Source organism: Thiohalobacter thiocyanaticus, assembly GCF_002356355.1.
In the GTDB taxonomy this organism is placed as follows: domain Bacteria; phylum Pseudomonadota; class Gammaproteobacteria; order Thiohalobacterales; family Thiohalobacteraceae; genus Thiohalobacter; species Thiohalobacter thiocyanaticus_A.
The window spans coordinates 341,405-397,593 of the sequence record NZ_AP018052.1 but is presented as its reverse complement, the minus strand read 5'-3'; the positions used below and the strand labels follow the sequence as shown (position 1 = coordinate 397,593).

Sequence of the window (56,189 nt, the reverse complement as noted above, 5' to 3'; positions counted from 1 at the left end):
TCGGCTCCCAGTGCATCGTGGTGGCCATCGACGCCAAGCAGGTCAGCGGGCCCGGCGAGCCACTGAAGTGGGAGATCTTCACCCACGGCGGACGCAAACCCACCGGCCTGGACGCGGTGGAATGGGCCCGGCGCATGGCCGCCTACGGCGCCGGCGAGATCCTGCTCACCAGCATGGATCGCGACGGCACCAAGAGCGGCTTCGACCTCGAGTTGACCCGGGCGGTCGCCGATGCCGTGGAGATTCCGGTGATCGCCTCCGGTGGCGTCGGCACGCTGGAACACCTGGCCGAGGGCGTCCGCGAGGGTCATGCCGACGCCGTTCTTGCCGCCAGCATCTTTCATTTCGGCCAGCACAGCATCCGCGAGGCAAAGCAGCTCATGGCCCGCGAGGGCATCGAGGTGAGGCTGTAGCCTGCTCTAATATCGGCAGAAAGCCTCTGCCCCATCCAACCGTACAGGGCGTCGGCCGGCCCGGCCGGCGTTCCAATCCGAAACACCCGCGCCGAATCCGGTCATAAAAATCCCTGCACTCTTCGCGCGCCCTGCAGATCACTTTATAATTGTTTCATGACAGGCGAAAACTGGCTCGACGAGATCAAGTGGACCGAGGACGGCCTGGTGCCGGCCATCGCCCAGGATGCCGATACGGGCGAGGTGTTGATGTTCGCCTGGATGAATCGGGAGTCGCTGGCCATGAGCGCCCGCGAGGGGCGTGCGGTATACTTCTCCCGCTCCCGCGGCCGACTCTGGCCCAAGGGCGAGGAGTCCGGTCATGTCCAGCAGATCCGCGAGATCCGGGTCGATTGCGACAAGGACGTGGTGCTGCTGAAAATCGAACAGGTGGGCGGCATCGCCTGCCATACCGGCAGACGCAGCTGCTTCTATTTCCGGCTCGAGGACGGCGACTGGCAGGCGGTCGAAGCGGTGCTCAAGGATCCGGGGGAAATATACCGCCAGCCTTGAGCGTCTTTGTGCAGTAACACTGAGGATGCACCATGACTGACACACTGGAGCGCCTGGCCGGGATACTGGAGGCGCGCAAGCAGGCCGATCCCGACAGTTCCTACGTGGCCGGGCTCTACGCCAAGGGGCTGGACACGATCCTGAAGAAGGTCGGCGAGGAAGCCACCGAGACCGTTATCGCGGCCAAGGGAGGCTCCAGTGAGCAGCTGGTTTATGAGACCGCGGATCTGTGGTTTCATACCCTGGTCATGCTCGCACACCAGGGCCTGGGGCCCGAGGATGTGCTGAGTGAACTCGAGCGGCGTTTCGGCCTGTCCGGTCTGGACGAGAAGGCCGCGCGCCGGCAAAAGTAAGGTTGGATCATCAGCGCCGCTGAGCGGCGGGAGTTATTATGGGAATCAGCGTCTGGCAACTGTTAATCATCCTGGCGATCGTGCTGGTGCTGTTCGGCGCCAAGCGCCTGCGCAACCTGGGCGGGGATCTGGGCACGGCCGTGAAGGGCTTCAAGAACGCGGTCAAGGAAGGTGACGAGGAGGTCAACAAGGAACAGCTCGAGGATCAGGCCGGGGAGGACCGCACCATCGAGGGCGAATCCACTCGCGAGAAGGACAAGGTCTGAACCTGTCCGGCAATGTCCGCGCCGGCCGCCGCCGGCCGCAATCACACCTGAACCCCGCCATGCGTCCGCGCCATGTTTGATATCGGCTTCTGGGAACTGGGTCTGCTGATGATCATCGCCCTGCTGGTCATCGGCCCCGAACGCCTGCCCAAGGTGGCGCGCACGGTCGGCCTGCTGCTGGGCAAGGCACGCGGCGTCGTGCGCACGGTCAAGGCCGATGTGCAGCGCGAGCTTGCGGCCGAGGAACTCAAGCAGACCCTGGCCAAGCAGGCCGACAGCAACCCCCTGCACGAGATCATAGAAGAGACCGGTTCCGTAGCCCGCGACGCCAAGTCCAGCATCGACGAGGCCACCTCATCACTGCGTGACATCGGTGCGCAGGACGAAGATCGCCCTGCCCCGCCCAGCCCGCCATCCGGGTCCGCATCCAGGCCCAGGTCTGACAGCGAATCATGAGCCGCCCCGATCGGAACGACCCCGACCTGGAGGTCGAACAGCCGTTCATGGCGCACCTCATCGAGCTGCGCGACCGCCTCATGCGCATGGTGGTGGTGGTGCTGGCGCTGTTCCTGGTGATGGCCCCCTTTGCGGACCGGATCTTCGCCATCCTCGCCGACCCGCTGTCCCGGCACCTGCCGGAAGGCACATCGATGATCGCAGTGGAGGTGATCGCGCCCTTCCTGATCCCGCTCAAGGCCACCCTGGTACTGTCCATCTTCCTGGCCATGCCCTACGTGCTGTACCAGGTGTGGGGCTTCATCGCACCGGGACTGTACAAGCACGAAAAACGCCTGGCGGTGCCGCTGCTGGCCTCCAGTACCCTGCTGTTCTATGCCGGCGCGGCGTTCGCCTATTTCGTGATCCTGCCCATCCTGTCCATCTTCCTCACCGGCACCGCACCCGAGGGCGTGGCGGTGACGCCGGACATCGGCAAGTACCTCGATTTCGAACTTATGCTGTTCTTCGCCTTCGGCGCCGCCTTCGAGGTGCCGGTGGCCACCTTCCTGCTGGTGCTGATGGGCATCACCACCCCGGATGCACTGGCAAAGAAACGGCCCTACATCATTGTCGGCGCCTTCGTCATCGGCATGGTGCTGACACCGCCGGACATCATCTCCCAGACCCTGCTGGCTTTGCCCATGTGGCTGCTGTTCGAGATCGGGGTGCTGCTGTCACGTTCCTTCGAACGCCGCCGCGCCGAGGAAGCGGCCGCGGAAGAAGCCGGGGACGACGCCTACCGGCCGATGACCGATGAGGAAATGGACGCCGAACTGGACGAGATCGAGAAGTCGGAGAAGTCCGATCGTGACTGATGGCTGTGATTGAAACCTTGTTTCAACGCAGAGACGCCAAGGCGCAGGGCACGCAAAGCATAGAATGCTGTTTGCACAGTCGAATCTGTGCTGGCCACCATATCCCGGCTTGATTGATCTTTATTTCGACTTGGCGTCCTCTGCGCCTTGGCGCCTCTGCGTTGAGACCTTTCCCGTCCTCTCCGACTCAACGCCGATACCGCATCCGGGTACCGTGGATCAGCGACAGGGTGATCTCCTCGGGATCGAGTTCGGACGGAAAATAGGCACCGGAGATCTTGGCGGCATGGATGCTCGCGCCTTCGAGATTGGAGGCCGAGAAATCGATGCCGCGCACGTCCGCCTGTCGGAAATAGGCATTACTGAAATCGATGCCGCCGGCATCCAGCCCGCGCAGGTCCAGCCCGCGCAGATCGGTACCGTTCAGGCGCACAGCCTCGCCGCCCTGCTTCAGGGTATTGAATTCCTCGATCTTGCCGTGGCGCAGCAGCTGGTACAGCGGATCGTCAGTAATGACGGGCTTATCGCTCATACTCGTCCCTCCCATTGGGCGAAGCCCTGAACATAACAGATATCCCCGCGGCACAAAACGTGAAGCCGCACCGGCGCCCGGCGGCAGGACTCAGAATCCGTACAACAGTTCCAGCAGGGCATCGAATTCGCCGCCGGCCTGCTGCAGACACCCGGGCACCGCCGCCGGGCCGACCCCGGCCTGCCGCCAGAGCTCCCTGGGGACATGCCCCAGCGCGGCGAGCACCGGTGCCGCATCCTCGATCTCGATGAAACGGGTATAGGGATCGTGTTCGGCGCCTGCTGCTGGCCCCGGCTGCTGCTCGACGGCGTGGGCGACCTGATTGGCCAGCGCCACCAGCGCCGTCTCGCGGGCACCCTGTTCCAGTCCAAGCGGGGCATGGTGACACGCGGCCGCCAGGCACAATTCCTCTGGCAGCTGCCAGTGCCGCAGCAGGGCGCCGCCGAGGGCGGCATGATCCCAGCCCAGCAGCGCACGCTCCTGCTCGCACAGATCCTCGGCGTGCGCCAGCACCGCCGGGCCCAGGCGGACGCACGCATGCGGCATCCGGGTGAACATCACCAGGTGCCCGATGTCGTGCAGCAGCCCGGCAATGAACAAGCGCTCGGCATGCAGCACACCTGCCTGACGGGCCAGCCCCTGTGCCACCAGCGCGACGAACACGCCGTGACGCCAGAAGGTAAGCATGTCGTAGCCCTGCAGTGGCTGGCCGCGAAACACCTCTACCGCCGCCATGGCCAGGGCCAGCTTGCGCAGTTCATTGATGCCGACCAGACCGACGGCACGGGAGACGGTATCGACCCGGGAAGGCAGGCCGTAGGCAGCGCTGTTGACCCGCTTGAGCAGCTGCGCGGTGAAAGCCGGATCCTGAATGATGATATGCGCGAAATCCTCCCTCCCGGCCTCGGGGTCGTCGGCCAGCAGCTGGATCTGCAGACAGACCTCGGGCAGCGACAGCAGGTCGGCGTTGTCCCGGATCAGCTGTTCGATCTGCATGCGTGCCGACTCTGTGGTTCACCGTGAACGGAGATCAGGGCTGTGCCGGGTATCGATCCCGGTCATGCGCGGCTGCCAGATCCAGACGCGGCCCACCCGGCACAATGCGCGACGGATTCAGCCAGGGGTGGCTCCAGTAGTAATGCGCCTTGATGTGCTCCAGGTTCACGGTCTGCGCGATGCCGGGGTACTGGTACAACTCGCGCAGATAGTTCGACAGGGCAGGGAAATCGGCAATGCGATTGCGATTGCACTTGAAGTGACCGACATAGACTGCATCGAAACGCACCAGGGTCGTGAACAACCGCCAATCGGCCTCGGTCAGCCGCCCGCCGACCAGATAGCGCTGCCGTGACAGGCGGACCTCGATTTCGTCCAGGGCTGCGAACAGGGCGTCGAAGGCCCGGTCATAGGCGGCCTGGCTGGTGGCGAAACCGGTCCGGTAGACACCGTTGTTGATGTTCTCGTAGACGAAGGCGTTGATGGCGTCGATTTCATCGCGCAGCCCGACGGGATACATATCGAGTTGCGCATCCCCCCAGGCATCGAAGGCGGAATTGAGCATGCGAATGATCTCGGCCGACTCGTTGTTGACGATGGTGCGCCGCTCGCGATCCCACAGCACCGGTACGGTGACGATGCCGGTGTAGTCCGGTTGCGCCAGCCGGTAGAGTTCGTGCATATAGTCGCAGCCGTTGACCGTGTCGGCCGTGGCGCCGGGAAAGGACGCATCGAAGTGCCAGCCGGGCTCGCCCATGTGCGGATGCACCACGTCGACGCTGATCACCGCGTCCAGCCGTTTGAGCCGGCGCAGGATCAGGGTCCGGTGAGCCCAGGGGCAGGCGTAGGAGACATACAGATGGTAGCGCCCCGGCTCGGCCCTGAAGCCGCCCTCGCCGCCGGGACCGGGACTGCCGTCGGGCGTGACCCAGCTGCGGAACTGCGATTCCCTGCGGACGAATTCGCCGTCCTCCTGCTCACTGTCGAACCAGCCTTCGCGCAACTCGCCATTGACCATCAGACTCATCTCAACCTCCGTCGACCGCCTCTGCCAGCACGCAGCGGTTGCGCCCCTGTTCCTTGGCCCGGTACAGGGCCTGATCGGCACGCTCGAACACCGCCTCGACGGTATCGCCGTCGGCGAACAGCGCAATGCCGCAGGAGATGGTAATGGAGACATCCTGGCCGCGATAGTGGAACCCGCAGGCTTCGATGGCCACGCGCAGCTTCTCTGCCACCCGGCTCACATCCCCGACCCCGGCGCCGGTGACCAGCATGGCGAACTCCTCGCCGCCGAAGCGGGCGATGAAATCGGTCTCGCGGATGTTGTCGGCCAGCAGGCCGGCGATCACCCGCAGCACCTTGTCGCCGGCCTTATGTCCGTATTCATCATTGATCGGTTTGAAATTGTCCACATCCCAGACCAGCAGCGCCAGCGGGGTCTGGAAACGCTTCCAGCGGGCGTATTCCTGCTGCACCCGCTCATCCCAGGCCAGGCGATTGGGGATGCCGGTCAGGGCATCGGTCAGGGCCTGGCTGCGCTGCTGACGCACCCGCTCGCGCAGTTCGGCGGCCTCGCCTTCCAGGTCGTGCAACCGCTGCTGCAGGGTCTGCACACGGGCATCGGCGGCCTGATTGCGCGCGGTTTCGGCCTGGCGATGCTGTTCGACGTGTTCGACAATGGCGTCGATGCGCGCCTGTACCGTCTGCTTGAGCTGGCTCAATTCCTGGGCGTCCTGAACATCGGACTCGATCCCGCGCACCTGGGCCTGGACCGCATCGCCCAGTTCCCGCCCCTGCTCGTAGGCAGCCTGGCGCTCGCCTTCCGCCCCCTTGACGAAACTGTCGACGTCCTGCAGCCGGTCGGTGAGCTGCTGCAGAAAGTCCTCGATCTCCTGCTTTTCGCGCTGCAACTGCACCCGCATCTCGGCCACCATGTCGGTGATCTCATGCAGGGCGGCCAGCGTATCGCAGTCGCTGTCCTCCTCCAGCCGCTGCTGCAGCGCCTCAATGCGGGCGTCGAAGGCCTCCGGCAGCCCCAGCTGTTCCAGCAGCTGCAGCAGGAGTTCGTGGCCGGCAGCACCCGACGCCGGGGCGGTCATCCTTTCCTGCTGCGGCGCCGGACCGGCCGGACCCGGTTCCGACGCCCCGGCTTCGACCGCCACATCGGGGCGGGTCTGGCCGCCGAGCCAGCGGCGCAGACCGCGCGCCGGCGCTGCGGCCTGCGGCAGCTGAACCGCGAGCAGTTCGTTGAGCAGGGCCGCGACCCGGTCGACCGCCCTGGCTGCCTCGGCATCCTCCAGGGCGTCGAGTTGTTTGCGCAACGCCTTGAGCCGGCGCGCTTTGCCGCGCGGGAAACGGGTCTGCTCCAGCAGCAATTGCAGGCTCTCGACCGCTCCGGGGGTACGGGCGGCGCTGGCGCGGTCGCTATCGAGTCTGACCAGGGTGGCCGACATCGCTTCGATGCGCTGCTGCAGGGCGCGGTCGTCAGCCCGGTCGCGGATGGCGTTGCGCAATTCGCCCAGCTGGCGGTCCAGGGTGGCGTCGAGACCGTCGGCGGCCAGGCTCAGGCGCGTAATCGTCCTGCGCAGCAACTCCTCCATCCCCGCCCAGCGGCGCTCGCGGGCTTCGGCCTGTTCGACACTGTCGTAGTACTTGCGCTTCCAGGTTTCCAGTTGTGCGTGTTCGGTTTCCGTCATGACGGCTGCGCATCCCGTGGGTTCAATACTGCCCCGTGTGTCTGTATCGACGCCGGGCAGGAAGTCTTCAGATGTTCAGGCGCAGCGATGCGGGCAGGGTCAGATCCATAGCGATGGGCAGGTGATCCGAAACCGGGTAATTCAACACCCGGATACGGTCCACCTGCAGGGTGGGGCTGACCAGGATATGGTCGATGTTGCGGTTGGGCCGCCAGCTGGGGAAGGTATGCAGGCCGTGCACCGGCTCGGTCAGCAGGGTGCGGTTGATGAAGTAATCCATCTCCTTGGAATCGGAGGGAAAATTCATATCCCCCATGAGGATCACGTGGCGCTGCGCATTCACCAGCTCGCTCAGGTAGTCGAGCTGCTGCAGCCGTGCGCGCCGGCCCAGGGCGAGGTGGATGATCAGCAGCAGCAGGCTCTCCTCGCCCTGACCGTAGCGCAGCGACAGGGCGCCGCGCCCGGCGATGGGGCCGGGCAGCCGGTGTTCGATGATCTCGTGGCACTGGAACCGGCTGACCACGCCGAGCGCGTGGCGGGCGATCTGACCGATGCGGCGGTTGGTCTGGTCGTACCAGAAGGGGAACTCGGCCCGCTGGGCGATGTACTCGGTGAGATTGACGAAGCCGCTGCGCAGACTGCCGGCGTCGACCTCCTGCAGCCCGGCCAGGTCGTACTGGCCCACCAGCCGGGCAATGCGATCCAGGTTGTGGAACCGGGTGGCGTGCGGCAGCACGTGCTTCCAGCTGTGGGTGAGATAGTGGCGGTAGCGCGAGGTGCTGATGCCGGTCTGGATGTTGAAGCTGAGCAGACTCAGATGCTGCCCGGTATTGCCCACGGCGGTGCCGTCCCGATCCGGGATGTGCTCGAGCAGGGTGTCGATCTCGGCCGGACTCATAGCGGGCTGACCAGGTTGCCCAGCTTCTCGGTCAGGATCAGGTTCTCGCGATAATCGACCGGGCAGTCGATGATACTGACCGTGTCATCGGCCAGCGCCCGGCGCAGGGTGGGCATCAGGTCGGCGACCCGCTCGATGCGGTAGCCCTTCGCCCCGAACGACTCGGCGTATTTCACAAAGTCAGGATTGCCGAAGGCGACATGGGAACTGCGCTGGAAGGTGTTGTGCTGCTTCCAGTCGATCAGGCCATAGCCGCCGTCGTTCCAGATCAGCACCACCATGGCCACGCCCAGCCGCATGGCGGTTTCGATCTCCTGCGAGTTCATCATGAAGCCACCGTCGCCGGTCACGGCCACCACCCGGCGCTCCGGACAGGCCAGCCGTGCCGCGATTGCCCCCGGCACGGCAATGCCCATGCTGGCAAAGCCGTTGGAGATCAGGCAGGTGTTGGGATGTTCGCAGCGGAACATGCGCGCCATCCACATCTTGTGGGCGCCGACATCGCAGATGACGATGTCCTCCAGGTCCATGGCGGTGCGCAGGTCCCAGATGATCTTCTGCGGCTTGACCGGGAAGGCCTCGTCGCGGGCATGCTGGTTCATGTCCTCGATCAGCGCCTCGCGCAGCACCCGCATGGGATGGCCCTGGTGCGGCGTGGCCAGTTCGGCAATCCGCTTGAGGCTGTGACGGATATCGCCGACCACGCCGACCTCGGGTTCGTAGTGGGCATCGACCTCGGCCGGGCTGGTGTCGATATGGATGATCTTGCGGTCGCGCGTCGGATGCCACAGGTGCGGGTGGTACTCGACCAGATCATAGCCGATGCAGATGATGACATCGGCACGCGAGAAGCCGCAGCTGACATAGTCCTTGGCCTGCAGGCCGGCACTGCCCAGGGCAAAGGGATGCTTGAAGGGGATCACGCCCTTGGCCATGAAGGTGTTGGCGGTGGGGATGCCGAGATGCTCGGCGAACCCGGCCAGTTCCTTCCAGGCACGCGAGCGGATCACGCCATTGCCGGCCAGGATGATGGGATAGCGCGCCTGCGAGATCAGCTCGGCGGCATACTGCACCTTCTCCTGCGGCGGCTCCGAGAGCATCGACTGGCGGCTGCGCAGCGGCGGCTCCTCGGTGTCGAGCTTCATGATGTTCTCCGGCAGCTCGATGAAGGTCGCGCCGGTCTTGTCGGTCTGGGCCAGCTTGAAGGCCTTGCGCACCACCTCGGGGATGATGTTGGGCGCGACCACGCGCGAGGAATACTTGGTGATGGACTGGAACATCTGCTCCAGGTCCAGCACCTGGTGGGACTCCTTGTGCAGGCGGTGGGTATCGGCCTGGCCGGAGATGGCCACCAGCGGGGCATGGTCCATGTTGGCGTCGGCCACGCCGGTGAACAGGTTGGTGGCCCCCGGCCCCAGAGTGGCCAGGCAGACCCCGGCGCGGCCGGTCAGCCGACCGTAGACATCGGCCATAAAGGCGGCGCCCTGCTCGTGGCGGCAGGTGACGAAGCGGATGGAGGAGTCCAGCAGGGCATCCATCACGTCCAGGTTTTCCTCGCCCGGCACTCCGAAGATGTACTCCACACCCTCGTTCTCCAGGCACCTGACGAACAGTTCGGCGGCTTTCATACAGTCTATGGTATCAGGAATCGGACAATAAAAAGGCCCGCATGACGGCGGGCCACCCTATCCAAGTAGGTCGGGTTAGCGAAGTGTAACCCGACACAACGCCGAATTCCGTCGGGTTACGCCCTTCGGGCTAACCCGACCTACCCGACGGCTGCATCTCAGTCGCTGGTAACAGCGCGTTCCTGCTCGATCAGGTGATTGGTCACCTCGATCATGGCCGCGTGACTGCCGGCTTCGGAGGCCGAAGTGCGGTACTTGCCGTTGATGATGAGCGCTGGCACGCCGCGCACCCGGTAGCGCTGGGTCATCTCGCGCGCCCGGTTGAGCTTGGCCGCCACCCCGAAGGAATGGAAGGTCTTGTCGAAGTCCTCTGCCGTCACGCCCTGCTCGACGAAGAAGGCCTTGAGTTCATCGACCGTGTTGATCCGCTTGCGCTGCTCATGGATGGCCTGGAACAGCGGCTTGTGGATCTGCCCGGTCACGCCCAGCAGTTCAGCGGTATACCAGGCCCGTGCCAGCAATTCCCAGCGCGGACTCAGGACCGCCGGCAGGCGCACGAATTCGACGTCATCGGGTTTGCTTTCCAACCACTGCTCGATATGCGGCTCCAGCCGGTAGCAGTGCGGGCAACCGTACCAGAACAGTTCCACCACCTCGATCTTGTCCGGTGCCGAGGTCGGCTGGACGGTGGACAGGCGCTCGTACTCCTTGCCTTCCTCGAAGTTGGCCGCCTGGGCGGTGGCCAGGAACAGGCTGGTGAACAGCACAGCAACGGTTTGCATTAACTTTCTCATTCTTGGATCCCTTGGTTGTCGCGTTTACTCGCCCTTCTGCGGAAGGCATCTTCCCCTCCCTTGAGGGGAGCACCCGTACGGGCAAAAGGACTGGGGTGGGAAGGGTGCGCGTCGTATCCCACCCATGCAGGGTCCAGATACGCCCCCCTCCTCACCTCCCCCGCCAAGGGGGAGGGAACAAGGAAATAAACACCTTATTTCACAGTTCGCCGTAGGAGTGCAGCCCGGAGAGGAACATGTTCACGCCCAGGAAGGCGAACAGGGTGATGAACAGACCCACGATCGCCCACCAGGCCATGGGCGCGCCACGCCAGCCCTTGGTCAGGCGCATGTGCAGCCAGGCAGCGTAGTTCAGCCACACGATCAGGGCCCAGGTCTCCTTCGGATCCCAGGACCAGTAGCCGCCCCAGGCCTCGGCTGCCCACAGGGCGCCGAGGATGGTGGCCACGGTGAAGAAGGCGAACCCCAATGCGATGGACTTGTACATCACATCATCCAGCATCTCCAGGCTGGGCAGCACGCTGTTGCCACCGGGATAGCGCTGTTCCTGAGCGTTGCGGATCAGGTAGGCCACGCCCACCATGGCCGCCAGCGCAAAGGCGCCATAGCCGACGAAGTTGGCCGGCACGTGGATCTTCATCCAGTAGCTCTGAAGCGCCGGCACCAGCGGTTCGATCTCGTGGGCGCCGCGGTCAAAGCTGTACCAGAGCAGGAAGGCCACGGCGGCCGAGATCACCAGCAGCACAAAACCGCCCAGGGCCCGGGTCTGGTACTTGCGCTCATAGAACAGATACAGCAGCGCGGTAATGACGGCGAACAGGATGAAGACTTCGTACAGGTTGCTGACCGGGATGTGACCGAAGTCGGCATTGACCAGGTAGGACTCGCGCCAGCGCACCATCAGCCCCACCGTACCCATGACAGTGGCCGACCAGGTCATGGCGGTGGCGACCTTGCCGCTGAACTCCGAACGGGTGAAGGTGGCGAAGAAATAGGTCAGGGTGGCGAGCACATAGAGCGCGCTCATCCACATGATGGCCGACTGGCTGGCAACCAGATACTTCAGGAAGAAATTGCTGTCACGGGCGCCGATATCGGTGCCGTAGAGCCAGACGGCAAACAGACTGATGGCGGTGACCGCCAGGGTGTAGGGGCGAACCGGCTTCCAGCACCAGCCCCAGGCGACCAGGGAAACGGCGGTGCCGGCCAGGATGGCCACCTCGTAGCCGTCCATCAGGGTGTGATAGTGCCACCAGGCATAGATGCTGCCCGCCACCACCAGCAGGGCCCAGATCCAGTCGAAGGCACCGAGGCGCTGAAGGAAGGGGCGCTCGTCAAGTTCCTGCATCATCTGATCGTGTGTTACCGACATGAGGGTCTCCTGCTGGGCTCGGGTCTCCCGGGTAAGGACGCTGCACCGCCCCGGTCCCATTCCATTGCGTACGCATCAGGTATTATTGAGGAATCCACCCACTGAGACAACGGCGGGGCCAGTTTGCTCCCGCAGCGCTGAACCGGGGCTGAATCCGCGCCGTTCCGGCTCAGCCGGATTCCCCGGCGCGGCGAATACCCTGATACAACTGGGTGAATTCACGTTCGAAGTCGCGCCGGTCGCGTTCGCCGGAACCGGCCAGGATGACCTGGGTCTGGTCCAGCTGCGGCTGCAGCCACACCCAGATCCGGCGCTGACGCACGTAGAACATCATGAATACCCCGATCATGAGCAGTGTGAAGCCGAGATAGACCACGCTCTTGCCCGGGGAACGGGTGATCTGCAGACCCGAGGCCTGGACCTGCTCGAAGCTCTCCAGCTGCAGAAAGAAGGGCGAGCCGTACAGGGGCAGCGCGGTCACGGCATTGAGTGTATCCTCGTAGAAGCGGCTGTCGCGCTCGTTGATGCCCGCGCTGAGATCCACGCCCTCGGCGCGCAGCACCTCGGCATAGAGGGCGCTGAGGATATTGCGCAGCACCTTCATGTAGGCATCGATGACCTGCATGCGCCGATCCTCCGGCACAGTAGCCTCGACCTGCTCGACAATGCCGTCGAAACCGCCGCGGGCGAACATCCGCACCAGCCGGCCCATGGTGGCGGTGACCTCCTCGACCATGCCCGGCTCCTGCAGGCGCAGCTCGCTGAAGGTCTGGCGCACTGTCTCGGCGGCGATTTCGCGTACCCTGGCCTCGTCTCGCAGCAGGGCGTTGAAGGCCAGGAAGCGCTGCGGCGAACCGGCCGGATCGGCTGGGATGTGCAGGTAGAAGAACGGCTGGTTGGGGTTCTCGCGCACCCCGCTGAGGAAGAATTTCCGCCCCTCCAGCTCCACCGGCAGCATGTAGTTCTCGTACTCGCGCGCCTCGCCCTGGGTATTGCGCAGCTTGTAGGTGAAGCTGGGACCGAAGTTCTGGAACTGCTTGCCGGAATCCTCGGGCGCCGGGTTGACATTGAAGGGGCGGAAGGATTCGAACTCCAGGGTCTGGCGGCCGGCCGGGGTCTCGACCTCCAGGCTTTCGAACACCGCCGTTTCCACCTTCTGCGTGTCCAGGGTGGGATGACTCAGCGGCCAGGCGGTTAGGCTGAGGCCGGAGCCGCCGTCATCGAAGCTGGCCTGGTAGATGGCGTAGCCCTCGTAGATCAGCGGGTGGTTGACCGCGATGGTCGCCTCCACCGGCTGCTCGCGTTCCGGATCGTGGATCACCAGATCACTCTCGAAGGACTTGGGCTGCCCGGTGACGTAGTGCTCGATGCGGAAATCCTTCAACTCGATGGTAAAGGGCAGCGGCTGCACCAGGTAGCCGTCGCGCAGCTGCAGGAAGGCGATGCCGGCCCGGCCGCCCTCGGGGATGGTGACATTGCCGCGGAAGGAGGGATTGCCCTCGGGCAGCCAGCTGATCTCGGGCACCTGCGAGGCCGGGATGTCCCGGGTCTCCGGCTGAATCTGGCCGAGCATTTCCTTGATGCGGACGGGCAACTGGCCGTCGACCAGACCGCCGAGACAGATCACCACGATGGCCGTGTGGGTGAAGATGTAGCCCAGCCGGTTCCAGGAACCCTTCTTGGCCGCGATCAGATGGTGGTCATCGTGATCGGCGCTGCGGGTCTTGTAACCGTGCTGCCTGAGCCAGGCGCGGTAACGCGACTCCAGCGCAGCGACCGGCGCATCGGCGTGCCACTCCTGCACCTGGTGCATGTTGCGCAGCGAAACGGCCTGCACCCGGGTGCGGAACTGACGCATCTCGCGCACCATGTTCGGGGCATTGCGGTAGATGCAGACACTGGTGGAGATCACCAGAAAGGCCAGGATCACCAGGAACCAGCCGGCGGCGTAGACGTCGTACAGCCCCAGGCTCTTGAACACCTCGTGCCAGAAGGGCCCGAACTTGATGATGTAGTCCTGATAGGGCTGGTTCTGCTGCAGCACCGTCCCCACCACCGAGGCGATCGCCACCGTCACCAGCAGGTTAATGGCCAGGTTCATCGAACCCAGGAATTCGAGCAGGATGGTGCCGCGGGAGGGAATGTTGCGTTGCGCCGGGGAGTTCACGTGATTCCAGTCAGTTTGTCAGAAGCTGGCAGGTCGGCCAAGCATACTGTATCGGGCTGCATCCGGGCAAAACACCGGACCGGGAAAACGACAAGGGGCGGCCCATGGCCACCCCTTGTTCAGTCATATCGATTGCAGGAAAGTTCCCGGGACGCGATCAGCGCAGCCCCTGGATGTAGGAGGCCACGGCCTTGATTTCGGCATCGGTCATGCGCGCGGCGACATTGCGCATCATGCTGCCGTAGTCGTTGGCACGCGCACCGCTGCGGAAGGCCTTGAGCTGGATCCCGGTATAGGTGGCATGCTGCCCGGCCAGGGCCGGGAAATTGGCCGCCGGATTGCCCTTGCCGGCCGGGCCGTGACAGGCCATGCAGGCCGACACGCCGCTGGCCTTGTTGCCGCCGCGGTAGATCTGCTCGCCCAGTTCCACCAGGTCGGGATCGGCCTCGCCATACTGGATCTGCTGCGCGGCATAGTAGGCGGCCAGGTCCTGCATGTCCTGCTCGGACAGCGGCGCGGCCATCGGGGCCATGGTCTGGTTCTCGCGCTCGCCCGCCTTGAATTCCTTGAGTTGCTTGACCAGGTAGTCGGGATGCTGTCCGGCCAGCTTGGGCCATTCCGGATTGGCACTGTTGCCGTCGGCGCCGTGACAGGCAACGCAGGTGCTGGACTTTTCCTTGCCGGCGCTGGCATCACCCGCGGCCAGCGCGCCCGGCGCGGCCAGCGCGGCGGAAACGGACAAAAGGGCTGCGAAAACAAACGGCTTGTTCATGGAAACGGAACTCCTGTGCCTCAAGGCCTTGGAAATTCAGGATGCCGGCGGGCATCGTGCGGGAAATGCGGCCAAAAACGGAGCGCCATTTATACCAGCGCCCGCCGCCCAATTCAACCTGACCGGCCTGTCATCAGGACATGACAGGGCCCGGAATTCCGGGGAAAATGCCCCCATGCACAACCCCTACACCCAGACCCGGTTTCAGGTCAGCGCCGCCGAGCCGCGCCAGGCCCCGCCCGATCGCGGCCGCGAGGTGGCCTTTGCCGGCCGCTCCAATGCCGGCAAGTCCAGCGCGCTGAACGCCATCACCGGCCAGAAGGCGCTGGCCCGGACCAGCAAGACCCCGGGGCGCACCCAGCTGCTGAATTTCTTCCAGGTCAACGACGCCGCCCGGCTGGTCGACCTGCCCGGCTACGGCTACGCCAAGGTGGGGGGCGCGACCCGGGCCCGCTGGCAGCAGAGCCTGGCCGCCTACCTGGAGCAGCGCCGTTCGCTGGCCGGACTGATCCTGCTCATGGATATCCGCCACCCGCTGACCGATTACGACCACCAGCTGCTGGAGTGGGCGCGGGCGGCCGGACTGGCGGTGCACGTCCTGCTGACCAAGGCCGACAAGCTCAAGCGGGGTGCGGCGAAGACCGCCCTGCTGCAGGTCCGCCGCCAACTCGAGGCCGAGGGGCTGCCGGCCACGGTGCAGCTGTTCTCGGCCCTGAAGAAGGAGGGGCTGGAGGAGGTCTGGGCCGTGCTCGACGCCTGGCTGGAAAGATAAAAGAGCGCCACGGAATACACGGAAGCCACGGAAATGTGTTTAAGACTTTGATTTATTCGGCATGCCCGTACCGGCCGGCACAGGCTCCGGCGGGCATCTATCTCCCCGAAACACCTGGATTCCCGCCTTCGCGGGAAGGACGCAGTGGGTAATATTTAACAGAAATCCTGTTGGTTGCCATGAATATGGCTCGGGTACACATGCAAGGATTGAGTGGACCAAATACGCCCGCTTTATTTCTTGTCCGTGTTTTCCGTGTATTCCGTGGCGCTCTTGAATCCTGATGGAGCGGGCAAAAAAACGCCCCGGCTGCAAGGGGGAAGTCGGCCGGGGCAAGGTGTCACCCGGATGGGGTACCGGGTGGAGGAGTGGCCCGCTCCAGGGAGGGAGAGCGGACGTCCTGAACCATCTGTCCTGACTGTTGGATGCGGGTATGAACGGGAAAGTTCCCATGCCGGCGCATGCGATTACCCTGCATGATTGATGGGTTTCGGGCGCCCGCCCGCTGTCAGTGGGCCTCGTCCCAGTTGGCACCGACCCCTACCTCGACCTCCAGCGGAATGGCCAGCTCGGCCGCGGTCTGCATGCGCTCGCGGATGGCCGCCTGCGCCGCCTCGACATCGCCTGCCGCCACCTCGAACACCAGCTCGTCGTGGACCTGCATCACCATGCGCAGGTCCAGCCCGCCGCTGCGGATCCAGGCGTCGGTGCTGATCATGGCCAGCTTGATGATGTCGGCGGCCGTCCCCTGCATGGGGGCGTTGATGGCGGTGCGTTCGGCCGCGGTGCGACGCTGGTGGTTGCGGGCGTTGATCTCGGGCAGGTACAGGCGCCGGCCGAACAGGGTCTCCACATAACCCTGGTCATGGGCCTGCTCGCGGGTGCGGTCCATGTACGCCTTCACACCCGGATAGCGGGCGAAGTACAGATCCACGTATTCCTGCGCCGCGCCACGCTCGATGCCCAGCTGTTTCGCCAGGCCGAAGGCCGACATGCCGTAGATCAGGCCGAAGTTGATCGCCTTGGCGCTGCGCCGCTGCTCGCTCGTGACCTGGTCCGGCTGCGCGCCGAACACCTCGGCCGCGGTGGCGCGGTGGATGTCCTCGCCGGCGGCGAAGGCCGCGAGCAGCCCCTCGTCGCCGGACAGATGCGCCATGATGCGCAGCTCGATCTGGGAGTAGTCCGCGGCCAGGATGCGATAGCCCTGCTCGGCAATGAAGGCCTGGCGGATGCGCCGGCCGGACTCAGTGCGCACCGGGATGTTCTGCAGATTGGGCTCGGTGGAGGACAGCCGGCCAGTGGCGGCCACCGCCTGGTGATACGAGGTATGCACCCGCCCGGTGCGGGCATCGATGCGTTCGGGCAGCTTGTCGGTGTAGGTGGACTTGAGCTTGCTCAGGCTGCGGTAGTCCAGGATCAGCCGCGGCAGACGATAGTCCAGCGCCAGTTCGGCCAGTACGCTTTCCGCGGTGGAGGGCGCGCCCTTGGGCGTCTTGGCCAGGACCGGCAGGCCCTGCTGATCGAACAGGATTTCCTGGATCTGCTTGGGCGAGCCGATGTTGAACGGCTGACCGGCTTCCTGGAACGCGGCCTCCTCGATTTCGGCCATCTTCTGCGCCAGTTCCCCGCTCTGGGTCGCCAGCATGTCGCGGTCGACCTTCACACCATTGCGTTCCATCCGCGACAGCACCGGCACCAGCGGCAGATCGATGTCATTGAATACGCCCTCCAGCGTCTTCTCCTGTTGCAGCCGCGGCCACAGGGTCTGGTGCAGACGCAGGGTGATGTCGGCATCCTCGGCAGCATAGGGCGCGGCGGCCTCGACGGGGACCTCGTTGAAGCTGAGCTGCTTCGCCCCCTTGCCGGCGACCTCCTCGTAGCTGGTGCATTTGTGCGCCAGGTATTTCAGCGCCAGGGAATCCATATCGTGGCGGCTGGCGGTGCTGTCCAGCACATAGGATTCCAGCATGGTGTCGAAGGCGATGCCCCTGAGCTCGATGCCGTGATTGGCCAGCACGCTCATGTCGTACTTGAGGTTGTGACCGATCTTCTTCGGTGCCTTGTCCTCCAACAGTTTCCTGAACTGCTTGAGCACCCGGTCGCGGTCGAGCTGTTCCGGCGCGCCGGCATAGTCGTGGGCCAGGGGCACATAGGCGGCCCGGTGCGTCTCCACGGCGAAGGACAGGCCGACGATTTCGGCCTGCATGTATTCCAGGCTGGTGGTCTCGGTATCGAAGGCGAAATGATCGGCCTGCTCCAGTTCCTTCAGCCAGGCGTCGAGCTGCGTCTGCGTCAGCACGGTCTCGTAGTCGACCTCGGCGGCGGGCGGCGCGGCCGTCTCCGACGCCTGTGCGGACTCGTCGCTGCCCAGGATCTCCTTCAGCCAGGTGCGGAACTCCATCTGCTCGTAGAGTGCCTTGAGCGCCGCGCGGTCCGGCGGCTGCATGGCCAGGGCGTCGACGTCCTGCTCCAGCTCCAGGTCGCAGCGGATGGTGGCGAGCTGGCGCGACAGATCCAGCTGCGCCAGGTTCTCACGCAGGCTCTCGCCGACCTTGCCCTTGACCGATTCGGCCTGCTCGATCAGCGCATCCAACGAGCCGTACTCGTTCAACCACTTGGCCGCGGTCTTGGGGCCGACCTTCGGCACCCCGGGGATGTTGTCCGAACTGTCGCCGACCAGGGCCAGGTAGTCGACGATGCGCTCCGGCGGCACGCCGAACTTCTCAACCACGCCGGCGCGGTCCAGGGTGGTGTTGCTCATGGTGTTGACCAGGGTGATGCCGCCTTCGACGAGTTGGGCCATGTCCTTGTCGCCGGTGGAGATCAGCACCGGCTCGCCGCGGGCGTCGGCCTGCCGGGCCAGGGTGCCGATAACATCGTCCGCCTCCACGCCCGGGACCTGCAGCACCGGAAAGCCCAGCGCCCGGACGAGGGCGTGCAGCGGCTCGATCTGGGCGGCCAGTTCCTCCGGCATGGGCGGGCGGTTGGCCTTGTAGTGCTCGAACATCTCATCGCGGAAGGTTTTGCCTCTGGCATCGAACACCACCGCCACGTGCTCGGGCTGATAGTCCTTGAGCAGGCGCTTGAGCATGTTGACCACACCATAGACCGCCCCGGTGGGCTCGCCGCGGGAATTGGTCAGCGGCGGCAGGGCGTGGAAGGCCCGGTAGAGATAGGAGGAGCCGTCCACCAGGACGACCGGCTTGGTACTGGGCATGTAAACCTATCCTTGTAGAACTGATATCGCCGAATCCGGCATGGATTGTGTAACCCCGTCATTGCGAGGCGCAAAGCGCCGTGGCAATCTCCAACCACTTGATTCATTGGCACGAGATTGCCGCGCTGCGTTTTTGCCCTTCGGGTGCTCGCAATGACGGTCAACTGAATAAATAAGAGACATCTTAATGGTATCATCCCCCTACCACCCGGAAGGCAGATTACCTGTCGGGTGGACAACTATCATGGAATCTCGGTAGACAGAAAACTATGGACGACCAGACACGCCACCAGCACCCGGGCATGCGCCCCCTCAACGACACCCAGCTGACGCGGGAGTCCTGGAAGATCTTCCAGATCATGGCCGAATTCGTCGAGGGTTTCGAGCGCCTGGCGCGCATCAAGCCCTCGGTGAGCATCTTCGGCTCCGCCCGCACCGATCCCGAGAGCGGCGAATACAAACTGGCCGAGGACATCGCCCGCGCCCTGTCCGACGCCGGCTTCTCGGTGGTCAGCGGCGGCGGTCCGGGCATCATGGAGGCCGCCAACAAGGGCGCCCAGGCCGGCCGTTCGCCCAGCATCGGCCTGAACATCCAGTTGCCGCACGAGCAGGCCGGCAATCCCTACCAGGACATCGCGCTCAACTTCCGCCATTTCTTCTCGCGCAAGGTCATGTTCGTCAAATACGCCTCGGCCTACGTGGTACTGCCCGGCGGCTTCGGCACCCTGGACGAGCTGGCCGAGATCCTGACCCTGGTCCAGACCGGCAAGACCCGGCGCATCCCCATCATCCTGGTCTGCCACGAGTTCTGGGACGGGCTGATCGAGTGGTTCCGCACCACCCTGGTCACTTCCGGCACCATCTCGCCCGAGGACCTGGACCTGTTTCAGGTGCTGGACAGCCCGGACGAAGTCGTGAATGCTATTTTCGACTATTATGAAAACCGCGGCTTCGAACCCTCTGCGCAGGAACGCGAGATCCTGCTGGAACTCTGATCCGCCACCAGTTCGAACGCTTCATCGGATTCAAGGAACCGCCATGCGACGCACTGCCCTGCTCACCAGCGCCCTCCTGTTCAGCATCACCGCCCACGGCCAGCCGCAGAGCGAGGAGATCGCTCCGCCCGGACTGCCCGAACCCGATCTGCCCACCGCCGGCCCCCAGGACCAGGAAGCGATCGAGCCCGAGGTCACCATCATCCGCCGCCAGGACCGCACGGTGGAGGAATACCGGATCAACAATCAGCTCTACATGATCAAGGTCACGCCGCGCAAGGGCGTGCCCTACTACCTGATGGACAGCGACGGCGACGGCTCGCTGGAGACCCGTCGCAACGAGCTCGACCCGCACCTGCTGGTGCCGAGCTGGATCATCTTCAGCTGGTGAGCCCGGGACAGCACCGTGACTGAACCGCAGGATGGGTGAAGGCGTATGCGCCGCAACCCATCGGAGCATCGTTATCCATGATGGGTTGCGCTTCGCTCCACCCATCCTACCCGTACCGGCAGCGCCCCGAACACTCCCCCTAACCCCATAAAAACCCGTATAATCCCGGGCCATCATGGCCCATCCCCTCGAAACCGGCGCACGCGCCCTGGAAACCCTCGCCGAGGCCGTCGGCCGGCTGGTGGCCTGGCTGACCGTTGCGATGGTGCTGGTCATGTTCGCCGTGGTGGTGATGCGCTATGCCTTCGACTTCGGCCGCATCTGGATCCAGGAAAGCGTGACCTGGATGCACGCCGCCGTGTTCATGCTCGGCGCCGCCTACACCCTGCGCCATGAAGGCCACGTCCGGGTGGATATCTTCTATCGCCGCTTCTCTCCCCGCACCCGCGCCTGGGTGGATCTTCTCGGCACCCTGGTGCTGCTGCTGCCCGTCACCCTGTATCTGCTGTGGACCGGCTGGGACTATGTCGCCGACAGCTGGGCCATGCGCGAAGGCTCTCTGCAGACCGGCGGCCTGCCGGCGGTCTACCTGCTCAAGAGCGCGCTGCTGGCCATGCCCGCCCTGCTGCTGATCCAGGGCCTGGCCATGCTGCTGCTGCGTCTGGCCACGATCCTGGGCGTATCTGCCGGACCCGGGCCGATGGAGCGGCACCGGTGATCGAACACCTGGCCGAATGGATGCCGCTGTGGATGTTCCTCACCGTGGCGCTGGTACTGCTGCTGGGCTACCCCGTGGCCTTCACCCTGGCCGGCACCGCGCTGATCTTCGCCTTCATCGGCGAAGCCGCCGGCCTGTTCGACCCCGCCTTTCTCGCCGCCCTGCCCAACCGGCTGTTCGGCATCATGACCAACGAGACCCTGATCGCGGTGCCGCTGTTCGTGTTCATGGGGGTGATGCTGGAACGGTCAAAGGTCGCCGAGAACCTGCTCGATACCATGTCTGCCCTGTTCGGATCGCTGCGCGGGGGACTGGGCATCTCGGTCACCCTGGTCGGCATGCTGCTGGCGGCCAGCACCGGCATTGTCGGCGCGACCGTGGTCACCATGGGCCTGCTGTCCCTGCCCACCATGCTGCGCCGCGGTTACAGCCCGGCGCTCGCCAGCGGCACCATCTGCGCGGCCGGCACCCTGGGCCAGATCATCCCGCCCTCGATCATTCTGGTCCTGCTGGGCGATGTGCTGTCCTCCGCCTACCAGCAGGCCCAGCTGGACATGGGCATCTTTGCCCCGGAAACGGTCTCGGTGGGCGATCTGTTCACCGGCGCCCTGATCCCGGGCCTGATCCTGGTCGGGCTGTACCTGATCTATCTCCTGCTGGTCGCCTGGCTGAAACCGGCCAGCATGCCGGCGATGGATGCCGCCGAGGTCGCCGCCCTGCGCGGACCGGGCGTGATCCGGCGCATGAGCAGCGCCCTGCTGCCGCCGCTGGTGCTGATCGTCGCCGTGCTGGGCTCGATCATGGGCGGCCTGGCCACCCCCACCGAGGCCGCCTCGGTCGGCGCAATGGGCGCCATCCTGCTCGCCATTTCCCAACGCCAGTTCAGCCTCGCCATCCTGCGCGACGTGGCCCGCAGCACCACGCAGGTGACCAGCATGGTGTTCCTGATCCTGATCGGGGCCTCGGTATTTTCGCTGGTATTCCGCGGCTACGGCGGCGACGAACTGGTCGCTGAGCTGCTCACCGGCCTGCCCGGCGGCGTCTTCGGCGCGGTGCTGGTGGTGATGCTGGTGATGTTCCTGCTCGGCTTCGTGCTGGACTTCATCGAGATCACCTTCGTGGTGGTGCCCATCGTCGGCCCCATCCTGCTGGCCATGGGCCTGGATCCGGTCTGGCTGGGGGTGATGATCGCCATCAACCTGCAGACCTCCTTCCTCACCCCGCCGTTCGGCTTCGCCCTGTTCTACCTGCGCGGCGTGGCCCCGGCCGAGGTGAAAACCGGCCAGATCTACCGGGGCGTGGTGCCCTTCATCCTGATCCAGCTGCTGATGCTGGGCCTGCTCGCCGCCTGGCCGGCCATCGCCACCTGGCTGCCGGGGGTGGTGTACGGCTAGCCAGCGGCGGCGCCTTCAACGCCTCAGCGGTTTTGAACAACCCGGCGTCCGACCCGGCCCGAACTGCTCAATAATTCCGCTCCGTGTCCGATCATCTGAAAGTACGCCCCGTTCCCCAACCCCGAGCGAGACCCTCCCGCATGCTGCACGAAAACCACCGCCTGCATTACATGTACACCCGTCTGTACCGGGCCTGGCAGGAGGATGAGTTCCGGCTGCACTTCCAGACCCTGATGGATGCAAAGCAGCGCCGGCTGGCCGGTTTCGAGGCACTGGTGCGCTGGTATGACAAGGCCGAGGACAGGATCGTCCAGCCGGGCGAGTTCCTGCCCTTCGCCGAGGACACCGGCCTGATCGTGCTGATCGGGGACTGGATCCTGCGCGAGGCCTGTCGCCAGGCCCGGCTGTGGAACCGGCTGTCGTCGTCGACCGTCGTCGTGGCGGTCAACCTGGCCCCGGTGCAGTTGCTCGACGCCGATCTGGTCGGCCAGGTCGAGGCCGCCATCGAAGGTCTGCCGGCCGGTGCCCTGAAACTGGAGATCCCGGAACAGTGCCTGGTCGAACACGCCCGTGCGGCGCGCAGGCCGCTGCAGAAACTGAAATCCCTGGGGGTGCAGCTGGCCATTGACGAGTTCGGTGCCGGCTACTCATCCATCCCCGCCCTGATCAGGTTCCCCTACGACGAGATCAAGCTCAGCCGCCGCTTCATCGCCAAGCTGCAGACCCTGCCCGAGGCCCGGGTGCTGGCCGCCGGCATGATCGACATCGCCCACAAGCTGGGCAAACGGGTGGTGGCCGTGGGAGTGGAGACCGAGGCGCAGGCCGGCATGCTGCGCGACATGGGCTGCGACCTGCTGCAGGGCTACCTGTTCGGCGAGCCGGGCCTGGCGGGGCAGATGAGCCTGAAGGCGGGGTGATCGGGCTGAGGCGGGATCAACGCAGAGGGCGCGGAGGCGCAAAGAAAATTCATAATAAATGCGGGACAGGAAGGTAGGTCGGGTTAGCGCAGCGTAACCCGACAGTGGCCGGCATGTTGGGTTACGGTGCCATGCACCTAACCCAACCTACACGCATTAATCATTCTCTGCGTCTCCGCGCCTCTGCGCCCTCTGCGTTGACAGCGCCAACGCGAAACAGACCTACTCCCCGTCCGCTGACTCCTCCGTCTCCACCGGTTCGCTGAACTTGCATTCCTTCTGCGGGCAGACCTTCTCGGTGCCGCGGCGCTTGGTGGTCTTGAGCGTGAGCATGGGCCAGCCGCAGTCGGGACAGGGCTCGTCGATGGGCTCGTTCCACACGGCGTACTTGCAGTCGGGGTAGCGTGAGCAGGAGTAGAAGATCTTGCCGGAACGCGCCTTGCGCTTGAGCATGCTGCCCTGCTTGCACTCCGGGCAGGTCACGCCGGTGTCCTCGGGCTTTTCCAACGGCTCGATGTACTTGCAGTCGGGGTAGCTCGAGCAGCCGATGAACTTGCCGTAACGGCCGGTACGGATCAGCAGCTGCGAGCCGCACTCGGGACAGCTGCGGCCCTCGATATATTCGGGCTCGGCGTCTTCCTTGTCCTCGCCGACATTGCGGGTGTAGTCGCACTCCGGGTAACCGCTGCAACCGATGAAGCGTCCGCGCCGGCCCAGCTTGATCTGCAGCGGCTGGCCGCACTTGGGGCATTCCTCGTCCAACTCCTCGGTGGTGACCTCCTTGCGCGAGACCCCCTCTTCCTTGGTCTTGATGCGCTGCTGGAAGGGATCCCAGAACTGGTGCAGCAGCGGGACCCACTCGCGCTCGCCGCGGGCGATCTCGTCAAGGTCGTCCTCGAGCTTGGCGGTGAAATCGTAGTCCACGTACTGGTCGAAATGCTGGGTGAGGAACCGGCTCACCACACGGCCCACGTCGGTGGGCTGGAAACGCTTCTTCTCCAGGGTGACGTACTCGCGCTGCTGCAGGGTGGAGATGATGGAGGCATAGGTCGAGGGCCGGCCGATGCCGTGTTCCTCCAGCGTCTTGACCAGACTGGCCTCGGTGTAGCGTGGCGGCGGTTCGGTGAAGTGCTGCTCGGGGCGCAGCTTGACCAGACTGACCACGTCGCCCTCCTCCAGCCGCGGCAGCATGTTCTCGTCGGACTCGGCCTTGGCGTCGTCCTGACTCTCCTGGTAGACGCTGATGAAGCCGGGGATGGCGATGGTCGAGCCGGTGGCGCGCAGCACGTTGCCCTCGCCGCAGGGGAAGTCCACGCCGACGGTGTCGATAGTGGCATGAATCATCTGACAGGCAACGGTGCGCTTCCAGATCAGGTCGTAGAGCCTGAACTGCTCCTGGCTGAGATGCGACTTGATCTCCTCCGGCACCCGCATGGCCGAGGTCGGACGGATGGCCTCGTGCGCCTCCTGGGCGTTCTTGGCTTTGGTCTTGAAGGTACGCGGCGCATCGGGCAGGTTGTCCGCACCGTAGCGCTGACTGATCAGTTCGCGGATCTCGTCGAGGGCTTCGTTGGCCAGCGTCACGGAGTCGGTACGCATGTAGGTGATGAGACCGACTGCGCCCTCGCCGATGTCGATGCCTTCATACAGCTGCTGGGCCACGCGCATGGTACGGCTGGCGGTGAAGCCCAGCTTGCGCGAGGCCTCCTGCTGCAGGGTGGAGGTGATGAAGGGCGCGGCCGGATTGCGTTTGCGCTGCTTCTTCTCGACCTTGCCGACGGTCAGTTCGCCGCCGGCGGCCTCGATCAACTCCTGCTCGACCTTGCGGGCCTTGTCCTCATTGTTCAGCGTGAACTGGCCGAGCTTCTTGCCGTGCAGCACATTGAGTTTGGCGACGAAGGCCTGGTCGTCCTTTTCCAGGTCGGCCTCCACCGTCCAGTATTCGCGCGGCCTGAACTTCTCGATCTCCTCCTCGCGCTCGACGATCAGCCGCAGGGCCGGACTCTGCACCCGGCCCGCCGACAGTCCCCGGCGCACCTTCTTCCACAGCAGCGGCGAGAGGTTGAAGCCCACCAGGTAATCCAGCGCCCGGCGCGCCTGCTGGGCATTGACCAGGTCCATGGACAGGCCGCGGGGATGCTCGATGGCCTCCTGGATGGCGCGCTTGGTGATCTCGTGAAACACGACCCGGTGCACCGGCTTGTCCTTGACCGCCTTCTTGTTCTTGAGCAGTTCGTACAGATGCCAGGAGATGGCCTCGCCCTCGCGGTCCGGGTCAGTGGCCAGGATCAGATCGTCGGCCTTGTTCATGGCCTTGGCGATGGCGTCGACGTGCTTGGAATTGCGATCGATGATGTCGTACTTCATGGCGAAGTCGTGCTCGGGATCGACCGCACCGCCCTTGGGCACGAGATCGCGCACATGACCGTAGGAGGCCATGACTTCGTAGTCCTTACCGAGATATTTCTTGATCGTCTTCGCCTTGGCGGGCGATTCCACGATCACCAGATGCTTACCCATACGACGTTCGTGAACCTGTAGTGATGGATTCGATGGCGACGTGCCGTACCGGTCCCGGTCAGTGTATCCGACGGGCGCGGAACAGGGGTCGCATGGCGGGCGGGACCGGACCGCTGTTTATATCAATGCAGCTTTCCGGCGTATTCGTCAAACACCAGGTCTTCCATCCAGGCGTAGGCGGCCTCTTCGCCCGGCTGGTTGAACAGCACCATGAGGATGATCCACTTGAGCTGGTCGATATCCACTTCCTCGGCATCCAGCGCCATCACCCGGTCGATGATCAGTTCGCGGCTGGCGGGGGTGAGGATGTCCATCTGCTCCAGAAACAGGATGAAGCCGCGGCACTCCAGATCCAGGCGCTGGCACTCGGCATCGGTGTACACGCGCAGCGCCCGCCGGGGCTGCGGGTTGGGCAGACTGACATCGCGGTACTGGGCCAGACCGTCCAGCCACTCGAAGGCCTTGTTGATCTCGCCGGGGGTGAAACCGGCCTCGATCAGTTCGACATGCAGCGATTCACGGTCGGGATGCCATTCGGGATCGTCGTCCATGTAATAGTTTTCAAACAGGTACATCAGCACGTCGAACATGCTTTCCTTCATTTCAGACCTCGTCATTGAGCCGGAGATAGGCGCCGCCGGCCTGGCTGGCCACCCGCCCCTCCAATTCCAGGATCAGGAGCATGGAGGAAACCGCCTCCGGCGTCAATCCACTGGCTGTAACCAGTTGATCCACTGTGACGGGTTCATAACCCATCTGTTCCAGCAACTTACGCTGCTCCGGCGACGGCCGGACAGCACCGGCGGCGGCCGTGGCCGGCGCCGGGGGATCCGGCTGCGACAACGCAATGCTGGCCAGGGCATGCAGTTCCTCGAGCACATCGCCACCGGTCTCCACCAGTTTGGCGCCCTGGCGGATCAGGGCGTGGCAACCGCGGGCAAGCGGGTTATGGATGGAACCGGGGATGGCGAACACCTCGCGGCCCTGCTCCAGGGCCGCGCGGGCGGTGATCAGCGAGCCCGAACGCAGCGCGGCCTCGACCACCAGCACACCCAGGCTCAACCCGCTGATGATGCGATTGCGGCGCGGAAAGTGCTCGGCCCGCGGCGGGCTGCCGACAGGCAGCTCCGAGACCAGCGCCCCGCCCGCCGCCACGATGGCATGGGCCAGGTCGCGGTGACGGGCCGGATAGACCCGGTCCAGTCCCGTCCCCATCACGGCCAGGGTATAGCCGTCGGCCTTCAGCGCCCCCTGGTGGCCGGCAGCGTCCACCCCCAGCGCCAGGCCGCTGGTCAGGGTCAGCCCGGCCGCGGCCAGGTAGCGGGCGAACTCGAAGGCGTTGTCCCGCCCGGGGCGGGTGGGGTTGCGGCTGCCGACCAGGGCCAGCTGAGGGTCATTGAGACGCCCGGGGTCGCCGTGCACATACAGCAGCGGCGGCGGGTCCGGGATAGCGGCCAGCAACTGCGGATAGGCCGCATCCGCGCGGGTAATGATATGGTTGCCCGGGTCGGACTCGCGCCAGACGAGATCCCGTTCGACACCCGACCGATCGGGTCGGCGCAGGGTCGCGCGCAGGTCCGCCCCGAGCCATGCCGGCGGATCCCGCAGGGCCTGTTCGGGCCGGCCGTCGGTGGCCTCGATGAGCTGATTGAAGGTGTGCGCGCCAAGGCCGGGGCTGTGCCACAGCGTCAGCCAGTCGCGCAGACGGTCTGCATCCATGCAGTCATCCTCCCTGAAAAGGAAACGGCCCGACAAGCGCCGGGCCGCGTCGGGGTCTGCCAGGACGGCTCAGGGGTTGGTGACGATGTCCATCAGGTGGATGGCGCGGGTCGCCTCCATCACCAGGCCGTAGCTGAGCTTGTCAAAGGTGCGGAACACCAGCAGGATGCCGGCATCCTCGTTCGGCAGCTGAACCTGCTCCTTGTCCTTGCCGAAACGGTCGCGGATCAGGGCGCCGGCCTGCTGGATCTTCAGCACATCGCCGGCCTCGAGGCCTTCGCGCTGGCCGCGGTTGATCACCACCACCTGGTACTGGCCGATCTGGGTCACGCCGTCGACCACGGCGATGATCTTGCCCTCGATCTCGTTTTCCGGGGCCCGGGGCAGGAAGTGGGTGCGCACCTCTTCCTCGCGCACCGGCAGCAGCCGGTCACCCAGGCTGACCTCGCGCGTGGTCTCGACCAGTTCCAGGGTGGCCGGGTCGCCGTGGCGCTCGATCACCGCCTCGCCGACATACAGGGCCCGGTGGCCCAGCAACTCGCCGGTATCGGGATCGGTGTAGGCCTGCTGCGGTTCGAACACATTGTAACGCTCAAACTCCGTCGTGGTACCGCGGGCATAGATCCGGTCGCCGGCGCCGGTGACGATGTGCTCGTCGGCCGTATCCAGCACGTAGCCGGCGCTGTCCAGCGCATCCGCGTCCAGCACCAGCGGCTTGGTCAGGAACTGGTGAATGGCGTCGATCGGAATGGTCGGGATGGCCTGATCCAGCGGGGTGGCGCGCACCTCGGGCGAGAGCTTGACCGTGCGCTGCCCGCGCTGGACCCGCAACTGCGGCTTGCCGTCGATATAGACCAGGCTGATCACGTCCCCGGGGTAGATCAGGTGCGGATTCTCGATCTGCGGATTGATGTACCAGACCTCCGGCCACAACCAGGGGTCGCGCAGAAAGGTCTCAGAGATGTCCCACAGGGTATCTCCCTTGACCACGACATAGCGCTCCGGGTGCTGCGGGTTGAGGGCGATCTCGTCCGCACCGGCCATCAGGGTGGTGGAGGCGAGCAGGATTCCGAGCAGTCGTTTGAACATAGGCGTCCCTTTTATTCGTTCTGGGGCATGGGGATCCGGCGCAGCATGCCCGGCCCCTCCCCGGCAGCAGCCCCCCTGTCCATCACAGTTCGGCCTGCCGTGCAAAACCCTGATTTGCCTGGTGTGGAAAACCGGCGCAGGATTCCTTATATTATCGCCGTAGGCAGCGACTTACTTTAGCAATATATCCAAGTGCTTAAAAGGCATTTGTGACAGGACTCACATGAGCAGACTCGAAATCCTGCATTTTCCCGACCCCCGACTGCGCAACCGGGCCGAGCCGGTGGCCGTGGTTGACGACGAAATCCGCCGTCTGGTGGACGACATGTTCGAGACCATGTATGCCGCCCCGGGCATCGGTCTGGCCGCCACCCAGGTCAATGTCGCCAGGCGGGTGCTGGTCATCGACATCAGCGAGGAGGGCAATGAGCCCCGGGTATTCATCAACCCCGAAATCCTCGAGACCTCCGGCACCGAGGAGATGCAGGAGGGCTGCCTGTCCGTGCCCGGCATCTACGAAACCGTCCAGCGCGCCGACCGGGTCAAGGTACGCGCCCTGGACCGCGACGGCCAGTCCTTTGAACTGGAGGCCGAGGGCCTGCTGGCGGTATGCATCCAGCACGAGATCGACCACCTGGACGGCAAGCTGTTCGTGGATTACCTCTCCGGCCTCAAGCGCCAGCGCATCCGCAAGAAGCTGGAGAAGGAGCGCCGTCATGAAGGCAGCAGCAGCCCGGTGAAGCAGGCCGAGCCGGTCATCTGACCCTGCGGCTGCCCGCCTGCGGTCCTCCCCGGCGTCCGGAGCGGTTACAATGACCGCTGCCCGTTCACAGCCGTAACAGTCATAATGAAAATCGTCTTCGCCGGCACGCCCGAATTCTCCGTTCCGCCCCTGCAGACCCTGATCGACAGCGATCACGAGGTGGTCGCCGTCTACACCCAGCCCGACCGGCCCGCCGGGCGCGGGCGCAGGCTGCAGGCCGGCCCGGTAAAGGCGCTGGCGCTGGAACACGCGCTGGCGGTCGAACAGCCGATCAGTCTCAAGCCGGCCGAGACCCTGGAGCGACTCCGGGCCTGGCGCCCCGACCTGATGGTGGTGGTCGCCTACGGCCTGCTGCTGCCGCCGGCGGTGCTGGAGATCCCGACGCATGGCTGTGTGAACATCCATGCCTCGCTGCTGCCGCGCTGGCGCGGCGCGGCACCGATCCAGCGCGCCATCGAGGCCGGGGACAGCGAGACCGGCATCACCCTGATGCAGATGGACGCCGGCCTGGACACCGGCCCCATGCTGGCCAGGGCCTCGACGCCGATCTCCGACAGCGACACCGCCGCCGATCTGCACGACCGCCTGGCCGGACTCGGTGCCCGACTGCTGGGCGAGCAGCTCGAGGCCATCCTGGCCGGCCGCCTCCCCCCCGTGCCCCAGGACGAGACCCAGGCGACCTATGCCGCCAAGCTGCACAAATCCGAGGCCGACATCGACTGGACCCGACCAGCCCCGCGGCTGCTGCGCCAGGTCAATGCCTTCAATCCCTGGCCGGTGGCGCAAACCGGATTCGGCGACCGGACCCTGCGCATCTGGCGCGCCGCCTGCCTGGCGGCCGCGGGCGATCACGGCCGCCCGGGCTCTGTGCTGGCGGCCGGCCGCGAGGGGGTGGATGTCGCCTGCGGGACCGGCGTGCTGCGCCTGCTCGAGGTCCAGCTGCCCGGCGGGCGGCGCATTCCGGCCGGGGACTTCGGTCACGCCCAGACGCTGGACGGCGTCTGCCTCGGCCCGGCGGCAGGGACTTGACCGCCGACGCCTCCAGCCGGGAGCGGGCCGCCCGGGCCCTGGCCGCGGTCAGCCAGGGCGCCTCGCTCAGCAGTGTCCTGCCCGCCGCGCTGGAGGGTCTCACCGCCCAGGACCGCGGCTTTACCCACGAACTCATCTACGGCGGCCTGCGCCAGTACCAGCGCCTGGAGGCCATCCTGGCCGGCCTGCTGCGCCAGCCGCTCAAACCGCGTGATCGCGACATCCACTGCCTGCTGCTGCTGGGCCTGTATCAGCTGAGCGCGCTGGAGGTCAAACCCTATGCCGCGGTACATGCCACGGTCGAGGCCGCCCGCGCCCTGGGCAAGGCCTGGGCGGCAAAACTGATCAACGGGGTACTGCGCAACTATCAGCGCCGCGCCAGTGAACTGGAAGCACAGCTGCAAGGCGATCCGTCCGCCCGCTACAGCCACCCCGCCTGGCTGCTGGCGCGCCTGCAGCAGGACTGGCCGCACGACTGGGAAGCCATCGTCGAAGCCAACAACCGCCAGCCGCCGCTGAGCCTGCGGGTCAACGCCCGCCACGGCGATCGCGCCGGCTATCTCGAGCGGCTGGCCGCGGCCGGCATCCAGGCCGCCCCGCTGGCGCATACCAGTCACGGCATCCGACTGGAGCAGACCGCAACCATCGACCGCCTGCCCGGTTACGCCGAAGGCGACTTCTCGGTCCAGGACGGGGCCGCCCAGCTGGCCGCCCCCCTGCTGGGACTCGCCCCGGGCCAGCGGGTGCTGGACGCCTGCGCCGCCCCCGGCGGCAAGACCGCCCATCTCCTGGAGACCGAACCGGCACTGCAGGAACTGGTGGCGGTGGAACTCGAATCTGACCGCCTGCAGCGGGTGCGCGACAACCTGGACCGCCTGCGCCTGCAGGCGCGGCTGGTGCAGGGTGACGTGGGCCGGCCGCAGGACTGGTGGGACGGCGCCCCCTTCGACCGCATCCTGCTGGACGCGCCCTGCTCGGCCACCGGCGTCATCCGCCGCCACCCGGACATCAAGCTGCATCGCCGGCCCGCCGACATCGACCGCCTCACCCGGCTGCAGGCCGGGCTGCTGGACGCTGTCTGGCCGCTGCTGCGCCCGGGCGGCCGGCTGCTGTATGTCACCTGCTCGGTGCTGCGGGCCGAGAACGCCCTGCAGGTCGATGCCTTTGTCCAACGCTGCGCCACGGCCCGGCCTGCGCCCATCGCCGCCGACTGGGGCCGGGCGGACGGGGCCGGCCGTCAGCTGCTGCCGATTGTGAACGGGGTGGATGCAGCGCCCATGGATGGCTTTTACTATGCCTGCCTGGAGAAGGCGATGGACGAAGCGGCATGACCCTGATGATGGATCCCCTGCGAACCCGGCTCCCGGGCTGGCTGCTGCTGGGCTGGCTGGCCCTGACCGCCACACCGGCGCAGGCCTTTGACGTCGAATCCATCCACCCCCACTGGGACCGCGACGTGCTGCGCCTGGACGCCCGGCTGGACTTCACCCTGACGCAGGAAGCCCGTACCGCGCTGGAAAACGGCGTGCCGCTGGTGCTGCTGCTGCAGATCGAAGTGCTGGAGCCGCGCGACTATCTCTGGGACAGGGTCGTGGCGCGGCTGCGCCAGCGCTACCGCCTGAGCTATCACGCCCTGAGCGAACGCTACATCGTGCAGCGACTGAACACCGGCGTACGCTCCAGCTTCCCCTCGCTGGAAGGGGCGCTCTACAGTCTGCAGCAACTGGAGGGACTGCCGGTACTCGACCGCAGCCTGCTCCAGCCCGGACACCGGTACTACGGTCAGCTGCGGATCAGCCTGGATACCGAGGCCCTGCCCACGCCCCTGCGGGTCTGGGCCTATGTCTCCGCCGACTGGCGCCTTTCCAGCGACTGGCACCCATGGCCGCTACAGCCGTGAAACGCTTCGGTCGCGGCCTGTGGCCGATGCTGCTGCTGTTCGCGCTGCTGCTGGTGTCGCTGTCGTTCATGAGCGATGCCACCCACAACTCCGAGCGCTTCGGGCGCATGTACTCCTGGCTGCTGCTGACCAATGCCGCCGGGCTGCTGATCCTGCTCGGTCTGATCGGACGCAACCTGTACTGGCTGATCCGCCAGGTCCGCGCCGGCGCCCCGGGCGCGCGGCTGACCTCGCGCATGGTCTGGATGTTCGTGATCCTGGCCGTGGCGCCGGTCAGCGTGGTCTATTACTTCTCCCTGCAGTTCCTGCAGCGCGGCATCGACACCTGGTTCGATGTCGAGATCGAGAACTCGCTGGAAAGCGCGCTGGAACTGAGCCAGTCGGCCTTCGATGTGCGCATGCGCGACCGGCTGCGCACCACCGAACAGCTGGCCGGGGAACTCACCGAGGTGCCCTCGCCGCTGGCCCCGCTCAGCCTGTTCGACCTGCGGGTGCGCTCCGGCGCAGTGGAGTTGACCCTGCTCAGCCACAACGGCCGCATCATCGCCTCCAGCGGCCTGGAGTCGACCAGCATCGTGCCCGACCGGCCCGGTGATGCAGTGCTGCTGCAGCTGCGTCGCGGCGCCTCCTACGTGGGCCTGGATCCCAGCGGCGACGGCGGCCTGCACATCCGCGCCGTGGTGCCGGTTCCGCTGGCCACGCCGACCTCGGAGCAGCGCATCCTGCAGGCCCTGTATCCCATCCCGGAACGTCTGAGCACCCAGGCCGACGAAGTGCAGGCGGCCTATGCCCGCTACCGCGAACTGGCCTACCTGCGCAAGCCGCTCAAATACAGTTATACGCTGACGCTGTCGGTGGTACTGGTGCTCAGCCTGCTGTCAGCAGTGTGGGCCGGCTTCTATGCCGCCCGCAAGCTGGTCGCCCCCATCCGCAATATCGCCGAGGGCACCCGGGCAGTGGCCGACGGCGACTACAGCCGGCGGCTGCCCTCGACCAGCGACGACGAACTGGGCTTTCTGGTGCGCTCGTTCAACATGATGACCCGGCGCCTGGCCATGGCCCGCGACCATGCCCGGCGCAGCCAGCTCGAGGTGGAGGGCCAGCGCACCTATCTCGAGACCCTGCTCGGCAGCCTGTCATCGGGCGTGATCAGCCTCTCGCCGGACCAGCGCATCCGCACCGTCAACACGGCCGCCGAGACCATCCTCGGCATCCCGCTCAAACGCAGCGCGGGGGAACCGCTGCAGGCACTGGTGACCGCCCATCCCTTCCTGGAACCGCTGCAGGAGGCCATCGAACGCCACCGCGAGGCCTCGGGCGGGCCGCACTGGACCGATCAACTCAGCCTGTTCGGCCCCAACGGGCGCCAGGTATTGATCTGTCGCGGCGCCCGTCTGCCCGGCGACGGGGTACGCCCGGGCGGCCAGGTGCTGGTACTTGATGACGTCACCGCCCTGATCCAGGCCCAGCGCGACGCCGCCTGGGGCGAGGTGGCGCGGCGCCTGGCGCACGAGATCAAGAATCCGCTCACCCCGATCCAGCTCTCGGCCGAGCGGCTGCGGCGCAAGTACCTGCCCGGCATGGAGGCCTCCGAGGGCGAGGTGCTGGACCGGGCCACCCACACCATCATTCACCAGGTCGAATCCATGAAGGAGATGGTCAATGCCTTCTCCGATTATGCCCGCGCCCCGCAGCTGGAACTGCGGCCGCTGGCCCTCAACGAACTGGTCGCCGAGATTGCCGAACTGTACCGCGGCATGCACCCGAATGTGGAACTGGAACTGGCGCTGGACCCCGACGCCCCCTGGATCGAGGCCGATCCCAACCGGCTGCGTCAGCTGCTGCACAACCTGATCAAGAACGCCCATGAGGCCATCGGCACCGAGCAGCCCGGACAGATCCGGCTCGAGACCCGCTGCCGGGTCGAGGATGACACGCCCTATGCCGATTTGTGGGTGTGCGACAACGGCCCGGGCTTCCGCGCCGAGGTCAGCGAACAGCTATTCGAACCCTATGTCACCACCAAGACCAAGGGCACCGGCCTGGGGCTGGCCATCGTCAAGAAAATCGTCGAGGAACACGGCGGCCAGCTGCAGGCCGGCAACCGCGACGACGGCGGAGCCTATGTGCGCGTGCAGCTACGCCAGGTACCCCGACCGCAGGCCACGGCATAGGCAGCGGCCGTATCAAGTGGTTATACTCTAGGACCGGGAGCCGAACCGGCCCGGCCATAACAACCGCGCGCAGCCAAGCCAATGTCCTCAGCCCATATCCTGGTCGTCGACGATGAACCGGATATCCGCACCCTGATCCAGGAGATTCTGGAAGAGGAAGGGTACGAAGTCAGCGTCGCCGACAGCGGCGGCGCCGCCCGGCGCCAGCGTCGCACCCATCGTCCCGACCTGATCCTGCTCGATGTCTGGATGGAGGACATCGACGGCATCTCGCTGCTGCGCGAATGGGCCGAAGGCGGCGAACTGCCCTGCCCGGTCATCATCATCTCCGGCCACGGTACGGTCGAGACCGCGGTCGAGGCCACCCGCCTGGGCGCCTACGACTTCATCGAAAAGCCCATCTCGCTGGCCAGGCTGCTGCTGGTGGTCGAGCGCGCCCTGGAGGCCGACAAGCTCGCCCGCGAGGTGGTCGACCTCAAGCAGCAGCTGCCGGTGGTGCCGGAACCGGTCGGGCGCAGTGACACCCTGCAGCGGCTGCGCGAGCAGGTGCTCAAGGTCGCCGCCCACGACACCGGCGTACTGCTCAAGGGCGAACCCGGCAGCGGCAAGAAGACCTTCGCCCATTTCCTGCACCACAACAGCCCGCGCCGCCAGGGCCCGTTGGTCGAGATCAGCGTGGGCTCGTTGTCGCAGAGCAACTCGGCCGTGGAGCTGTTCGGCAGCGAGGACGAGGAACGGGTCCACTACGGGCGCTTCGAGCAGGCCAACCGCGGCACCCTCTACATCGACGACATCGGCGACATGGACGAACAGACCCAGGCGCGGCTGCTGAGCGCGCTGGAGACCCGCAGTTTCACCCGGGTCGGCGGTACCGAACCGGTGCGTCTGGATGTGCGCATCGTCGCCGCCACCCGGCATGACCTCGATCAGGCCGTGGCCGCCGGACGCTTCCGCGAGGACCTCTACTATCACCTCAATGTGGTGCCGATCCAGATCCCGCGCCTGGCCGAGCACTGCGAGGACGTGCCCGAACTGCTCAACTATTACGTCACCTTCTTCGTCGACCGCGAACACCTGCCCTACCGGCATTTCGCGCTGGCCGCCCAGAACCGGCTGCGCAACTACAGCTGGCCGGGCAACGTGCGCGAGCTCAAGAACCTGGTCCAGCGCCTGCTCATCCTCGGCAGCGGCGAGGAAATCACCCTGGACGAGGTCGAGTCCGCCCTGCAGGCCCAGCTCATGAACCGCGACAGCGCACTGGAGGACAGCACCCTGTTCGAACTGCCGCTGCGCGAGGCGCGCGAGCAGTTCGAAAAGAACTACCTGGAGCACCAGCTGCAGGAGGCCGGCGGCAGCGTGGGCAAACTCGCCACACGGGTCGGCATGGAACGCACCCATCTGTACCGCAAGCTCAAGGCGCTGGGTATCGATGTCAAGAAAGGCAGTGACTGATACCTGCGCTGAATTACACCTACTTAACCCGATATCGTATAAATGACGGAACCCACAGCATCACCGTCATTCCGGTGCAGGCCGGAATCCAGTAACCGCCGCGGCCCCTGGATCCCGGCCTGCTCCGGGATGACGTCAACTCGCACCTGTGGCAAGCGCCTATCCTGCGCGCCTTGTTTTCTGCTTCACGATCCCGACCCGACGGCAGCCCGACCATGAAGATCATCATCCTCGGTGCCGGCCAGGTCGGCGCCTCGGTGGCCGACAATCTGGCCAGCGAGTACAACGACATCACCGTGGTCGACCAGGACGCCGATCGACTGCGCGAACTGCGCGACCGGCTCGACATCGGCACCGTGACCGGCCATGGAGCCCATCCCGACGTGCTGCGCCGCGCCGGCGCCGAGGACGCCGACATGATCATCGCCGTGACCAACAGCGACGAGGTCAACATGGTCGGCTGCCAGGTGGCCTACACCCTGTTCCACACCCCGACCAAGATCGCGCGGGTACGCTCGGCGGCCTTTCTCAACGAACCGCGGCTGTTCTCGCAGGAGGCGCTGCCCATCGACGTGCTGATCAGCCCCGAGCAGCTGGTCACCGAGTATGTACAGCGCCTGATCCAGAACCCGGGCGCGCTGCAGGTGCTGGATTTCGCCGACGGCCGGGTGCAGCTGGTCGCGGTGCGCGCGGTACAGGGCGGCCCCCTGGTCGGGCACGAACTGCGGGAACTGCGCGAGCATATGCCCAGGATCGACACCCGGGTGGCCGCCATCTTCCGCCGCGGCCAGCCGCTGATCCCCGAGGGCGATACCGTCATCGAGGCCGACGACGAGGTCTTCTTCGTCGCCGCACCGAAGAACATCCGCGCCGTGATGAGCGAGTTGCGCGAACTGGACAAGCCGGTCAAGCGCATCATCCTCGCCGGCGGCGGCCACATCGGCGAACGCCTGGCCGCCGGTCTGGAACACCGTTACCAGGTCAAGATCATCGAGCGCAGCCAGGAGCGGGCGCGCCAGTTGTCGGAGGAGCTCAACAAGACCATCGTGCTGTGGGGCGATGCGGCCGACGAGGAACTGCTGCTGGAGGAGAACATCGAGAACACCGACATCTACTGCGCCCTGACCAACGATGAAGAGGCCAACATCCTCTCCTCCATGCTCGCCAAGCGCCTGGGCGCGGGCAAGGTGATGTCACTGATCAACCGCGCCGCCTACGTGGACCTGGTGCACAGCGACGTGATCGACATCGCGCTCTCGCCCCAGCACGCCACCATCGGCAGCCTGCTCACCCATGTACGCCGCGGCGACGTGGTGGCCGTGCATTCCCTGCGCCGCGGTGCAGCGGAGGCCATCGAGGCCGTCGCCCACGGCGACGCCTCCAGTTCCAAGGTGGTGGGTCGGCGCCTGGAGGAGATCAACCTGCCGGCCGGCACCACCATCGGCGCCATCGTGCGCGGCGACGAGGTCATCATCGCCCACCACGACAGCGTCATCGAGAGCGGGGATCACGTCATCCTGTTCCTGGTGGACAAGGGCCGCATCCCAGAGGTCGAGCACCTGTTCCAGGTCGGGGTGATCTTCCTGTGAAATCCGAGTTGCCGCCTCGCCCATGCAACTGATCACTATCCAGCGCATCCTCGGCCTGTTGCTGATGGTCTTCAGTACCACCCTGCTGCCGCCGGTGGGGGTCGCGCTGATCTACCGCGACGGCGCCATCGCCCCCTTTCTGGAAGCCTTCGGGCTGGTGCTGCTGGCCGGCCTGCTCATCTGGTGGCCGGCACGCCGGAACAAGCGCGAACTGCGCCTGCGCGACGGCTTTCTGATCGTGGTGCTGTTCTGGGTCGTGCTGGGCCTGGTCGGGGCACTGCCGCTGTACCTGTCACCCCAGCCGGCCATCGGCCTGACCGACTCCGTGTTCGAGTCCATGTCGGGCCTGACCACCACCGGGGCCACGGTCCTCACCGGCATCGACTACCTGCCCCATTCGATCCTGTTCTACCGCCAGCAGCTGCAATGGATGGGCGGCATGGGCATCATCGTGCTGGCGGTGGCTGTGCTGCCCATGCTGGGCATCGGCGGCATGCAGCTCTACCGCGCCGAGACGCCCGGGCCGATGAAGGACAACAAGCTCACCCCGCGCATCGCCGAGACCGCCAAGGCGCTGTGGTACATCTATCTCAGCCTCACCATCGCCTGCGCCCTGGCCTACTGGCTGGCCGGCATGAGCGGCTTCGACGCCATCGCCCACAGCTTCTCGACCGTGGCCATCGGCGGCTTCTCCACCCACGACCTCAGCATGGGCTATTTCCAGAGCGAGCTGATCGAGATGATCGCCGTGGTCTTCATGCTGCTTTCGGGGGTGAACTTCGCACTGCATTTCACCGTCTGGCGCTCGCTCAGCCCGATGCCCTACGTCCGCGACTCCGAGGTGCGCACCTACCTGACCATCCTGCTGATCACGGCGCTCATCACCATCACCTATCTCTACGTCACGAAGACCTTCGGCAGCTGGAGCGAGGTACTGCATCACGGGCTGTTCCAGGTGGTCTCGATCGGCACCACCACCGGCTTCACCACCGCCGAGTACTACAACTGGCCCGGTTTCCTGCCGGTGTTGCTGCTGTTCGTCAGCTTCATCGGCGCCTGCGCCGGCTCCACCGGCGGCGGCATGAAGGTGATCCGCTTTCTGCTGCTGCTCAAGCAGGGCGTGCGCGAGATCACCAAACTGGTGCATCCCAATGCCCAGGTGCCGGTCAAGATCAACGGCAAGCCGCTGCCGGATGCTGTCATCAATTCGGTCTGGGGATTCTTCGCGACCTATGTGGGCGTGTTCGCGGTGATGATGCTGATCCTGATGGCCACCGGCATGGACCAGGTCACTGCCTTCTCCGCCGTGGCGGCCTGTATCAACAACCTCGGTCCGGGCCTGGGCGATGTCGGCTATCACTACGGCGACATCAGCGATACCGCCAAATGGGTGCTGTGCGCGGCCATGCTGCTCGGCCGGCTGGAAATCTTCTCTTTGCTGGTGCTGTTCTCCCCGGTATTCTGGAGACGCTGAAATGCAGCGATCAGTGATCCTCACACCCGGAATCCGATCGCCGCAGATTGCGCCAACCCACAGGTTCCGAGCCAGTCCATGAGCATGATCGACAATTTCGAAGGGATGCTGGCCGCCGGCCAGGACAGTCCGCTGCTGCGCTACTCACTGGGTCTGGAATACGGCAAGGCCGGGGAGCACGCCCGGGCAGTGGAGCATCTGCGCAATGCCGTCGAACAGGACCCGGGCTATTCCGCCGCCTGGAAACAGCTGGGCGGCGCGCTGGCCGAAACCGGCGATGCCGAGGGAGCCATTGCCGCCTACGAGAAAGGCATCGAGGCCGCGGAGAACAAAGGCGACAAGCAGGCTGCAAAGGAGATGCGGGTGTTTCTCAAGCGCCTGCAGAAATAAATAAGATCGTAGGTCGGGTTAGCGTAGCGCAACCCGACAACGCCGCAGAGGCGTCGGGTTACGCCATGCGGGCTAACCCGACCTACGATCCGCAGAACGCTGGTTGAACTGCCGCGCCAGCAGTTCGCGATGATGAATCACGAACAGGGCGAGCAGAATGGTCGGCACCCCGAGGCCGGTGGTGTAGAGGAAGAAGAAGAACCAGCCCTGGGCCTCGACCACCAGCCCGGAGAAACCGCTGATGATCTTGGCCGGCAGGGTCATCAACGAACTGAACAGCGCGTACTGGGTCGCGGTATAGGCCCGGTGGGTGAGGCTGGAGAGATAGGCGATGAAGGCCGAGGTGGCGAACCCCGCGCCCAGATTGTCGGCACTGATGACCACGGCCAGCAGGCTCAGCGTGGGTGCAGACACCGCCAACAACGCGAACAGCAGGTTGGTCGCCGCCACCAGAATCGCGCCGGCGAACAGCGGCCACAACACCCCGAAGCGCGCCACCGCGAGCCCGCCCAGCAGGGCGCCGAGCAGGGTCATGGCGAAGCCGAACACCTTGGCGACGGCGGCGATCTGGTCGAGCGTATAGCCCAGATCCAGATAGAAGGGATTGGCCATCGCCCCCATGCTGATGTCGCTGATGCGGTAGATGGCGATCAACAGCAGGATGGCGGCACCGTACCAGCCGGTGCGGGTGAAGAACTCCACGAACGGCCCGATCACGGCGCGCGCGAACCAGGCGGCGATGCGCCGCGCCGGCCCGGCGCGCATGCGGTCGATGTGCAGGGCCTGGCTGATACCGGCCTCGATCTCGCTCACCCGCGCGTGGCGCACATGCGCCGGCTCGCGGATCAGCAGGGTGGTGATCACGCCCACCAGCATCAGGCCGGCCATGACCAGATAACTCAGCATCCAGGAATGCCGGCTGGCCAGATAGAGCGCGCCGGCGCCCGAGGCCAGGGTCGCGACGCGATAGCCGAACACATAGGCCGCGGCCATCGCACCCTGCTGTACATCGGCCGCCGCCTCGATGCGGTAGGCGTCGATGGTGATGTCCTGCGTGGCCGAGCAGAAGGCGATGAACAGCGCGATGCCCGCGAACATCGCCAACTGCGCGGCCGGGTCGGTCAGCGCCAGCATTGCCAGGCCGCCGCCGATGCCGAACTGGGCGGCGAGCATCCAGCCGCGGCGCTGACCGAACAGGCGCGACAGCAGCGGAAGGCGCAGCCGGTCCACCACCGGGGCCCAGATCACCTTGATGGAGTAGGTGATGCCGACCCAGGCGAAGAAACCGATCAGGCCGCGTTCGACCTGGGCCTGCGCCAGCCAGGCGGTCAGGGTGGAGAACACCAGCAGGAAGGGCAGGCCGGCGGAGAACCCGAGAAAGCACATCGCCACCACCTGCGGGCGGGTGTAGACGTGCAACGCCTCGCGCCAGCTGCGGGCGCGGGCGGTGGCGGTGGAATTGTGCGTACTCCGGCCGGGTGCTGGCATAATGACCGGCAAGCTTACCAGATCAGCCCCGCATCCGAGCAGCTTCCCCTATGGACATCGTCAATCAGCTCATCCTCGTCGCCGCCGCGCTGCTGCTGATCAGCATCCTGGTCAGCGTGCCCTCGCGCCGGGTCGGGATGCCGCTGCTGCTGGTGTTCCTGGCGCTGGGCATGCTGGCCGGCGAGGAGGGTCCGGGCGCACTGCGCTTTCACAACTACCAGGCCGCCTACATGGTCGGCTCGGTGGCGCTGGCCATCATCCTGTTCGACGGCGGCCTGGGCACGCGGGCCGCCACCTTCCGCGTCGGCCTGCGCCCGGCGCTCAGCCTGGCCACGCTGGGCGTGATCATCACCGCCGCCGTCACCGGGCTGGTCGCGAGCCTGGTGTTCGAACTGAACTGGCTGCAGGGACTGCTGGTGGGCGCGATCGTCGGCTCCACCGATGCCGCGGCCGTGTTCGGCCTGCTGCATGCCCAGGGCCTGCGGCTCAAGGAACGCGTCAGCGCCACGCTGGAGATCGAGTCCGGCGCCAACGACCCCATGGCCATCTTTCTCACCCTGGCGCTGGTGGAACTGCTGGCGGCCGGCGCGACCCGGCTGGATGCCGGAGTCGTGGTGCTGCTGGTGCAGCAGATGGGACTGGGTCTGGTACTGGGCTATGGCGGCGGCCGGCTGCTGGTCTATGTCATCAACCGGCTGCCGCTGGCCACCAGTCTGTATCCGCTGCTGGCCCTGGCCGGGGCGCTGGTGATCTTCTCCGGTACGCTGAACCTGGGCGGCAGCGGCTTTCTTGCCGTGTATGTGGCCGGCCTGGTGCTGGGCAACCGGCCGCTGCAGGCCAATCTGGGCATCCAGCGCTTTCATGACGGCATTGCCTGGCTGGCCCAGATCGGCATGTTCCTGATGCTGGGCCTGCTGGTCACGCCCAGCGCCCTGCTGGCGGTGGCCCTGCCGGCGCTGGCAGTGGCCCTGGCCCTGATCTTTCTCGCCCGCCCCCTGGCCGTGGTCATCAGCCTGCTGCCGTTCGGCTTCCCGCTGCGGGAACAGGTGTTCGTCGGTTGGGTGGGGCTGCGCGGGGCGGTGCCGATCATCCTGGCCCTGTTCCCGCTGCTGGCCGATCTGCCCAATGCCCAGCGCTATTTCAATGTCGCCTTCTTCGTGGTGCTGGTCTCGCTGGTGCTGCAGGGCTGGACCCTGGCGCCGCTGGCCCGCCGGCTGGGCCTGGAAGTGCCGACCACACCGGGCTGGCACCGGCGGCTGGAATTGGATCTGCCGGGCCAGCTGGATTACGAAATGGTGGTCTACGTCCTCAGCGGCGACAGCCCGGCGCTGGGCGAGACGCCGGCCACCCTGCGGCTGCCGCCGGGGGTGGGGGTGGCGGGGCTGATCCGCGACAACGCGGTCACCGCCGGTTGCGAAGCGGTCCGGCTGAGCGTGGGCGACCACCTGCTGCTGCTGGCCCGCAGCGACGACGTCGAGACACTGGACCGGCTGCTGACCACCGAGAAGGTCCCCGAACACCTGCGTGAGTCACGCTTCTTCGGCGAATTCGTCCTCGATGCCCGTGCCACCCTCGGTGACGTCGCCGGCGTCTATGGCGTGGAGGTGCCGACGGACAAGCGCGACGCCAGCCTGTCCGAGGTACTGGCCCGCGCCTTCAAGCGCCGGCCGGTGGTCGGCGACCGCCTGCCGCTGGGCCATCTGGAACTGGTGGTGCGCGAGATGGAGGGCGAGACCATCACCCGGGTCGGCCTCAAACTGATGCACTGAGGGCGGCGGCCGGCGCTTTGGCGCTGATCCGGGATTGTGGTGTAATGCACCCACATGAATACCGATTGCCCACCCGATCCTGCTGCGCTGCAACTGGCGGAGGCGGTTCGCGCCGCCTGCCTCCGGGCCCTGCGCGAGGCCCATCAGGAGGCGGCCATCAGCGGGCTGTGCAGCGAGGGCGCGCTGGAAGCGGCGATCGGCGCCGTGCAGCAGCTGGATCTCAGCACCCTCATCACGACCGGCCACGGATCTTCTCCCTGATGCCTGCGAGGGCCCCGCAATGCAAATCCCTGATCTGACCGGACCCTGTCTGGGTCTGAGCCTGCTGCTGGCCGGAGCCTCCGTCGCCCCGCCCGCCGCCGCCGCCGAGCCCCTGCTGGAGTTGCCGCCGAAGCTGCAGCAGGCGCTGGTCGATGAAATGATCGCGATCAACGAGGGGGTGCGGGCGCTGCCCGAGGCCATCGTCAAGGCCGACTGGGAACGGCTGGCCGAGACCGGCCGCCGGATCGAGCAGAGCTATATTCTCAAGCGGCGCCTGTCGGAGGACGAACGCGGGACACTGGTACAGTCCCTGCCGGACAGCTTCAAATATCTCGACCGCCGGCTGCATCAGCATGCGGGCAAGCTCGCTCAGGCCGCCGAGCGCCGGGACGGGGAACTGGTCCGGTTCTACTTCAGCCGCATGCTCGACAGCTGTGCGGGCTGTCATGCCGTGTATGCAAAACATCGCTTTCCCGGCTATGCCCGCCCCGGCAGCGACGGGCATCAGCACTGAGCCTCACTCCGCCCCCAGCATCTTCAGATACTGCATCAGGACCACGGCGTTGTTGTGCCTTTCATCGCGCGCAGCGAAGACCAGGGTCAGCCGGCCCTGCCGGGCACGGGCCGCCAGCCGCCGCAACTCATCGCGCCGCGCCTTGAGCTCGGCCAGATAGGCGCGGCGGAATTCACCCCAGGTCATTGCGCCGGCGTGAAAGGCCCGCCGCAGCCCCTCGGAGGGTGCGGCCTCACGCCGCCATTCATCGATTCCGAGTTGATCCCGCGCCACGCCCCGCGGCCAGAGCCGGTCGACCAGGACCCGGTAGCCATCCCCGGCCTGCACCGGTGCGTAGGCGCGCTTGACTGCGACAGCCATTCGTCCCCCTCACAGCGTCAGCCTGGTTCACAGTTCAAGGTTATATCAGGACGCCCGCAATGCGAACACGGCATGGGGCACTAGGCGCGCACGTCCTTGAAGCGCCGGTAGCTCCATTGATACTGGCCGGGCAGGGCCCTTACGCACTGTTCCACGGCCCGGTTGAGGGCGGTGGCGGCGACCAGCGGATCGGGATCGGCCACGGCGGGCGGCAGCGGCGCAATGCGCAGGTGATAGCCGCGCGCGCGCGGCAGCCGCTCACACCAGGCGATGAACACGGCGGCGCCGGTGGCATGCGCCAGCCGCGGCAGCAGCCGCATGGTATTGGCCGGGATACCGAAAAAGGGCGCCACCACCCCGTGCTCCGGCCCCGGATCCTGATCCGGCAGAATCCCCACGACCCCGCCCCGGCGCAGCACCCGCAGCAGCTGCCGCACCCCGGCGGTATCGGCCCGCACCAGCCGCCCGCCCAAACGGGTACGCCCGGCCTGCAGCAGCGGCTCCAGCTGCGCAATTCGCGGCGGTCGGTACAGGTTCCACACCCCCCATTCCCGACCGCCGATCTGACCGGCCATCTCCCAGCTGCCCAGATGCGGGGCGGCGATGATCACGCCCCGACCGGCGGCCACGGCGGCATCCACCGCCGCGCGGCCCTCCAGGGCCACCAGCAGGCGCTGTGCCGACGCCGGGGTCAGACGCCACAGATACCCGGCCTCCAGCGCCGTCTTGCCGGTCTCGATCAGGCAGCGGCGCAGAATCCGCCGCTGCCGGGCCGGCTTCAGCTCGGGCAGGCAGCGGGCGATATTGGCGCCGGCCACCCGGCGCAGGGGATTGGGTATCCAGTACAACAGAATACCCACAACTCCCCCCAGTGCCTGATTTACCCGCAATGGCAGCCGGCCGGACAGCCAGAGAAGCCCTTGAATCAATCGATAGCGCATTGAAGATGGTTTTCAATCCCCACTTTTCCCTTGGGATTCAGAGAAAAGCGGAAACAAGTCAGCATTTCCCCATTTTCCTGCCTGAAAATGGGAAGTTGTAAATATTTTTATGCGAATCATCATCCATAAGTGGGCGCATAGCACTCAAAAGTGTCTTGAATAGCTGGTTATTGTGGGCTTCCTCCCCAGCCAGCAGGGCCTTCATGTGAGCGCGCTGGGTCGGCATGCGGAAACAGGCCGGGCAGTTGTCCCTGATCACCGGGAAGCCGGCGCTGGCGGCAAAATCGGCCAGCTGGCGTTCACGCACATAGACCAGCGGGCGAATGATGCGCAGGTCGCCGTCGTCATTGCGGTAATGGGCCTTCATGGTCTGCAGCCGGCCGCCGTGGAAGGCCGACATCAGGAAGCTCTCGGCCAGGTCGTCCAGATGCTGTCCGAGCGCCAGGACGTTGCAGCCGGCTTCCCGGGCCGTGGTGTACATCGTCCCCCGCTTCATGCGGGCGCACCAGCTGCAGTAGGAATCCTTGGTCATATGCCCCAGCGCCCGCTCCATGATGGGCTCGGCGCGGAAATGGTAGGGCACGCCCAGTTCCGCCAGGTAGGGCTTGAGCCGGGCCGGCTCGAAGCCCTCCACTTCGGGATCCACGGTTACGGCGCCCAGTTCGAAGCGTACCGGCGCGTGACGCTGCAGATGCAGCAGGATGTGCAGCAGCGACAGGGAGTCCTTGCCGCCTGACAGGCCGAGCAGGATACGGTCGCCGTCGCGGATCATGTCGTAGTCGGCAATGGCCCGGCCAACCGGGCGCAGCAGGGATTTCGGAGGACGGGTCTGTGACATGGCGGAAAGGTAACGGGCCGCCCCGCCGCTGGCAAGTGACATGGACGCTATACTTCAGGCCAGTGTCAAACAGCCCGTCGCGGGCGGGAGAGGTAAATGAGTGACAACGAGGTCCATGCGCTGAGTCCCCAGGCCGCGGCCGAACTGCTGGACAGCAATCCCAGGGCGGTGCTGATCGATGTCCGTTCAAACATGGAATTCCTGTTCGTCGGCCATCCGGTGGGGGCGGTGCATGTCCCCTGGATCGATGAGCCGGACTGGGTGATCAATCCGCATTTCGTCACCCAGGTGCGCCAGGTATTGCTGGGCGGGGTATGCCATGAGCCGGAGGCCGGCTGCGCCCCGATCATTCTGATCTGTCGCAGCGGCAAGCGCTCGCTGGAGGCCGGCCGGGCCCTGACGGCAGCCGGAATCGGGGATGTTTACCACGTGGATGAAGGTTTCGAGGGGGAAATCGACGACCATCACCACCGCAGTTCGGTGGGGGGCTGGCGCTTCCACGGCCTGCCCTGGGAGCAGTGCTGAACCGTCAGCCGCCGGCGGATTGACTCGGCTCCGGGGTCCGCATATATTCCGTCATTCGTTGTCATGCATCGGGCCGGCCGGACTGCCGCCCGGGAATGCAGAAAACGGGCGCACCGCACCCAATATTATTACACACAGTTCTATGCGGCGCCGCCGGAGCAACCCATTTCCCATGCACTCACGGTGCGGCGAGGAGGAGTACACAGCATGTCAGATACAACCCCCGAACAGATGGACCAGTGGCTGAGCGAGAAGCTCGACGAACTGCTGCCGCAGAAGCTGCAGGCCATCGAACAGAGCAAGACCCCGAGCATGGCGATCATCGCCACCAAGGGCACCCTGGACTGGGCCTATCCGCCCTTCATCCTGGCCTCCACGGCCGCGGCCCTGGGCTGGGACACCCACATCTTCTTCACCTTCTACGGCCTGCTGCTGCTGAAGAAGGAGATCCCCTCCGAGGTCAGCCCGCTGGGCAACCCGGCCATGCCGATGAAGATGCCCTTCGGTCCCAAGTGGTTCCAGAACATCACCTGGCCGATGCCCAACCTGATCATGGCCGGCATCCCGGGCTTCGAGAAGGTCGCCACCTCCCTGATGAAGAAGACCTTCAAGAACAAGGGCGTGGCCACGGTCGAGGAACTGCGCGAGCTGTGCATCGAGGCTGAGGTGAAGATGTCCGCCTGCCAGATGACGGTGGACGTGTTCGGCTTCGATTCCAGCGAGTTCATCGACGGTCTGGACTATGTCGGCGCGACCTATTTCATGCCGGTGGCACGCGAGTCCGACGTCTGCCTGTTCATCTGAGCCGGCGGTCCGATCCGGTAGTACAAGGACCCGCGCTTGCGCGGGTCTTTCCTTTTCAGGAGCACCAGCGCACAACGACGCGAAGTCCTTTTTGCCCCTTGGTTACATGCTTTGTACTTGTCCGTATTTTCCGTGTATTCCGTGGCGCTCTTGCATCATTGAAGGCAAAAAAAAACCCGGTGGGTACCGGGTGAGTTGCCAAAAGAGGCTGGAAGGCATGGTTATTAAGCTTATTGGCGACACGTTACCCGCGATGGGGATACCCTCCCAGATATTGATTCCGCATCGCGAGTCATGCCGAGCCTAACCTCAGGTTCCGCATCCTGCGGAACCTTTGAGGCCGCAAGATATGATTTCACGGCGACACAGTCGCCGGACAGTCAGTAATTGATGATTTCTCTGTAAGCCTATGCTTACAAAAGTGCAGAAGGGAGGTATTCGTGGCGGGCCTGTATCCCGATATCAAGCCTTATGTCCAGCACACGCTGGACGTCGACCCCCCGCATGTCCTGCATGTGGAGGAGTGCGGCAATCCCACCGGTCTGCCCGTGGTGTTCCTGCACGGCGGCCCGGGCGGAGGCTGCGAGCCCTATCACCGGCGCTTCTTCGACCCCGAACGCTACCGCATCGTGCTGTTCGACCAGCGCGGCTGCGGCCGCTCCGCCCCGCACGCCGAACTGGAAGGCAACACCACCCATACCCTGGTCGCGGATCTGGAGCGCATCCGCGCCCATCTGGGCATCGAACGCTGGGTGGTATTCGGCGGCTCCTGGGGCTCCACCCTGGGCCTGGTCTATGCCCAGACCCATCCCGAGCGGGTGCTGGCAATGATCCTGCGCGGCATCTTTCTGTGCCGGCCACGCGACATCGCCTGGTTCTATCAGGACGGTGCCGGACGCCTGTTCCCGGAGGCCTGGGAGGAATACCTGGAACTCATCCCGCCGGCCGAGCGCAGCGACATGGTCCGGGCCTACCACGCCCGCCTGACCAGCGACGACGAGGTCCATCGGATGCAGGCGGCCAAGGCCTGGGCGCTGTGGGAGGCGCGCGCCTCCACCCTGCTGCCGCGGGAGGCGGTGATCGAGCACTTCGGGGCGCCTTATACCGCGCTCAGCCTGGCCCGGATCGAGGCCCACTATTTCGTCAATGACTGCTTCCTGGAACCGGACCAGATCCTCGACCGGGCCGACCGGCTGCGCGACATCCCGGGGGTGATCGTCCACGGCCGCTATGACTGCGTCTGCCCGGTGGAACAGGCCGTCGCCCTGCACCGGGTCTGGCCGCAGGCCGACCTGCAGATCGTGCCCGATGCCGGCCATGCCGCCAGCGAACCCGGCATCATCGAGGCACTGGTCGGCGCCACCGACAGTTTCGCCGACAAGCTGGGGGCCTTCTGAGTTGGAGGATGGTCACGGAAGCACACGGATGAACAGCAAACATTGAGGCCTGCATGAATGTCTGACCCAGATTCCCCTGCGATGTCATGCCGGCGCAGGCCGGCATGACGAAAAAGCTGTCAGACAGGTCTTCAAGCTGACATGATCGGGCTGCTGCAGCGGGTAAGCGAGGCACGGGTGACGGTCACCGGCGAGACGGTCGGGGCCATCGGCCGCGGGCTGCTGGTCCTGATCGGGGTGGAACAGGGCGATACTCAGGCCCAGGCCGACCGGCTGCTGGAGCGGCTGCTGGGCTACCGGGTGTTCCCGGACGCTGACGGGAAAATGAACCTGTCGCTGGCCGACACCGGCGGCGGGCTGCTGCTGGTGCCGCAGTTCACCCTGGCCGCGGACACCCGTAAAGGCCTGCGGCCGAGCTTCACTCCGGCGGCCACGCCGGAGGCGGGAAAGCACCTGTTCGACTATCTGGTGGGGCAGGCGCGGGGGCGGCATTCCGACGTCGCCTGCGGGCGCTTCGGCGCCGACATGCAGGTCAGCCTGACCAACGACGGCCCGGTGACCTTCTGGCTGCAGGTCCCGGTCAGCCGCTGAGCGGCGGCTCCAGTTCCAGCCGGCCGGCACTGATCCCGGCGCGGTAATCCCCGGCCAGTACCGCCTGCAGGGTGTCGCCCGCCAGCCTGCGCCGCCAGCCCTGCAGCAGGGCACAGTCGTCGCGCCCGCGCAGCAGCTTCTCCAGGTCCTTGCGCCCTCCCAGCACCGAGGGGTTGAGGCCGTTGGTGTCGGCGATCAGGCGCAGCGTCCCCTGCAGCAGGTCCAGCGCGGCCTCCTCGGCGGCGGTGAGCGGCGGCAGTCGGGTGAAGGCCGGCAGCGGCTGCGGTTCGCGGCCGCGGGCGGCCTGGATGCGCTCGATCAGGGCGTCGCCGAACTGACGGATCAGACCGGGGTTGAGCCCGCGCACCCGCTCCAGTTCCACCTTGCGTTTGGGCTTGAGCCGGGCCAGGGTGGCCAGGGCATCGTCAGGCAGGATCCACTTGCGCGGTTTGTCCTCGCGCCGGGCCCGTTCCTCGCGCCAGGCGGCCAGGTCCTGCAGAATGGACAGACTCGCGCCCTTGAGCCGATTGGCCTCCTTGATACGCAGCCAGGCCGCTTCGGGATGGACGATATAGGTCTCGGGCTCCAGCAGGATCTGAAAATCCGGTGCCAGCCATTCCAGCCGACCCTTGGCGGCAAGCTCATCATGCAGCGGCGGATACAGCTGCGCCAGGTAGTTCACGTCATCGGCGGCATAGCGCAGCTGGTCTTCAGACAGCGGGCGCTGCGCCCAGTCGGTGCGGCTGTGGCCCTTGGGCAGATCCACGCCCAGGCGCTCGCGCACCAGATTGGCGTAACCCATCTGCTCGGGCAACCCCAGCAGCGGGGCGGCCAGCTGGGTGTCGAACACCGGACCGGGCAGGCTGCCGCGCAGCTGATGGAAGATCTCCAGATCCTGACGGGCGGCGTGCAGCACCTTGGTAATGCCGGGGTCGTAGAACAGATCCAGCAGGGGCGCGATATCCAGTGCCAGCGGATCGATGCAGAACAACCGCAATTCCGGGGTGGCAACTTGAATCAGGCACAGTTTCGGGTAAAAGGTCTTTTCCCGGATGAACTCGGTATCCAGCGCCAGCCAGTCGTGGCGACGCATTTCCCGGCAGGCGGCCTCGAGTGCCGCGGGCTGATCGACAAAGGTGTATTCGGACATGGCGACCATAATACAGCATGAACCGGCATCGCCCTGCATTCGGGTATGCACGCTCGACGACGACGACGTGTGCCTGGGCTGCGGCCGCACCCTGGGCGAGATCACGGAGTGGGGCGGTGCCGATCCCGCGCGCCGGCGCGAGATCCTGGCCGCAGCCGAACAGCGACGTGCAGCAGGCTCCCCCTCACCCCTACCCCTCGCCCCACAGGGGAGAGGGGATTGAAACCCTGCAGCTGCCGCGATATCCGCCCCCCTCTCCCCTGTGGGGCGAGGGGCCGGGGGTGAGGGGGCGACACCTCACCGCATCGTCACCAACTCCTCGGCACTGGTCGGATGCAGGGCGACGGTATCGTCCAGATCGGCCTTGCGCGCACCCATGCGCACCGCCACGGCGAAGCCCTGCAGCATCTCGTCGGCGCCCATGCCGATGATGTGACAGCCCACCACCTTCTCCTGCGCCCCGACGCAGACCAGCTTCATGGCGGTCTCGCGCTTGTGTTCGGTCAGGGCGTGATACATGGCTGTGAAACGGGTCTGGTAGATCTTGACCGCGTCGCCGTGGATCTCCCGGGCACGGGCCTCGGTCAGCCCCACGGTGCCGATGGGCGGGTGAGTGAACACCACGGTGGGGATGTTCTCGTAGGGCAGGTGGCGTTCGCTCATGCCGCCGAACAGCCGGTCGGCCAGACGCCGGCCGGCGGCAATGGCCACCGGGGTGAGCGCGGCCTTGCCGTTGACATCCCCGAGCGCATAGACGCCTTCGACATTGGTGTTCTCGTACTGATCGCTGGGGATGAAGCCGTTTTCATCCACAGCCACACCGGCGGCCTCCAGGTTCAGACCGTCAGTGGCCGGGGTGCGGCCCACGGCCCAGATCAGCTGATCGAAATCGTCCAGGTGCTGGCCGTTGCCGCCGCGCAGGCTCAGTTTGCCGTCGTCCTGTAGCGCCACCTCGTCCAACTCGGTGGTGGAGATGATGTTGATGCCATCCTTGATCATCTCCTCCATCAGGCACTCACGCAGCATGGCGTCGAACTCGCGCAGGATGTGTTCGCGCCGCAGTACCAGCGTGACCTCGCTGCCGAGCGCATTGAGCATGCCGGCCAGTTCCACAGCGATGTAGCCGGAACCGGCAATGGCCACCCGCTGCGGCCGCGACTCCAGCTCGAAGAAGCCGTCCGAGGTGATGCCCAGTTCCGCGCCCGGAATATCCGGCACGGTGGGGTAGCCGCCCACGGCGATGCAGATGTGATCGGCGCTGTAACGCTCGCCGTTCACCTCCAGGGTGCGGGCATCGACGAAGCGCGCCCGGCCCGGGATCTCGGTGATGTCCGAATCGGCCAGGTAGGTGTGATACCAGGTGTTGATGCCATTGACATAGGCATCCCGCCCGGCCTTTAGCCGGCCCCAGTCGAAGCCGTTGCGGGTGAGATCGAATCCGTAGCCGGCGGCATCATCGAGGGCATGGGCCAGGGTGGCCCCGTACCACATGACCTTCTTGGGCACGCAACCGACGTTCACGCAGGTCCCGCCCAGCGGGCCGCTCTCGACCACGGCGCATTTCGCCCCATAGCGGGCGGCGCGTTCGGCCACCGAGAGGCCGCCGCTGCCGGCGCCGATGGCGATGAGATCAAAGTGCTGGGGCATATGTCTCGGGCTCGTCTGCTGCGAATGAGCAGGCATTGTAAGGGTTTTGCCGTCCCGCTTCCTCCCCCGCCTAGGCGCCGTCCCTGCCAGCCATTACAATCCGGGTATGCCATAACGCAATCGCACAGGACACGCCATGAGCAATCCCCTCATCGACCTGCAGGGCCTGCCGCCCTTCAGCTGCATCAAGCCCGAACACGTGGAACCGGCCGTCGACGCCCTGCTGGCCGAGTGTCGCGCCAGCATGCACCGGCTGCTGGAGGAGAACAGCGTCTACAGCTGGGACAATCTGGTGCAGCCGATCGAGGATGTGGAGGACAAACTCGACCGCGCCTGGTCGCCGGTCAGCCACATGAACTCGGTGGTCAACAGCGAAGCCCTGCGCCAGGCCTACAATGCCTGTCTGCCCAAGCTGTCCGACTATGCCACCGAGATGGGCCAGAACGAGCGCCTGTTCCAGGCCTTCCGCCAGATCGCCGACAGCGATGACTATAAGCAACTCGACACTGCACAGCAGAAGGTCATCGACAATGCCCTGCGCGACTTCCGCCTCTCCGGCGTGGCTCTGCCGCCCGAACAGCGCGAACGCTACCGGGCCGTCATGCAGGAGCTGTCCTCACTGACGGCGAAGTTCGAGGAGAACCTGCTGGACGCCACCCACGGCTGGAAGCTCAACATCACCGATGAGAGCCGTCTGGCCGGGCTGCCCGAATCGGCCGTCGATCTGGCCCGCCAGACCGCCGAGCGCGAGGGCCTGGAGGGCTGGCTGTTCAACCTGGAGTTCCCCTCCTACTACCCGGTGCTGACCTATGCCGATGACCGCGAGCTGCGCCGCGAGCTCTACACCGCCTATGTCACCCGCGCCTCCGACGAGGGTCCGAACGCCGGCCAGTGGGACAACGGCCCGGTGATGGAGCGGATTCTGGCCCTGCGCCACGAGGCCGCGCAGCTGCTGGGCTTTGACAACTATGCCGAGAAGTCCATCGCCACCAAGATGGCGCAGAGCACCGACCAGGTGCTGCAGTTCCTCCACGACCTGGCCGAACGCGCCCTGCCGGCGGCGCGCGCCGAGCTGGACGAGATCCGCGCCTTCGCCCGCGACCAGCACGGCATGGCGGATATCGAGGCTTGGGATGTGGCCTACTACTCGGAGAAGCTGCGCGAGCACAAGTACGCCATCTCGCAGGAGGAGGTGAAGCCCTGGTTCCCCGTCACCCGCGTGATCCCCGGCATGTTTGCCGTGGTGAATCGGCTGTACGGCCTGGACATCAGGGAAGTGAAGGGCGTGGACGCCTGGCACGAGGACGTGCGCTTCTACGAGATCCGCGACACGGACGGCAGGCTGCGCGGCCAGTTCTATCTGGATCTCTACGCCCGTCCGCACAAGCGCGGCGGCGCCTGGATGGACGAGTGCGTCTCGCGGCGCATCACCCGCGATGGCCTGCAGACGCCGGTGGCCTACCTCACCTGCAACTTCACCCCGCCGGTGGGCGACAAGCCCGCGCTGCTCACCCACGACGAAGTGATTACCCTGTTCCACGAGTTCGGCCACGGCCTGCATCACATGCTGACCCAGGTCGATTATGCCGGCGTGTCCGGGATCAGCGGCGTGGCCTGGGACGCGGTGGAACTGCCCAGCCAGTTCATGGAGAACTGGTGCTGGGAACGCGAGGCGCTGGATCTGATCGCCGGCCATTATGAAACCGGAGAGAAATTGCCGGGCGAACTGTTCGAGCGCATGCTGGCGGCGAAGAACTTCCAGTCCGCCATGATGATGGTACGCCAGCTGGAGTTCTCCATCTTTGATTTCCGCCTGCACCGGGAATACGACCCGGCGCAGGGCGGGCGCGTCTATGACATCCTGCAGCAGGTGCGCGACCAGGTCGCGGTCATCCAGCCGCCGTCCTTCAACCGCTTCCCGCACAGCTTCTCGCACATCTTCGCCGGCGGCTACGCGGCGGGCTACTACAGCTACAAGTGGGCCGAGGTGCTGTCGGCCGACGCCTTCTCCGCTTTCGAGGAGTCCGGCATCTTCGACCGCGACACCGGGAAACGCTTCCTCACCAGCATCCTGGAGCAGGGCGGTTCGCGCGAGCCGATGGAGCTGTTCATCGAGTTCCGCGGCCGCGAGCCGTCCATCGATGCACTGCTGCGCCACAGCGGGTTGGCGGCGTGAGGTGAGGAAGGCGGCATCAACGCAGAGGGCGTGGAGGCGCGGAGACGCGGAGACGCGGAGACGCGGAGACGCGGAGACGCAAAGAATGCAATAATCAACAATCTTGTTTCGCAGATGGTCCCGAAAACTATCTGGCGGAATGTAGGTCGGGTTGGCGCAGCGTAACCCGACACCCGCCGCGATTTGTCGGGTTACGCTGCGCCAACCCGACCTACGAATGGCTACATGAATATCACCGCATATTCCGTCATCCCGGCGAAGGCCGGGATCCAGGCACCGCTGCGGTCACTGGATTACTCGCTGCGCTCGCCCTCCGGGCCGCCCTGCGGGCGTTCAACACGCTCCGCGTTTTTGTCCCGCATCCGCGGGAATGACGGTACCTTACAGCTTGTAGCCAACCTGCGATCGTTATTTAATCCATCCATAATTATTATACCCTTGCGATTCTGTACCCATAGGGCATAAATGCCTCTACGCCCTCCGCGCTCACACCACCCGGCCAACTGATTCCAAATAATGAAATACAACGACCTTCGCGACTTCATCCATCAGCTCGAACAGCGCGGCCAGCTCAAACGCATCCGCCAGGAAGTCGATCCCTATCTGGAGATAACCGAGATCTGCGACCGCACCCTGCGCCGCGGCGGGCCGGCGCTGCTGTTCGAGAATCCGAAGGGGCACGCCATCCCGGTGCTGGGCAACCTGTTCGGCACGCCGGAACGGGTGGCCTTCGGCATGGGCGAGGAATCCACCCTGGCGCTGCGCGAGGTCGGCAAACTGCTCGCCACATTGAAGGAACCCGAACCGCCGCGCGGCATGAAGGACGCCTGGAGCAAGCTGCCGATGTTCAAGAAGGTGCTGGACATGGCGCCGAAGACAGTGCGCGACGCACCCTGCCAGGAGGTGGTGATCGAGAAGGACGACATCGATCTCGGGCGGTTTCCCATCCAGACCTGCTGGCCCGGCGATGCCGGGCCACTGATCACCTGGGCCCTGGTCGTCACCCAGGGCCCGCACAAGCCGCGCGCCAACCTGGGCATCTACCGCCAGCAGGTCATCGACAGAAACAAGGTCATCATGCGCTGGCTGGCACACCGCGGCGGGGCGCTGGACTACCGCGACTGGCAGGCCGAGCATCCGGGCGAACCCTTCCCGGTCGCTGTCGCGTTGGGCGCGGACCCCGCCACCATCCTGGGCGCGGTCACCCCGGTGCCGGATACGCTGTCGGAATATGCCTTCGCCGGCCTGCTGCGCGGCAGCCGCACCCGGCTGGTGAAGTGCCTGTCCCACGACCTGATGGTGCCGGCCTCGGCCGAGATCGTGCTGGAGGGGTTTCTGCATCCGGGCGACGAGGCCGACGAGGGCCCGTTCGGCGACCACACCGGCTACTACAACGAAGTGGAGCGCTTCCCGGTGTTCACGCTGGAGCGCATCACCCACCGCCGCGACCCCATCTATCACAGCACCTACACCGGCCGGCCGCCGGACGAGCCGGCCATCCTGGGCGTGGCCCTGAACGAGGTGTTCGTGCCGCTGCTGCAGAAGCAGTTCCCGGAGATCACCGACTTCTACCTGCCGCCCGAGGGCTGCTCCTACCGCCTGGCGGTGGTCAGTATGAAGAAGCAGTACCCGGGCCACGCCAAGCGGGTGATGTTCGGGGTCTGGTCCTTCCTGCGCCAGTTCATGTACACCAAGTTCGTCATCGTCACCGACGACGACGTGAACATCCGCGACTGGCAGGACGTGATCTGGGCCATGACCACACGCATGGACCCGGTGCGCGACACCACCCTGATCGACAACACCCCGATCGACTATCTCGACTTCGCCTCACCGGTCTCCGGCCTGGGCGGCAAGGTCGGCATGGACGCCACCAACAAGTGGCGGGGCGAGACCGACCGCGAATGGGGCCGGCCGATCCGGATGGACGATGCAGTGAAACAGCGCATCGACATCCTGTGGGATGAGCTGGATATATTCGAATCCTGAACCGCCACAGTATGCAGGTCGTGTCAGCCGCGGCGTAATTCGACATGCGGCGGCTGACGTCGTGTTACGCCTTTCAGTGTGTAGGTCGGGTTAGCGCAGCGTAACCCGACATGCGGCGGCAGACGTCGGGTTAGCCTGGAAGGCGTAACCCGACCAACGTCACTGCATCTCCTGCAGACAGGCGGCCAGCCCGGCCTCCAGTTCGGGGTACTTCAATTCCACCCCCAACTCCTCCCGCAGCCGCCGGTTGTCCAGCCGCTTGGACTCGTTCATGAAGGCCTGCATGCCCCGGCTCAGTTTCTCTGGCGCCTCCTCACGGGTGACAGTGGGCGGCGGCGGCAGGCCGGCGGCCCTGGCGATGCGGGCAAAGTAGTCGGCCATGGTGCTGGGGTGGCCGTCGGCGACGTTGTACGCAGCGCCCGGTTCGCCCCTTTCCATGGCAGCGCGACAGGCGGCAATCAGGTCATCGACCTGGATGCGG

53 protein-coding genes (2 of these 53 running past the window's edge) are annotated in these 56,189 nt (G+C 65.7%); 31 read left to right on the top strand and 22 right to left on the bottom strand.

Annotation, left to right across the window (positions count from 1 at the left end; genetic code table 11):
* The 6 genes from hisF to tatC all read left to right on the top strand — a co-directional run.
* Positions 1-413, top strand: partial view of an imidazole glycerol phosphate synthase subunit HisF gene (hisF, locus tag CFK21_RS01850; protein WP_096364179.1) — the 3' portion only. Its footprint begins 361 nt before the window's first position; 413 of the gene's 774 nt are visible here — the last part of the coding sequence; its start codon lies off the left edge, out of view; its stop codon occupies positions 411-413.
* A 156-nt stretch (positions 414-569) separates the two neighbouring features.
* The gene (gene hisI / locus CFK21_RS01845) at positions 570-965 is read left to right on the top strand and encodes a phosphoribosyl-AMP cyclohydrolase (RefSeq protein WP_096364177.1); all 396 of its coding nucleotides are present in this window, start codon (positions 570-572) and stop codon (positions 963-965) included.
* A gap of 32 nt (positions 966-997) precedes the next feature.
* Positions 998-1,318, top strand: coding sequence for a phosphoribosyl-ATP diphosphatase (locus CFK21_RS01840; RefSeq protein ID WP_096364175.1), 321 nt, complete (start codon positions 998-1,000; stop codon positions 1,316-1,318).
* Positions 1,319-1,356: 38 nt separating this feature from the next.
* Positions 1,357-1,584: a Sec-independent protein translocase subunit TatA gene (locus CFK21_RS01835; protein WP_096364173.1), complete on the top strand. Its 228-nt coding sequence runs from the start codon at positions 1,357-1,359 to the stop codon at positions 1,582-1,584.
* 72 nt (positions 1,585-1,656) lie between these two features.
* Complete coding sequence (gene tatB, locus CFK21_RS01830) at positions 1,657-2,040, top strand: Sec-independent protein translocase protein TatB (RefSeq protein WP_096364171.1); 384 nt, start codon at positions 1,657-1,659, stop codon at positions 2,038-2,040.
* Positions 2,037-2,897 (top strand): twin-arginine translocase subunit TatC, encoded by an 861-nt coding sequence (tatC, locus tag CFK21_RS01825; protein ID WP_096364169.1) that lies wholly within the window; start codon positions 2,037-2,039, stop codon positions 2,895-2,897. The genes tatB and tatC overlap by 4 nt, the downstream gene beginning before the upstream one ends.
* A 187-nt stretch (positions 2,898-3,084) precedes the next feature.
* Here tatC and CFK21_RS01820 read toward each other — a convergent pair whose 3' ends face one another.
* From CFK21_RS01820 to CFK21_RS01775, 10 genes are all read right to left on the bottom strand, one after another.
* The gene (locus CFK21_RS01820; protein ID WP_096364167.1) at positions 3,085-3,429 is read right to left on the bottom strand and encodes a pentapeptide repeat-containing protein; all 345 of its coding nucleotides are present in this window, start codon (positions 3,427-3,429) and stop codon (positions 3,085-3,087) included.
* Positions 3,430-3,519: 90 nt separating this feature from the next.
* Entirely contained in the window at positions 3,520-4,425 is a 906-nt protein-coding gene (locus CFK21_RS01815; RefSeq protein ID WP_096364165.1) for an HDOD domain-containing protein, read from the bottom strand.
* 34 nt (positions 4,426-4,459) lie between these two features.
* Positions 4,460-5,452, bottom strand: a complete 993-nt coding sequence (locus CFK21_RS01810) for a glutathione S-transferase family protein (RefSeq protein WP_096364163.1) — start codon at positions 5,450-5,452, stop codon at positions 4,460-4,462.
* A gap of 1 nt (position 5,453) precedes the next feature.
* Positions 5,454-7,124, bottom strand: coding sequence for a GGDEF domain-containing protein (locus CFK21_RS01805; protein WP_096364161.1), 1,671 nt, complete (start codon positions 7,122-7,124; stop codon positions 5,454-5,456).
* A 67-nt stretch (positions 7,125-7,191) separates the two neighbouring features.
* Complete coding sequence (locus tag CFK21_RS01800; RefSeq protein WP_096364159.1) at positions 7,192-8,022, bottom strand: endonuclease/exonuclease/phosphatase family protein; 831 nt, start codon at positions 8,020-8,022, stop codon at positions 7,192-7,194.
* Positions 8,019-9,650, bottom strand: a complete 1,632-nt coding sequence (locus tag CFK21_RS01795) for an acetolactate synthase large subunit (RefSeq protein WP_096364157.1) — start codon at positions 9,648-9,650, stop codon at positions 8,019-8,021. The genes CFK21_RS01800 and CFK21_RS01795 overlap by 4 nt, the downstream gene beginning before the upstream one ends.
* Before the next feature lie 158 nt (positions 9,651-9,808).
* On the bottom strand, positions 9,809-10,432 hold the full coding sequence (locus CFK21_RS01790) for a thiol:disulfide interchange protein DsbA/DsbL (protein ID WP_197702972.1): 624 nt from the start codon (positions 10,430-10,432) through the stop codon (positions 9,809-9,811).
* A gap of 211 nt (positions 10,433-10,643) precedes the next feature.
* Positions 10,644-11,816 carry a c-type cytochrome biogenesis protein CcsB gene (gene ccsB, locus CFK21_RS01785; RefSeq protein WP_096364153.1) on the bottom strand — a complete coding sequence of 391 codons (1,173 nt, stop codon included), beginning with the start codon at positions 11,814-11,816 and terminating at the stop codon, positions 10,644-10,646.
* A gap of 169 nt (positions 11,817-11,985) precedes the next feature.
* Complete coding sequence (locus CFK21_RS01780; RefSeq protein WP_197702971.1) at positions 11,986-13,983, bottom strand: cytochrome c biogenesis protein ResB; 1,998 nt, start codon at positions 13,981-13,983, stop codon at positions 11,986-11,988.
* A gap of 157 nt (positions 13,984-14,140) precedes the next feature.
* The gene (locus CFK21_RS01775; protein ID WP_096364151.1) at positions 14,141-14,755 is read right to left on the bottom strand and encodes a c-type cytochrome; all 615 of its coding nucleotides are present in this window, start codon (positions 14,753-14,755) and stop codon (positions 14,141-14,143) included.
* Positions 14,756-14,930: 175 nt separating this feature from the next.
* On the opposite strand from CFK21_RS01775, the gene yihA reads away from it, so the two are divergent.
* On the top strand, positions 14,931-15,527 hold the full coding sequence (yihA, locus tag CFK21_RS01770; protein ID WP_096364149.1) for a ribosome biogenesis GTP-binding protein YihA/YsxC: 597 nt from the start codon (positions 14,931-14,933) through the stop codon (positions 15,525-15,527).
* Positions 15,528-16,035: 508 nt separating this feature from the next.
* Here yihA and polA read toward each other — a convergent pair.
* Positions 16,036-18,744: a DNA polymerase I gene (polA, locus tag CFK21_RS01765; RefSeq protein WP_096364147.1), complete on the bottom strand. Its 2,709-nt coding sequence runs from the start codon at positions 18,742-18,744 to the stop codon at positions 16,036-16,038.
* Between the two features lie 269 nt (positions 18,745-19,013).
* Here polA and CFK21_RS01760 point away from each other — a divergent pair, with 269 nt between their 5' ends.
* The 5 genes from CFK21_RS01760 to CFK21_RS01740 all read left to right on the top strand — a co-directional run bounded on the left by CFK21_RS01760 (position 19,014) and on the right by CFK21_RS01740 (position 23,159).
* A complete protein-coding gene (locus tag CFK21_RS01760; protein WP_096364145.1) occupies positions 19,014-19,739 on the top strand; it encodes a TIGR00730 family Rossman fold protein in 726 nt (241 codons plus the stop codon).
* Between the two features lie 43 nt (positions 19,740-19,782).
* Positions 19,783-20,130, top strand: a complete 348-nt coding sequence (locus CFK21_RS01755) for a DUF2782 domain-containing protein (RefSeq protein WP_096364143.1) — start codon at positions 19,783-19,785, stop codon at positions 20,128-20,130.
* Between the two features lie 175 nt (positions 20,131-20,305).
* Positions 20,306-20,848, top strand: a complete 543-nt coding sequence (locus CFK21_RS01750; RefSeq protein WP_096364141.1) for a TRAP transporter small permease subunit — start codon at positions 20,306-20,308, stop codon at positions 20,846-20,848.
* Between the two features lie 8 nt (positions 20,849-20,856).
* The gene (locus tag CFK21_RS01745) at positions 20,857-22,242 is read left to right on the top strand and encodes a TRAP transporter large permease (RefSeq protein ID WP_172844316.1); all 1,386 of its coding nucleotides are present in this window, start codon (positions 20,857-20,859) and stop codon (positions 22,240-22,242) included.
* 140 nt (positions 22,243-22,382) lie between these two features.
* The gene (locus tag CFK21_RS01740; protein WP_096364139.1) at positions 22,383-23,159 is read left to right on the top strand and encodes an EAL domain-containing protein; all 777 of its coding nucleotides are present in this window, start codon (positions 22,383-22,385) and stop codon (positions 23,157-23,159) included.
* A gap of 222 nt (positions 23,160-23,381) precedes the next feature.
* Here the strand turns inward: CFK21_RS01740 and topA are convergent, their stop codons facing one another.
* The 4 genes from topA to CFK21_RS01720 form a co-directional block, all read right to left on the bottom strand.
* Positions 23,382-25,679 (bottom strand): type I DNA topoisomerase, encoded by a 2,298-nt coding sequence (gene topA / locus CFK21_RS01735; protein WP_096364137.1) that lies wholly within the window; start codon positions 25,677-25,679, stop codon positions 23,382-23,384.
* A 122-nt stretch (positions 25,680-25,801) separates the two neighbouring features.
* Positions 25,802-26,281, bottom strand: coding sequence for a DUF494 family protein (locus tag CFK21_RS01730; RefSeq protein WP_096364135.1), 480 nt, complete (start codon positions 26,279-26,281; stop codon positions 25,802-25,804).
* 1 nt (position 26,282) lies between these two features.
* A complete protein-coding gene (dprA, locus tag CFK21_RS01725) occupies positions 26,283-27,398 on the bottom strand; it encodes a DNA-processing protein DprA (protein WP_096364133.1) in 1,116 nt (371 codons plus the stop codon).
* Between the two features lie 69 nt (positions 27,399-27,467).
* Positions 27,468-28,487, bottom strand: a complete 1,020-nt coding sequence (locus CFK21_RS01720; protein ID WP_096364131.1) for a LysM peptidoglycan-binding domain-containing protein — start codon at positions 28,485-28,487, stop codon at positions 27,468-27,470.
* Between the two features lie 223 nt (positions 28,488-28,710).
* On the opposite strand from CFK21_RS01720, the gene def reads away from it, so the two are divergent.
* The 9 genes from def to CFK21_RS01675 all read left to right on the top strand — a co-directional run bounded on the left by def (position 28,711) and on the right by CFK21_RS01675 (position 39,258).
* A complete protein-coding gene (gene def, locus CFK21_RS01715) occupies positions 28,711-29,250 on the top strand; it encodes a peptide deformylase (RefSeq protein ID WP_096364129.1) in 540 nt (179 codons plus the stop codon).
* A gap of 84 nt (positions 29,251-29,334) precedes the next feature.
* Positions 29,335-30,279 (top strand): methionyl-tRNA formyltransferase, encoded by a 945-nt coding sequence (gene fmt / locus CFK21_RS01710; protein WP_096364127.1) that lies wholly within the window; start codon positions 29,335-29,337, stop codon positions 30,277-30,279.
* A complete protein-coding gene (gene rsmB / locus CFK21_RS01705) occupies positions 30,276-31,610 on the top strand; it encodes a 16S rRNA (cytosine(967)-C(5))-methyltransferase RsmB (protein WP_096364125.1) in 1,335 nt (444 codons plus the stop codon). The genes fmt and rsmB overlap by 4 nt, the downstream gene beginning before the upstream one ends.
* Positions 31,607-32,179 (top strand): DUF4390 domain-containing protein, encoded by a 573-nt coding sequence (locus CFK21_RS01700; protein WP_096364123.1) that lies wholly within the window; start codon positions 31,607-31,609, stop codon positions 32,177-32,179. Before rsmB ends, CFK21_RS01700 begins: the two co-directional genes overlap by 4 nt.
* Entirely contained in the window at positions 32,161-34,353 is a 2,193-nt protein-coding gene (locus tag CFK21_RS01695) for a sensor histidine kinase (RefSeq protein WP_096364121.1), read from the top strand. The genes CFK21_RS01700 and CFK21_RS01695 overlap by 19 nt, the downstream gene beginning before the upstream one ends.
* A gap of 81 nt (positions 34,354-34,434) precedes the next feature.
* On the top strand, positions 34,435-35,805 hold the full coding sequence (locus tag CFK21_RS01690) for a sigma-54-dependent transcriptional regulator (protein WP_096364119.1): 1,371 nt from the start codon (positions 34,435-34,437) through the stop codon (positions 35,803-35,805).
* 215 nt (positions 35,806-36,020) lie between these two features.
* The gene (gene trkA, locus CFK21_RS01685; protein ID WP_096364117.1) at positions 36,021-37,394 is read left to right on the top strand and encodes a Trk system potassium transporter TrkA; all 1,374 of its coding nucleotides are present in this window, start codon (positions 36,021-36,023) and stop codon (positions 37,392-37,394) included.
* A gap of 22 nt (positions 37,395-37,416) precedes the next feature.
* Complete coding sequence (locus tag CFK21_RS01680; RefSeq protein WP_096364115.1) at positions 37,417-38,868, top strand: TrkH family potassium uptake protein; 1,452 nt, start codon at positions 37,417-37,419, stop codon at positions 38,866-38,868.
* A gap of 78 nt (positions 38,869-38,946) precedes the next feature.
* The gene (locus tag CFK21_RS01675) at positions 38,947-39,258 is read left to right on the top strand and encodes a tetratricopeptide repeat protein (RefSeq protein ID WP_096364113.1); all 312 of its coding nucleotides are present in this window, start codon (positions 38,947-38,949) and stop codon (positions 39,256-39,258) included.
* Positions 39,259-39,330: 72 nt separating this feature from the next.
* On the opposite strand, the gene CFK21_RS01670 is transcribed toward CFK21_RS01675, so the two are convergent.
* On the bottom strand, positions 39,331-40,746 hold the full coding sequence (locus CFK21_RS01670; protein WP_096364111.1) for an AmpG family muropeptide MFS transporter: 1,416 nt from the start codon (positions 40,744-40,746) through the stop codon (positions 39,331-39,333).
* A gap of 50 nt (positions 40,747-40,796) precedes the next feature.
* On the opposite strand from CFK21_RS01670, the gene CFK21_RS01665 reads away from it, so the two are divergent.
* The 3 genes from CFK21_RS01665 to CFK21_RS01655 are packed head-to-tail and all read left to right on the top strand — an operon-like array spanning position 40,797 to position 43,290.
* The gene (locus CFK21_RS01665; protein ID WP_096364109.1) at positions 40,797-42,515 is read left to right on the top strand and encodes a potassium/proton antiporter; all 1,719 of its coding nucleotides are present in this window, start codon (positions 40,797-40,799) and stop codon (positions 42,513-42,515) included.
* A 54-nt stretch (positions 42,516-42,569) separates the two neighbouring features.
* Positions 42,570-42,776: an acetyltransferase gene (locus CFK21_RS01660; RefSeq protein ID WP_096364107.1), complete on the top strand. Its 207-nt coding sequence runs from the start codon at positions 42,570-42,572 to the stop codon at positions 42,774-42,776.
* Between the two features lie 19 nt (positions 42,777-42,795).
* Positions 42,796-43,290 (top strand): cytochrome c, encoded by a 495-nt coding sequence (locus tag CFK21_RS01655; protein WP_096364105.1) that lies wholly within the window; start codon positions 42,796-42,798, stop codon positions 43,288-43,290.
* A gap of 3 nt (positions 43,291-43,293) precedes the next feature.
* Here the strand turns inward: CFK21_RS01655 and CFK21_RS01650 are convergent, their stop codons facing one another.
* From CFK21_RS01650 to CFK21_RS01640, 3 genes are all read right to left on the bottom strand, one after another.
* On the bottom strand, positions 43,294-43,650 hold the full coding sequence (locus CFK21_RS01650) for a DUF488 domain-containing protein (RefSeq protein ID WP_096364103.1): 357 nt from the start codon (positions 43,648-43,650) through the stop codon (positions 43,294-43,296).
* 80 nt (positions 43,651-43,730) lie between these two features.
* Positions 43,731-44,591, bottom strand: a complete 861-nt coding sequence (locus CFK21_RS01645) for a lysophospholipid acyltransferase family protein (protein WP_096364101.1) — start codon at positions 44,589-44,591, stop codon at positions 43,731-43,733.
* Between the two features lie 58 nt (positions 44,592-44,649).
* The gene (locus tag CFK21_RS01640; protein WP_369801231.1) at positions 44,650-45,471 is read right to left on the bottom strand and encodes an ATP-binding protein; all 822 of its coding nucleotides are present in this window, start codon (positions 45,469-45,471) and stop codon (positions 44,650-44,652) included.
* Positions 45,472-45,525: 54 nt separating this feature from the next.
* Here CFK21_RS01640 and CFK21_RS01635 point away from each other — a divergent pair, with 54 nt between their 5' ends.
* From CFK21_RS01635 to dtd, 4 genes are all read left to right on the top strand, one after another.
* A complete protein-coding gene (locus CFK21_RS01635) occupies positions 45,526-45,954 on the top strand; it encodes a rhodanese-like domain-containing protein (protein WP_096364099.1) in 429 nt (142 codons plus the stop codon).
* Positions 45,955-46,161: 207 nt separating this feature from the next.
* Positions 46,162-46,758: a sulfur carrier protein DsrE2 gene (dsrE2, locus tag CFK21_RS01630; protein WP_369801230.1), complete on the top strand. Its 597-nt coding sequence runs from the start codon at positions 46,162-46,164 to the stop codon at positions 46,756-46,758.
* Positions 46,759-47,198: 440 nt separating this feature from the next.
* A complete protein-coding gene (gene pip / locus CFK21_RS01625; protein WP_096364095.1) occupies positions 47,199-48,155 on the top strand; it encodes a prolyl aminopeptidase in 957 nt (318 codons plus the stop codon).
* A gap of 141 nt (positions 48,156-48,296) precedes the next feature.
* Positions 48,297-48,746 carry a D-aminoacyl-tRNA deacylase gene (gene dtd, locus CFK21_RS01620; RefSeq protein WP_096364093.1) on the top strand — a complete coding sequence of 150 codons (450 nt, stop codon included), beginning with the start codon at positions 48,297-48,299 and terminating at the stop codon, positions 48,744-48,746.
* On the opposite strand, the gene rnd is transcribed toward dtd, so the two are convergent.
* Positions 48,736-49,896, bottom strand: coding sequence for a ribonuclease D (gene rnd / locus CFK21_RS01615; protein WP_096367438.1), 1,161 nt, complete (start codon positions 49,894-49,896; stop codon positions 48,736-48,738). The two genes, dtd and rnd, sit on opposite strands and share 11 nt — an antisense overlap.
* On the opposite strand from rnd, the gene CFK21_RS01610 reads away from it, so the two are divergent.
* Positions 49,895-50,119 (top strand): DUF1289 domain-containing protein, encoded by a 225-nt coding sequence (locus CFK21_RS01610; protein ID WP_096364091.1) that lies wholly within the window; start codon positions 49,895-49,897, stop codon positions 50,117-50,119. The genes rnd and CFK21_RS01610 overlap by 2 nt on opposite strands.
* A gap of 74 nt (positions 50,120-50,193) precedes the next feature.
* Here the strand turns inward: CFK21_RS01610 and gorA are convergent, their stop codons facing one another.
* On the bottom strand, positions 50,194-51,543 hold the full coding sequence (gorA, locus tag CFK21_RS01605) for a glutathione-disulfide reductase (protein WP_096364089.1): 1,350 nt from the start codon (positions 51,541-51,543) through the stop codon (positions 50,194-50,196).
* Positions 51,544-51,679: 136 nt separating this feature from the next.
* Here gorA and prlC point away from each other — a divergent pair, with 136 nt between their 5' ends.
* Both prlC and ubiD read left to right on the top strand, forming a co-directional pair.
* A complete protein-coding gene (prlC, locus tag CFK21_RS01600) occupies positions 51,680-53,719 on the top strand; it encodes an oligopeptidase A (protein WP_096364087.1) in 2,040 nt (679 codons plus the stop codon).
* 516 nt (positions 53,720-54,235) lie between these two features.
* Complete coding sequence (gene ubiD, locus CFK21_RS01595; RefSeq protein ID WP_096364085.1) at positions 54,236-55,708, top strand: 4-hydroxy-3-polyprenylbenzoate decarboxylase; 1,473 nt, start codon at positions 54,236-54,238, stop codon at positions 55,706-55,708.
* A gap of 159 nt (positions 55,709-55,867) precedes the next feature.
* On the opposite strand, the gene CFK21_RS01590 is transcribed toward ubiD, so the two are convergent.
* On the bottom strand, positions 55,868-56,189 hold the 3' portion of the coding sequence (locus CFK21_RS01590; RefSeq protein ID WP_096364083.1) for an SDR family oxidoreductase. It continues 557 nt past the right edge of the window; 322 of the gene's 879 nt are visible here — the last part of the coding sequence; its start codon lies beyond the right edge, outside the window; it ends in the stop codon at positions 55,868-55,870.

Bases quoted from the DNA above. Each gene is read 5' to 3' on its own strand.
- hisI (WP_096364177.1), top strand. From the start codon at position 570: ATGACAGGCGAAAACTGGCTCGACGAGATCAAGTGGACCGAGGACGGC.
- CFK21_RS01840 (WP_096364175.1), top strand. From the start codon at position 998: ATGACTGACACACTGGAGCGCCTGGCCGGGATACTGGAGGCGCGCAAG.
- CFK21_RS01835 (WP_096364173.1), top strand. From the start codon at position 1,357: ATGGGAATCAGCGTCTGGCAACTGTTAATCATCCTGGCGATCGTGCTG.
- tatB (WP_096364171.1), top strand. From the start codon at position 1,657: ATGTTTGATATCGGCTTCTGGGAACTGGGTCTGCTGATGATCATCGCC.
- tatC (WP_096364169.1), top strand. From the start codon at position 2,037: ATGAGCCGCCCCGATCGGAACGACCCCGACCTGGAGGTCGAACAGCCG.
- CFK21_RS01820 (WP_096364167.1), bottom strand. From the start codon at position 3,429: ATGAGCGATAAGCCCGTCATTACTGACGATCCGCTGTACCAGCTGCTG.
- CFK21_RS01815 (WP_096364165.1), bottom strand. From the start codon at position 4,425: ATGCAGATCGAACAGCTGATCCGGGACAACGCCGACCTGCTGTCGCTG.
- CFK21_RS01810 (WP_096364163.1), bottom strand. From the start codon at position 5,452: ATGAGTCTGATGGTCAATGGCGAGTTGCGCGAAGGCTGGTTCGACAGT.
- CFK21_RS01805 (WP_096364161.1), bottom strand. From the start codon at position 7,124: ATGACGGAAACCGAACACGCACAACTGGAAACCTGGAAGCGCAAGTAC.
- CFK21_RS01800 (WP_096364159.1), bottom strand. From the start codon at position 8,022: ATGAGTCCGGCCGAGATCGACACCCTGCTCGAGCACATCCCGGATCGG.
- CFK21_RS01795 (WP_096364157.1), bottom strand. From the start codon at position 9,650: ATGAAAGCCGCCGAACTGTTCGTCAGGTGCCTGGAGAACGAGGGTGTG.
- CFK21_RS01790 (WP_197702972.1), bottom strand. From the start codon at position 10,432: ATGCAAACCGTTGCTGTGCTGTTCACCAGCCTGTTCCTGGCCACCGCC.
- ccsB (WP_096364153.1), bottom strand. From the start codon at position 11,816: ATGTCGGTAACACACGATCAGATGATGCAGGAACTTGACGAGCGCCCC.
- CFK21_RS01775 (WP_096364151.1), bottom strand. From the start codon at position 14,755: ATGAACAAGCCGTTTGTTTTCGCAGCCCTTTTGTCCGTTTCCGCCGCG.
- yihA (WP_096364149.1), top strand. From the start codon at position 14,931: ATGCACAACCCCTACACCCAGACCCGGTTTCAGGTCAGCGCCGCCGAG.
- polA (WP_096364147.1), bottom strand. From the start codon at position 18,744: ATGCCCAGTACCAAGCCGGTCGTCCTGGTGGACGGCTCCTCCTATCTC.
- CFK21_RS01760 (WP_096364145.1), top strand. From the start codon at position 19,014: ATGGACGACCAGACACGCCACCAGCACCCGGGCATGCGCCCCCTCAAC.
- CFK21_RS01755 (WP_096364143.1), top strand. From the start codon at position 19,783: ATGCGACGCACTGCCCTGCTCACCAGCGCCCTCCTGTTCAGCATCACC.
- CFK21_RS01750 (WP_096364141.1), top strand. From the start codon at position 20,306: ATGGCCCATCCCCTCGAAACCGGCGCACGCGCCCTGGAAACCCTCGCC.
- CFK21_RS01740 (WP_096364139.1), top strand. From the start codon at position 22,383: ATGCTGCACGAAAACCACCGCCTGCATTACATGTACACCCGTCTGTAC.
- topA (WP_096364137.1), bottom strand. From the start codon at position 25,679: ATGGGTAAGCATCTGGTGATCGTGGAATCGCCCGCCAAGGCGAAGACG.
- CFK21_RS01730 (WP_096364135.1), bottom strand. From the start codon at position 26,281: ATGAAGGAAAGCATGTTCGACGTGCTGATGTACCTGTTTGAAAACTAT.
- dprA (WP_096364133.1), bottom strand. From the start codon at position 27,398: ATGGATGCAGACCGTCTGCGCGACTGGCTGACGCTGTGGCACAGCCCC.
- CFK21_RS01720 (WP_096364131.1), bottom strand. From the start codon at position 28,487: ATGTTCAAACGACTGCTCGGAATCCTGCTCGCCTCCACCACCCTGATG.
- def (WP_096364129.1), top strand. From the start codon at position 28,711: ATGAGCAGACTCGAAATCCTGCATTTTCCCGACCCCCGACTGCGCAAC.
- fmt (WP_096364127.1), top strand. From the start codon at position 29,335: ATGAAAATCGTCTTCGCCGGCACGCCCGAATTCTCCGTTCCGCCCCTG.
- CFK21_RS01700 (WP_096364123.1), top strand. From the start codon at position 31,607: ATGACCCTGATGATGGATCCCCTGCGAACCCGGCTCCCGGGCTGGCTG.
- CFK21_RS01695 (WP_096364121.1), top strand. From the start codon at position 32,161: ATGGCCGCTACAGCCGTGAAACGCTTCGGTCGCGGCCTGTGGCCGATG.
- CFK21_RS01690 (WP_096364119.1), top strand. From the start codon at position 34,435: ATGTCCTCAGCCCATATCCTGGTCGTCGACGATGAACCGGATATCCGC.
- trkA (WP_096364117.1), top strand. From the start codon at position 36,021: ATGAAGATCATCATCCTCGGTGCCGGCCAGGTCGGCGCCTCGGTGGCC.
- CFK21_RS01680 (WP_096364115.1), top strand. From the start codon at position 37,417: ATGCAACTGATCACTATCCAGCGCATCCTCGGCCTGTTGCTGATGGTC.
- CFK21_RS01675 (WP_096364113.1), top strand. From the start codon at position 38,947: ATGAGCATGATCGACAATTTCGAAGGGATGCTGGCCGCCGGCCAGGAC.
- CFK21_RS01670 (WP_096364111.1), bottom strand. From the start codon at position 40,746: ATGCCAGCACCCGGCCGGAGTACGCACAATTCCACCGCCACCGCCCGC.
- CFK21_RS01665 (WP_096364109.1), top strand. From the start codon at position 40,797: ATGGACATCGTCAATCAGCTCATCCTCGTCGCCGCCGCGCTGCTGCTG.
- CFK21_RS01660 (WP_096364107.1), top strand. From the start codon at position 42,570: ATGAATACCGATTGCCCACCCGATCCTGCTGCGCTGCAACTGGCGGAG.
- CFK21_RS01655 (WP_096364105.1), top strand. From the start codon at position 42,796: ATGCAAATCCCTGATCTGACCGGACCCTGTCTGGGTCTGAGCCTGCTG.
- CFK21_RS01650 (WP_096364103.1), bottom strand. From the start codon at position 43,650: ATGGCTGTCGCAGTCAAGCGCGCCTACGCACCGGTGCAGGCCGGGGAT.
- CFK21_RS01645 (WP_096364101.1), bottom strand. From the start codon at position 44,591: ATGCGCTATCGATTGATTCAAGGGCTTCTCTGGCTGTCCGGCCGGCTG.
- CFK21_RS01640 (WP_369801231.1), bottom strand. From the start codon at position 45,471: ATGTCACTTGCCAGCGGCGGGGCGGCCCGTTACCTTTCCGCCATGTCA.
- CFK21_RS01635 (WP_096364099.1), top strand. From the start codon at position 45,526: ATGAGTGACAACGAGGTCCATGCGCTGAGTCCCCAGGCCGCGGCCGAA.
- dsrE2 (WP_369801230.1), top strand. From the start codon at position 46,162: ATGTCAGATACAACCCCCGAACAGATGGACCAGTGGCTGAGCGAGAAG.
- dtd (WP_096364093.1), top strand. From the start codon at position 48,297: ATGATCGGGCTGCTGCAGCGGGTAAGCGAGGCACGGGTGACGGTCACC.
- CFK21_RS01610 (WP_096364091.1), top strand. From the start codon at position 49,895: ATGGCGACCATAATACAGCATGAACCGGCATCGCCCTGCATTCGGGTA.
- rnd (WP_096367438.1), bottom strand. From the start codon at position 49,896: ATGTCCGAATACACCTTTGTCGATCAGCCCGCGGCACTCGAGGCCGCC.
- gorA (WP_096364089.1), bottom strand. From the start codon at position 51,543: ATGCCCCAGCACTTTGATCTCATCGCCATCGGCGCCGGCAGCGGCGGC.
- prlC (WP_096364087.1), top strand. From the start codon at position 51,680: ATGAGCAATCCCCTCATCGACCTGCAGGGCCTGCCGCCCTTCAGCTGC.
- ubiD (WP_096364085.1), top strand. From the start codon at position 54,236: ATGAAATACAACGACCTTCGCGACTTCATCCATCAGCTCGAACAGCGC.